58 protein-coding genes (1 of these 58 running past the window's edge) are annotated in these 56012 nt (G+C 55.5%); 28 read left to right on the top strand and 30 right to left on the bottom strand.

Going from position 1 to position 56012, the window contains the following annotated elements; genetic code table 11:
- The 3 genes from pntA to N7V53_RS00280 form a co-directional block, all read left to right on the top strand.
- Nucleotides 1-1384, top strand: the 3' portion of a protein-coding gene (gene pntA, locus N7V53_RS00290) for a Re/Si-specific NAD(P)(+) transhydrogenase subunit alpha (protein WP_279791475.1). The gene continues 149 nt to the left of window position 1, outside the view; only the last 1384 of its 1533 coding nucleotides appear in the window; the start codon falls outside the window, past its left edge; the stop codon is at nucleotides 1382-1384.
- 10 nt (nucleotides 1385-1394) lie between these two features.
- Nucleotides 1395-2783: a Re/Si-specific NAD(P)(+) transhydrogenase subunit beta gene (gene pntB, locus N7V53_RS00285; RefSeq protein ID WP_124968425.1), complete on the top strand. Its 1389-nt coding sequence runs from the start codon at nucleotides 1395-1397 to the stop codon at nucleotides 2781-2783.
- A gap of 108 nt (nucleotides 2784-2891) precedes the next feature.
- Nucleotides 2892-4004 (top strand): mechanosensitive ion channel family protein, encoded by a 1113-nt coding sequence (locus N7V53_RS00280; RefSeq protein ID WP_023481720.1) that lies wholly within the window; start codon nucleotides 2892-2894, stop codon nucleotides 4002-4004.
- Between the two features lie 29 nt (nucleotides 4005-4033).
- Here N7V53_RS00280 and uspE read toward each other — a convergent pair whose 3' ends face one another.
- From uspE to ogt, 3 genes are all read right to left on the bottom strand, one after another.
- Complete coding sequence (gene uspE, locus N7V53_RS00275; protein WP_023481515.1) at nucleotides 4034-4984, bottom strand: universal stress protein UspE; 951 nt, start codon at nucleotides 4982-4984, stop codon at nucleotides 4034-4036.
- Between the two features lie 144 nt (nucleotides 4985-5128).
- Nucleotides 5129-5881 (bottom strand): fumarate/nitrate reduction transcriptional regulator Fnr, encoded by a 753-nt coding sequence (fnr, locus tag N7V53_RS00270; RefSeq protein ID WP_023481718.1) that lies wholly within the window; start codon nucleotides 5879-5881, stop codon nucleotides 5129-5131.
- A gap of 209 nt (nucleotides 5882-6090) precedes the next feature.
- A complete protein-coding gene (gene ogt / locus N7V53_RS00265) occupies nucleotides 6091-6606 on the bottom strand; it encodes a methylated-DNA--[protein]-cysteine S-methyltransferase (RefSeq protein ID WP_279791468.1) in 516 nt (171 codons plus the stop codon).
- A 457-nt stretch (nucleotides 6607-7063) separates the two neighbouring features.
- On the opposite strand from ogt, the gene smrA reads away from it, so the two are divergent.
- The gene (gene smrA, locus N7V53_RS00260) at nucleotides 7064-7627 is read left to right on the top strand and encodes a DNA endonuclease SmrA (protein ID WP_023481817.1); all 564 of its coding nucleotides are present in this window, start codon (nucleotides 7064-7066) and stop codon (nucleotides 7625-7627) included.
- Here smrA and umuC read toward each other — a convergent pair.
- The gene (gene umuC / locus N7V53_RS00255; RefSeq protein WP_279791465.1) at nucleotides 7624-8877 is read right to left on the bottom strand and encodes a translesion error-prone DNA polymerase V subunit UmuC; all 1254 of its coding nucleotides are present in this window, start codon (nucleotides 8875-8877) and stop codon (nucleotides 7624-7626) included. The genes smrA and umuC overlap by 4 nt on opposite strands.
- Entirely contained in the window at nucleotides 8861-9241 is a 381-nt protein-coding gene (gene umuD, locus N7V53_RS00250; protein WP_054803874.1) for a translesion error-prone DNA polymerase V autoproteolytic subunit, read from the bottom strand. Before umuD ends, umuC begins: the two co-directional genes overlap by 17 nt.
- Nucleotides 9242-9473: 232 nt before the next feature.
- Here umuD and N7V53_RS00245 point away from each other — a divergent pair, with 232 nt between their 5' ends.
- The 4 genes from N7V53_RS00245 (at nucleotide 9474) to N7V53_RS00230 (ending at nucleotide 13874) form a co-directional block, all read left to right on the top strand.
- The gene (locus tag N7V53_RS00245) at nucleotides 9474-10544 is read left to right on the top strand and encodes an AI-2E family transporter (protein WP_023481574.1); all 1071 of its coding nucleotides are present in this window, start codon (nucleotides 9474-9476) and stop codon (nucleotides 10542-10544) included.
- A gap of 397 nt (nucleotides 10545-10941) precedes the next feature.
- Entirely contained in the window at nucleotides 10942-11298 is a 357-nt protein-coding gene (mdtJ, locus tag N7V53_RS00240; protein ID WP_023481606.1) for a multidrug/spermidine efflux SMR transporter subunit MdtJ, read from the top strand.
- Nucleotides 11285-11614, top strand: coding sequence for a multidrug/spermidine efflux SMR transporter subunit MdtI (gene mdtI / locus N7V53_RS00235; RefSeq protein ID WP_023481364.1), 330 nt, complete (start codon nucleotides 11285-11287; stop codon nucleotides 11612-11614). The genes mdtJ and mdtI overlap by 14 nt, the downstream gene beginning before the upstream one ends.
- 97 nt (nucleotides 11615-11711) lie before the next feature.
- The gene (locus N7V53_RS00230) at nucleotides 11712-13874 is read left to right on the top strand and encodes a bifunctional diguanylate cyclase/phosphodiesterase (protein ID WP_279791463.1); all 2163 of its coding nucleotides are present in this window, start codon (nucleotides 11712-11714) and stop codon (nucleotides 13872-13874) included.
- A gap of 1 nt (nucleotide 13875) precedes the next feature.
- Here N7V53_RS00230 and N7V53_RS00225 read toward each other — a convergent pair whose 3' ends face one another.
- The 4 genes from N7V53_RS00225 to N7V53_RS00210 form a co-directional block, all read right to left on the bottom strand.
- Nucleotides 13876-14706 (bottom strand): serine protease, encoded by an 831-nt coding sequence (locus N7V53_RS00225; protein ID WP_279791462.1) that lies wholly within the window; start codon nucleotides 14704-14706, stop codon nucleotides 13876-13878.
- A gap of 281 nt (nucleotides 14707-14987) precedes the next feature.
- Entirely contained in the window at nucleotides 14988-15383 is a 396-nt protein-coding gene (asr, locus tag N7V53_RS00220; RefSeq protein WP_034814024.1) for an acid resistance repetitive basic protein Asr, read from the bottom strand.
- A 162-nt stretch (nucleotides 15384-15545) separates the two neighbouring features.
- Nucleotides 15546-17030 (bottom strand): carboxypeptidase M32, encoded by a 1485-nt coding sequence (locus tag N7V53_RS00215; RefSeq protein ID WP_279791460.1) that lies wholly within the window; start codon nucleotides 17028-17030, stop codon nucleotides 15546-15548.
- Nucleotides 17031-17321: 291 nt separating this feature from the next.
- On the bottom strand, nucleotides 17322-18572 hold the full coding sequence (locus N7V53_RS00210; RefSeq protein ID WP_279791458.1) for an MFS transporter: 1251 nt from the start codon (nucleotides 18570-18572) through the stop codon (nucleotides 17322-17324).
- Between the two features lie 118 nt (nucleotides 18573-18690).
- Between N7V53_RS00210 and N7V53_RS00205 the strand changes: the two genes are divergently transcribed.
- The 5 genes from N7V53_RS00205 (at nucleotide 18691) to N7V53_RS00185 (ending at nucleotide 23875) form a co-directional block, all read left to right on the top strand.
- Nucleotides 18691-19587 (top strand): LysR family transcriptional regulator, encoded by an 897-nt coding sequence (locus N7V53_RS00205; RefSeq protein WP_124968416.1) that lies wholly within the window; start codon nucleotides 18691-18693, stop codon nucleotides 19585-19587.
- 128 nt (nucleotides 19588-19715) lie between these two features.
- Nucleotides 19716-20936 (top strand): sugar metabolism global transcriptional regulator Mlc, encoded by a 1221-nt coding sequence (gene mlc, locus N7V53_RS00200; protein ID WP_279791454.1) that lies wholly within the window; start codon nucleotides 19716-19718, stop codon nucleotides 20934-20936.
- A 125-nt stretch (nucleotides 20937-21061) separates the two neighbouring features.
- Entirely contained in the window at nucleotides 21062-21757 is a 696-nt protein-coding gene (bioD, locus tag N7V53_RS00195; RefSeq protein ID WP_023481465.1) for a dethiobiotin synthase, read from the top strand.
- A 178-nt stretch (nucleotides 21758-21935) separates the two neighbouring features.
- Nucleotides 21936-22853 carry a hypothetical protein gene (locus N7V53_RS00190; RefSeq protein ID WP_279791452.1) on the top strand — a complete coding sequence of 306 codons (918 nt, stop codon included), beginning with the start codon at nucleotides 21936-21938 and terminating at the stop codon, nucleotides 22851-22853.
- 59 nt (nucleotides 22854-22912) lie between these two features.
- Complete coding sequence (locus N7V53_RS00185) at nucleotides 22913-23875, top strand: hypothetical protein (RefSeq protein ID WP_279791451.1); 963 nt, start codon at nucleotides 22913-22915, stop codon at nucleotides 23873-23875.
- A gap of 54 nt (nucleotides 23876-23929) precedes the next feature.
- On the opposite strand, the gene osmV is transcribed toward N7V53_RS00185, so the two are convergent.
- The 9 genes from osmV to N7V53_RS00140 all read right to left on the bottom strand — a co-directional run bounded on the left by osmV (nucleotide 23930) and on the right by N7V53_RS00140 (nucleotide 32686).
- Nucleotides 23930-25078 (bottom strand): osmoprotectant ABC transporter ATP-binding protein OsmV, encoded by a 1149-nt coding sequence (gene osmV, locus N7V53_RS00180; protein WP_023481673.1) that lies wholly within the window; start codon nucleotides 25076-25078, stop codon nucleotides 23930-23932.
- Nucleotides 25078-25725 (bottom strand): osmoprotectant ABC transporter permease OsmW, encoded by a 648-nt coding sequence (osmW, locus tag N7V53_RS00175; protein WP_279791450.1) that lies wholly within the window; start codon nucleotides 25723-25725, stop codon nucleotides 25078-25080. The genes osmV and osmW overlap by 1 nt, the downstream gene beginning before the upstream one ends.
- A 9-nt stretch (nucleotides 25726-25734) precedes the next feature.
- Nucleotides 25735-26637: an osmoprotectant ABC transporter substrate-binding protein OsmX gene (gene osmX / locus N7V53_RS00170; protein ID WP_023481624.1), complete on the bottom strand. Its 903-nt coding sequence runs from the start codon at nucleotides 26635-26637 to the stop codon at nucleotides 25735-25737.
- Nucleotides 26638-26657: 20 nt separating this feature from the next.
- A complete protein-coding gene (osmY, locus tag N7V53_RS00165; protein WP_023481750.1) occupies nucleotides 26658-27368 on the bottom strand; it encodes an osmoprotectant ABC transporter permease OsmY in 711 nt (236 codons plus the stop codon).
- Nucleotides 27369-27650: 282 nt separating this feature from the next.
- Nucleotides 27651-28262, bottom strand: a complete 612-nt coding sequence (gene dmsD / locus N7V53_RS00160) for a Tat proofreading chaperone DmsD (RefSeq protein WP_279791448.1) — start codon at nucleotides 28260-28262, stop codon at nucleotides 27651-27653.
- Nucleotides 28263-28326: 64 nt separating this feature from the next.
- A complete protein-coding gene (locus tag N7V53_RS00155) occupies nucleotides 28327-29184 on the bottom strand; it encodes a DmsC/YnfH family molybdoenzyme membrane anchor subunit (protein ID WP_279791446.1) in 858 nt (285 codons plus the stop codon).
- 1 nt (nucleotide 29185) lies between these two features.
- Entirely contained in the window at nucleotides 29186-29803 is a 618-nt protein-coding gene (locus N7V53_RS00150) for a DMSO/selenate family reductase complex B subunit (RefSeq protein WP_023481292.1), read from the bottom strand.
- A 10-nt stretch (nucleotides 29804-29813) separates the two neighbouring features.
- Nucleotides 29814-32252, bottom strand: a complete 2439-nt coding sequence (gene ynfE, locus N7V53_RS00145) for a selenate/tellurate reductase subunit YnfE (RefSeq protein ID WP_279791444.1) — start codon at nucleotides 32250-32252, stop codon at nucleotides 29814-29816.
- 152 nt (nucleotides 32253-32404) lie between these two features.
- Entirely contained in the window at nucleotides 32405-32686 is a 282-nt protein-coding gene (locus N7V53_RS00140; protein WP_023481755.1) for a DUF1161 domain-containing protein, read from the bottom strand.
- Between the two features lie 191 nt (nucleotides 32687-32877).
- Here N7V53_RS00140 and N7V53_RS00135 point away from each other — a divergent pair, with 191 nt between their 5' ends.
- Both N7V53_RS00135 and N7V53_RS00130 read left to right on the top strand, forming a co-directional pair.
- Nucleotides 32878-33588, top strand: coding sequence for a YnfC family lipoprotein (locus tag N7V53_RS00135; protein WP_023481821.1), 711 nt, complete (start codon nucleotides 32878-32880; stop codon nucleotides 33586-33588).
- Nucleotides 33589-33698: 110 nt separating this feature from the next.
- Nucleotides 33699-34157 (top strand): DUF1311 domain-containing protein, encoded by a 459-nt coding sequence (locus N7V53_RS00130; protein ID WP_279791442.1) that lies wholly within the window; start codon nucleotides 33699-33701, stop codon nucleotides 34155-34157.
- 88 nt (nucleotides 34158-34245) lie between these two features.
- Here the strand turns inward: N7V53_RS00130 and speG are convergent, their stop codons facing one another.
- Complete coding sequence (gene speG, locus N7V53_RS00125) at nucleotides 34246-34806, bottom strand: spermidine N1-acetyltransferase (RefSeq protein ID WP_023481559.1); 561 nt, start codon at nucleotides 34804-34806, stop codon at nucleotides 34246-34248.
- Nucleotides 34807-34854: 48 nt separating this feature from the next.
- Nucleotides 34855-35193 (bottom strand): DUF1283 family protein, encoded by a 339-nt coding sequence (locus N7V53_RS00120; protein WP_023481288.1) that lies wholly within the window; start codon nucleotides 35191-35193, stop codon nucleotides 34855-34857.
- A gap of 134 nt (nucleotides 35194-35327) precedes the next feature.
- Between N7V53_RS00120 and N7V53_RS00115 the strand changes: the two genes are divergently transcribed.
- From N7V53_RS00115 to N7V53_RS00095, 5 genes are all read left to right on the top strand, one after another.
- A complete protein-coding gene (locus N7V53_RS00115) occupies nucleotides 35328-35654 on the top strand; it encodes a YnfA family protein (protein WP_279791440.1) in 327 nt (108 codons plus the stop codon).
- Between the two features lie 120 nt (nucleotides 35655-35774).
- Nucleotides 35775-35975, top strand: a complete 201-nt coding sequence (locus tag N7V53_RS00110) for a hypothetical protein (protein WP_279791438.1) — start codon at nucleotides 35775-35777, stop codon at nucleotides 35973-35975.
- Nucleotides 35976-35986: 11 nt separating this feature from the next.
- Nucleotides 35987-37003 (top strand): Zn-dependent oxidoreductase, encoded by a 1017-nt coding sequence (locus tag N7V53_RS00105; protein ID WP_279791436.1) that lies wholly within the window; start codon nucleotides 35987-35989, stop codon nucleotides 37001-37003.
- A 54-nt stretch (nucleotides 37004-37057) separates the two neighbouring features.
- On the top strand, nucleotides 37058-38446 hold the full coding sequence (locus N7V53_RS00100; RefSeq protein WP_279791434.1) for an MFS transporter: 1389 nt from the start codon (nucleotides 37058-37060) through the stop codon (nucleotides 38444-38446).
- A 146-nt stretch (nucleotides 38447-38592) separates the two neighbouring features.
- Complete coding sequence (locus tag N7V53_RS00095; protein WP_279791432.1) at nucleotides 38593-40056, top strand: fructuronate reductase; 1464 nt, start codon at nucleotides 38593-38595, stop codon at nucleotides 40054-40056.
- Nucleotides 40057-40108: 52 nt separating this feature from the next.
- Here the strand turns inward: N7V53_RS00095 and ydfZ are convergent, their stop codons facing one another.
- The 3 genes from ydfZ to ydfG all read right to left on the bottom strand — a co-directional run bounded on the left by ydfZ (nucleotide 40109) and on the right by ydfG (nucleotide 42003).
- A complete protein-coding gene (ydfZ, locus tag N7V53_RS00090) occupies nucleotides 40109-40312 on the bottom strand; it encodes a putative selenium delivery protein YdfZ (protein ID WP_023481798.1) in 204 nt (67 codons plus the stop codon).
- A gap of 164 nt (nucleotides 40313-40476) precedes the next feature.
- Entirely contained in the window at nucleotides 40477-41163 is a 687-nt protein-coding gene (locus tag N7V53_RS00085) for a GntR family transcriptional regulator (protein WP_124968403.1), read from the bottom strand.
- A 90-nt stretch (nucleotides 41164-41253) separates the two neighbouring features.
- The gene (ydfG, locus tag N7V53_RS00080; protein WP_023481428.1) at nucleotides 41254-42003 is read right to left on the bottom strand and encodes a bifunctional NADP-dependent 3-hydroxy acid dehydrogenase/3-hydroxypropionate dehydrogenase YdfG; all 750 of its coding nucleotides are present in this window, start codon (nucleotides 42001-42003) and stop codon (nucleotides 41254-41256) included.
- 185 nt (nucleotides 42004-42188) lie between these two features.
- Between ydfG and dcp the strand changes: the two genes are divergently transcribed.
- Entirely contained in the window at nucleotides 42189-44234 is a 2046-nt protein-coding gene (gene dcp / locus N7V53_RS00075) for a peptidyl-dipeptidase Dcp (RefSeq protein WP_279792689.1), read from the top strand.
- A 146-nt stretch (nucleotides 44235-44380) separates the two neighbouring features.
- Here dcp and N7V53_RS00070 read toward each other — a convergent pair whose 3' ends face one another.
- Nucleotides 44381-44614 (bottom strand): hypothetical protein, encoded by a 234-nt coding sequence (locus N7V53_RS00070; protein WP_235180465.1) that lies wholly within the window; start codon nucleotides 44612-44614, stop codon nucleotides 44381-44383.
- A gap of 744 nt (nucleotides 44615-45358) precedes the next feature.
- Here N7V53_RS00070 and N7V53_RS00065 point away from each other — a divergent pair.
- Both N7V53_RS00065 and N7V53_RS00060 read left to right on the top strand, forming a co-directional pair.
- The gene (locus N7V53_RS00065) at nucleotides 45359-45577 is read left to right on the top strand and encodes a hypothetical protein (RefSeq protein WP_023481553.1); all 219 of its coding nucleotides are present in this window, start codon (nucleotides 45359-45361) and stop codon (nucleotides 45575-45577) included.
- 50 nt (nucleotides 45578-45627) lie between these two features.
- Entirely contained in the window at nucleotides 45628-46050 is a 423-nt protein-coding gene (locus N7V53_RS00060; RefSeq protein WP_023481625.1) for a hypothetical protein, read from the top strand.
- Nucleotides 46051-46623: 573 nt separating this feature from the next.
- Here N7V53_RS00060 and mgtS read toward each other — a convergent pair.
- Both mgtS and ftrA read right to left on the bottom strand, forming a co-directional pair.
- The gene (mgtS, locus tag N7V53_RS00055) at nucleotides 46624-46716 is read right to left on the bottom strand and encodes a protein MgtS (protein ID WP_023481773.1); all 93 of its coding nucleotides are present in this window, start codon (nucleotides 46714-46716) and stop codon (nucleotides 46624-46626) included.
- Nucleotides 46717-46823: 107 nt separating this feature from the next.
- Nucleotides 46824-47807, bottom strand: coding sequence for a transcriptional regulator FtrA (gene ftrA / locus N7V53_RS00050; RefSeq protein WP_279791421.1), 984 nt, complete (start codon nucleotides 47805-47807; stop codon nucleotides 46824-46826).
- Nucleotides 47808-47895: 88 nt separating this feature from the next.
- On the opposite strand from ftrA, the gene N7V53_RS00045 reads away from it, so the two are divergent.
- Together N7V53_RS00045 and N7V53_RS00040 are read left to right on the top strand one after the other, a co-directional pair.
- Nucleotides 47896-48306, top strand: coding sequence for a rhodanese-like domain-containing protein (locus tag N7V53_RS00045; protein ID WP_279791419.1), 411 nt, complete (start codon nucleotides 47896-47898; stop codon nucleotides 48304-48306).
- Between the two features lie 188 nt (nucleotides 48307-48494).
- Nucleotides 48495-49598, top strand: coding sequence for a cobalamin-independent methionine synthase II family protein (locus tag N7V53_RS00040; RefSeq protein ID WP_279791417.1), 1104 nt, complete (start codon nucleotides 48495-48497; stop codon nucleotides 49596-49598).
- Between the two features lie 597 nt (nucleotides 49599-50195).
- On the opposite strand, the gene ydeE is transcribed toward N7V53_RS00040, so the two are convergent.
- Complete coding sequence (gene ydeE / locus N7V53_RS00035) at nucleotides 50196-51383, bottom strand: efflux MFS transporter YdeE (RefSeq protein ID WP_023478577.1); 1188 nt, start codon at nucleotides 51381-51383, stop codon at nucleotides 50196-50198.
- A gap of 189 nt (nucleotides 51384-51572) precedes the next feature.
- On the opposite strand from ydeE, the gene eamA reads away from it, so the two are divergent.
- The gene (eamA, locus tag N7V53_RS00030) at nucleotides 51573-52469 is read left to right on the top strand and encodes an O-acetylserine/cysteine exporter (RefSeq protein WP_279791414.1); all 897 of its coding nucleotides are present in this window, start codon (nucleotides 51573-51575) and stop codon (nucleotides 52467-52469) included.
- Between the two features lie 37 nt (nucleotides 52470-52506).
- On the opposite strand, the gene marB is transcribed toward eamA, so the two are convergent.
- From marB to marR, 3 genes are read right to left on the bottom strand one after another with little or no spacing between them, the layout of a single operon-like run.
- Nucleotides 52507-52722: a multiple antibiotic resistance protein MarB gene (gene marB / locus N7V53_RS00025; RefSeq protein ID WP_139569930.1), complete on the bottom strand. Its 216-nt coding sequence runs from the start codon at nucleotides 52720-52722 to the stop codon at nucleotides 52507-52509.
- A gap of 36 nt (nucleotides 52723-52758) precedes the next feature.
- Nucleotides 52759-53139 carry an MDR efflux pump AcrAB transcriptional activator MarA gene (marA, locus tag N7V53_RS00020; RefSeq protein ID WP_023478575.1) on the bottom strand — a complete coding sequence of 127 codons (381 nt, stop codon included), beginning with the start codon at nucleotides 53137-53139 and terminating at the stop codon, nucleotides 52759-52761.
- 18 nt (nucleotides 53140-53157) lie between these two features.
- The gene (gene marR / locus N7V53_RS00015; RefSeq protein ID WP_023478578.1) at nucleotides 53158-53592 is read right to left on the bottom strand and encodes a multiple antibiotic resistance transcriptional regulator MarR; all 435 of its coding nucleotides are present in this window, start codon (nucleotides 53590-53592) and stop codon (nucleotides 53158-53160) included.
- A gap of 242 nt (nucleotides 53593-53834) precedes the next feature.
- On the opposite strand from marR, the gene N7V53_RS00010 reads away from it, so the two are divergent.
- Nucleotides 53835-54509, top strand: coding sequence for a MarC family NAAT transporter (locus N7V53_RS00010; RefSeq protein ID WP_279791410.1), 675 nt, complete (start codon nucleotides 53835-53837; stop codon nucleotides 54507-54509).
- Nucleotides 54509-55663, top strand: coding sequence for an alpha/beta fold hydrolase (locus N7V53_RS00005; protein WP_279791408.1), 1155 nt, complete (start codon nucleotides 54509-54511; stop codon nucleotides 55661-55663). The genes N7V53_RS00010 and N7V53_RS00005 overlap by 1 nt, the downstream gene beginning before the upstream one ends.
- The last annotated feature ends 349 nt before the right edge of the window (nucleotides 55664-56012 follow it).

Genomic DNA, 56012 nt, shown 5'->3' with positions numbered 1-56012 from the left:
TGCCCTGGCGGGCGCGACCATTGTCGACGGTGACAATGTCTGGCATTCGGATGTGATCCTGAAAGTGAACGCGCCGCTGGAGGAGGAGATTGCGCTGCTCAATCCGGGCACAACGCTGGTGAGCTTTATCTGGCCTGCGCAAAACCCGGCGCTGATTGAGACGCTGGCGGCACGCAATGTCACGGTGATGGCGATGGACTCTGTTCCGCGCATCTCTCGTGCTCAGTCGCTGGATGCGCTGAGTTCGATGGCGAATATTGCCGGTTATCGCGCGATTGTCGAAGCCGCCCACGAGTTTGGCCGCTTCTTCACCGGGCAGATCACCGCCGCCGGTAAAGTACCGCCAGCCAAAGTGATGGTGATTGGCGCAGGCGTTGCCGGTCTTGCCGCCATCGGTGCGGCCAACAGCCTTGGCGCGATTGTCCGCGCGTTCGATACCCGCCCGGAAGTGAAGGAGCAGGTGCAAAGTATGGGCGCCGAGTTCCTCGAGCTTGATTTTGAAGAGGAAGCGGGCAGCGGCGACGGCTATGCCAAGGTGATGTCGGAAGCCTTTATCAAAGCGGAGATGGAGCTCTTTGCCGCGCAAGCGAAAGAGGTCGACATCATCGTCACTACGGCACTCATTCCGGGTAAACCGGCGCCGAAACTGATCACCCGCGAGATGGTTGACGCCATGCAGCCGGGCAGCGTGATTGTCGATCTGGCGGCGCAAAACGGCGGTAACTGCGAATATACCGTGCCAAACCAGGTCACCACCACCGCCAACGGCGTCAAAGTGATTGGCTACACCGATCTCCCGGGCCGCCTGCCGACTCAGTCGTCACAACTTTATGGCACCAACCTGGTTAACCTGCTGAAACTGCTCTGCGTTGAGAAAGATGGCAACGTGGTGGTTAATTTCGACGATGTGGTGGTGCGCGGCGTAACGGTCGTGCGTGAAGGCGAAGTGACCTGGCCGGCACCGCCAATTCAGGTCTCTGCCCAGCCGCAGGCCGCACCAAAAGCTGCCCCCGCTGCGCCGAAAGAGGAGCCGACACCGGCTTCACCGTGGCGTAAATATGCGCTGATGGCGCTGGCGATTGTGCTGTTTGGCTGGCTTGCTGATGTCGCACCGAAAGAGTTCCTTGGTCACTTCACCGTTTTTGCACTCTCCTGCGTCGTCGGTTTCTACGTCGTGTGGAACGTCTCCCATGCGCTGCATACGCCGCTGATGTCGGTCACTAATGCCATCTCCGGCATTATTGTCGTCGGTGCATTGTTACAGATGGGGCACGGCGGCTGGGTCAGCTTCTTCAGCTTTATCGCGGTGCTGATTGCCAGTATCAATATTTTTGGTGGTTTCACCGTCACTCAGCGCATGCTGAAAATGTTCCGGAAGAACTAAGGGGTAACAAATGTCTGGTGGATTAGTTACAGCTGCATACATTGTTGCCGCGATCCTGTTTATTTTCAGCCTGGCGGGGCTTTCAAAGCATGAAACCTCCCAGCAGGGTAACAACTTCGGTATCGCCGGGATGGCGATTGCGCTGGTGGCGACCATCTTTGGCCCGGATGCCGGCAACGTCGCCTGGATCCTGCTGGCGATGATCATCGGTGGCGCAATCGGTATGCGCCTGGCGAAGCGTGTCGAAATGACCGAAATGCCGGAGCTGGTTGCGGTGCTGCATAGCTTTGTTGGCCTGGCAGCGGTGCTGGTGGGCTTCAACAGCTATCTTGATCACAACCCGGGCATCGATCCGGTGCTGGTCAATATTCATCTCACCGAAGTGTTTATCGGTATCTTTATCGGTGCCGTCACTTTTACAGGGTCGATTGTCGCGTTCGGTAAGCTGCGTGGGAAAATCTCCTCGAAGCCGCTGATGCTGCCGAATCGCCACAAGATGAACCTCGCCGCGCTGGTGGTCTCCTTTGTGCTGCTGCTGGTTTTCGTGCGTACCGACAGCGTCGGTCTGCAGGTGCTGGCGCTGCTGCTGATGACCATCATCGCGCTGGTGTTCGGCTGGCATCTGGTGGCGTCGATTGGCGGCGCGGATATGCCGGTAGTGGTTTCAATGCTTAACTCCTACTCCGGTTGGGCGGCGGCGGCGGCGGGCTTTATGCTCAGCAACGACCTGCTGATCGTCACCGGCGCGCTGGTCGGTTCGTCCGGGGCGATCCTCTCCTACATTATGTGTAAGGCGATGAACCGCTCCTTTATCAGCGTGATTGCCGGTGGGTTTGGCACCGACGGCTCCTCCAGCGGCAGCGAAGAGGAAGCGGGCGAGCACCGCGAAATCAACGCTGAAGAGACGGCGGAACTGCTGAAAAACTCCCACTCGGTGATCATCACCCCGGGCTACGGCATGGCGGTGGCGCAGGCGCAGTATCCGGTGGCGGAAATTACTGAAAGACTGCGCGCCCGCGGCGTGAAAGTGCGTTTCGGTATTCACCCGGTCGCCGGGCGCTTGCCGGGCCATATGAACGTGCTGCTGGCGGAAGCGAAAGTGCCGTATGACATCGTGCTGGAGATGGATGAGATCAACGATGATTTCGCCGATACCGACACGGTGCTGGTGATTGGCGCGAACGACACCGTTAACCCGGCGGCGCAGGACGATCCGCGCAGCCCCATCGCTGGTATGCCGGTGCTGGAAGTGTGGAAAGCGCAGAACGTGATTGTCTTTAAACGTTCGATGAACACCGGTTACGCCGGTGTGCAGAACCCGCTCTTCTTTAAAGAGAATACGCAGATGCTGTTTGGCGATGCCAAAGCCAGCGTCGATGCCATTCTCAAAGCGCTGTAAGGTTGATGGCTTAACGATACCGCTCTTCGGAGCGGTATTTTTTTGCCCGCAGTAAGGCTTGCCAGAGCGTCTATACTTCTTGCTTGATCTTTTTTATAAGGAGGAAGGATGACGTTTTTGTCACGTTTTGACTTTATATCCATCTTGATGATGCCCTCATTCTGGATTGGTCTTGGCACGGTGGTGATTGTGACGCTGGTGGTCTACTGGCTCTTCACCCACTTACTGAAAATGGTGCTGAAAGGCGCGCGCAACTGGAGTGAGAAGCAGGGCGGCGTCGGCACGCTGCAGCATGTGGTGGTGGATATGCTCAGACGCACCAGCAAATTCCTGCTCTTTGTGGCGGCGTTACTCTTCAGCCTGCGCTTCGTCGACCTTCCCGATCACCTCTTTAACACCCTCGGGCACGCCTGGTTTTTAGTGCTGGCGATCCAGATCGCGCTCTGGCTTGATCAGGGCGTGGTGTCGTGGATGCGCCATCTGATGTACTCCCCTAACACCAGCAAAAACCCGGTCACTATGGTGATTGCCGGTCTGCTGCTGCGCATGATGCTCTGGACGATGATGCTGCTGTCGATCCTGGCAAACGTCGGCGTCAACATTACCGCGCTGGTAGCCAGCCTCGGAGTAGGCGGTATCGCCATTGCGCTGGCGGTGCAAACCATTCTGAGCGACGTTTTTGCCTCGCTCTCCATCGGCTTCGATAAACCTTTTGAGATTGGTGACTTTGTGGTCTTCGGCGACGTTGCCGGTACCATCGAGCATATTGGTCTCAAAACGACGCGTATTCGCAGCCTGAGCGGGGAGCAGATTGTCTGCGGCAACGCCATTCTCTTGCAGCAAACCCTGCACAACTACAAGCGTATGCAGACGCGCCGTATCGTCTTCACCTTTGGCCTGGCGCTCACCACGCCGCCGGATAAGCTGCGTAAAGTGGGTGAAATGGTGAAAACCATCATTACCGAAGTGGGCAATACGCGCTTCGATCGCGCCCACTTCCTCGGCTTTGGTACCGATCGGCTGAACTTTGAAGTGGTGCACATTGTTAATTCGGCGGATTACAACACCTACATGGATATCCAGCAGGAGATCAATATCCGCATCATGGAGCAGCTGGCAGCAGAAGGGATTGAGCTGGCGATACCGTGCGTGGTGGTGAAAGGGGGGCTGGCGGTGGAAACGCCCTCCGCAGAGCCGCAGAGTGAACAACCGGCAGTATAAAAAAACCCGCCTCGCGGCGGGTTGTTTGCTTAGTCGTCTTCGTCGTCATCCAGTGCAACGGGCGACTGGTAATCATCCGGTTTGATAACCAGTAAATCGCAGCGCAGGTGATCGATCACCTGCTCTGCGGTATTGCCGAGAAACGCGGCGGAGATACCGGTGCGGCCAATGGTGCCAAGCACCACAATCCCGGCCTGTAAATGTTCCGCCAGGTCCGGGATCACCTCTTCCGGCAATCCTTTCTCGACATGGGTCATTTTCTCATCGATACCAAACTTTTGCCGTAGCGCTTTCATCGCCAGCAGATGCTGGCCGCGAATGGCGTCGTTATAGACGCTCGGATCAAACTCCGGCAGTTCAATCGCAATATTGATAGGGGTGACAGGATAGGCACCGACGAGGTGCACTTCAGTATGGTTGACCTGCTCAGCCAGATGCTGGGTCTCTTTCACCAGCTTCTCATTCAGCGCGTTGTGGTAGATCTCTTCGCTGGCAAGGTTAACGGCAACCACAGCGCGACCGCCTTCTGGCCACGGCTGATCTTTTACCATCCACACCGGGCAGGGGCATTTACGCAGCAGATGCCAGTCGGTCGGGGTAAAAATCACCGATTCCAGTTTGTCGTGCTGGTGGGTCATCTTCAGCAACAGGTCGTGGCCGCCGGAGAGCACTTCCTGGATAATCGCTTCGAAAGGACGGTTATGCCACACCACTTTGATGTCGATTGGCACACCCGCGTCGAGATAGTATTTCGCCTGTTCGCGGATCCATGCGGTGCGCTGGCTGATAACGCCCTGGCGCATCGCCGTTCGCTCATCGGGGGACAGAAGGGTGGTCATCTCGTATGAGAAGTCGTAAATCGGTAGAAATGCTTTGATCCGACCGCCAATCCGTTGATGCAAATACACGGCACGTCGTAATGCGGGTTGATCGTCCTGATTAGGATCGATGGCGACCAACATATTCTGATACTTAGCCATACAGGGTCTCCTTACATCTGTCACCACTCTCTGACAGTAAAAGATAACCCATATAAGCTGAATGAAACAGCGGAAACCTTTTGCCGGATCAATAAATCAGAAAAATGTAATGACCCGGCAAAAAGGCAAAAGGTGGGGTAAAAATCAGGCAACGTTACGGGCGTGACCCGCCAGCTCAGAGAGCAGATCGCCATTTTCGATGGTGATATATTTCCCTTTCACCGCCAGCATGCCGCTCTTCTGGAAACGACCCAGCAGACGGCTGATGGTCTCAACGGTCAGGCCCAGATAGTTGCCGATATCGCCACGGGTCATGGTCAGACGGAATTCACGCGGCGAGAAACCACGCTGCGCAAAACGACGGGAGAGGTTGTAGATAAATGCCGCCAGGCGCTCTTCCGCGTTTTTCTTCGACAGCAGCAGGATCATATCCTGATCGCCTTTGATCTCGCCGCTCATCAGACGCATCATCTGCTGGCGCAGGCTCGGCATTTTACCGGAGAGATCGTCCAGCGTTTCGAACGGGATCTCACACACCATTGAGGTCTCCAGCGCCTGAGCGAAGCTCGGGTGATGGCCGGTACCGATGGCGTCAAAGCCCACCAGATCGCCCGCCAGATGGAACCCGGTGATCTGCTCATCGCCCTGTTCGGTGATGGTATAGCTTTTGATGGTGCCCGAGCGGATAGCGTAGAGCGATTTCAGCTCATCGCCTGCTTTAAACAGGGTCTGACCTTTCTGGATGGGCTTTTTACGCTCAATGATATTGTCGAGCTGATCCAGCTCATGTTCATTAAGAGTAAAGGGGATGCAAAGCTGGCTGATGCTGCAATCCTGACAATGGATAGCACAACCGCCAGACTGAATGCGTCGAATAATTCGCTTTTCCGGGATCATAGGTCTGCTCTACGCCGTAATTGATATTGGTCAATTTTAACATCTTTTTATGGCGCACGTAAGCCTGGCAAAACGTCAATTCACCATAAATGAAACAGTGGAGCGAAACGGTAAAGACTTACTTTGTCTCATGTTATTGAATTTCCACTAGTTCACTAAGGCTTTAGCGAGCGAAGTGCATGAAATACATACCAAACAGACCTGTTTTCTCACAATAGTAAGTAGCGTTCATGGCGAAGTAGCCACTCTTTACGCGCCACACCGCCCGCATAGCCGGTTAGCATGCCGTTGCTGCCGATTACGCGGTGGCAGGGGACGACAATACTAATCGGATTAGCACCGTTCGCCGCACCCACGGCACGCGCCGCGCCGGTGCGACCAAGAATTGTCGCCAGTTGACCATAATGCATCACCTGGCCGCAGGGGATGGTGCGCAGCATCTGCCACACTTCGCGCTGAAAAGGGGTACCGCCCGTCGCGGTCGGCAGGGTATCAATCACCGCCAAATCCCCGTCGAAATAGTCCTGCAGTTTTTGGCTCAGCCCGCCTGGGTTACGCGAAGCCAGGCGCTGATACCCTTCGCGGCGATAGTGAATATTCAGCAATTCAACCATCCGGGCATCATGTTCTTCCCACTCGACGGCGCGCAGCTGAAACTGCTCATCGCAGATGATCCACAGCGGGCCAAGCGGGGTGGAGATTTTATCTTCAAGCAGGGTGAGCATCTCGCGTCCTTATCACTTAATAGCGGCGATAATTTAGCAAACAAAAAAATGCTTCACCATACCCTGAAAGGGTGGCAATTTTAGGTGTCAATAAGGAAATAACCCTTAAGAGTTAATTGACGGAGAAAATATAAGGTTAATAACGTTTATTAATTAAAAAAATAGAGCCTGCCGACATCCGTCAGGCTCCAGAGTACACACAAACTGAGCATCCAATCTTTATTTTTTGCACGCGATCCTTGCGCCTTCTTTATATTTATAGCGGCCATAATAATTATTGCCAGTTTTAATCAGTGATTAATTTCACGATTATTTAACAAAGGTTCAGGGTATAAAGAAACGCCTCGTTATACCCTTTTTATAACACCTTGAGCCTACGCATAATTTGCCCGCCGCATTGAGAAGCGCTCCTGTGCCAGCTATAGTACTTCAGCAGATGTTGCTGGAGGACTGCCCCATGAACCCGGATGAAAAATCGCTGTTTCTTGACGCCATGGAGGATGTCCAACCCCTGAAGCGCAGTGCCGATGTGCACTGGCACCCGAACCATAAATCCCGACCATTGCAGCGCATTGACACCCTGCAGCTCGATAATTTTCTGACCACCGGTTTTCTTGACCCGGTTGCGCTCGATACGCCGCTGGAGTTTCGCCGCGAAGGGCTGCAAATCGGCGTGCTTGATAAACTGCGGCTCGGCAAATATAGCCAGCAGGCGAGCCTGAACCTGCTGCGCCAGCCCGTCGAGCAGTGCCGGCAGATGCTGTTTAGCTTTATGCATCAGAGCCGTAAAGATGGGCTACGCAATGTGCTGATCATTCATGGAAAAGGTCGCGACGAGACCTCGCACGCCAATATCATCCGTAGCTACCTGGCGCGCTGGCTGCCGGAGTTTGAGGATGTGCAGGCGTTCTGCCCGGCGTTGCCGCACCACGGCGGCAGCGGTGCATGCTATGTCGCCCTGCGCAAATCTGAGCAGGCAAAGCAGGAGAACTGGGAGCGGCACGCCAAGCGCAGCCGCTAGCCGACAAGCGGAACATCCGCTAAGCGTGTGGTCCAGGCGGGGGAGAGCAGGGAGCGCTTCATCCTCCAGCCTGGCGTGACGCCCTGGCCGGCAAACCATAATTTATTTCCCTTCTTATTAAGCGTGTCTAAAACATTCATTAGCGATTCGCTATTTTCTCGCGGAGTAAATTCATCGAATAAATTAAGTTGCGCAACGCCTTTACTAAAAAAATCCCCCAGCATAACGCCCGCTTTTTGATATCTCGGGCCTTGCTTCCAGATAATATCCAGGCTACGCGTTGCTGCCGCAATAATATCGCGGGTGTCATGGGTCGGCGTTAGCAAACGAATGCCTGCACTATTGCTGTAATAAGGTTCATCATCATCGTGCGGGCTACTCTTAATAAAAGCACCGACATAGCGACAATATTGACGATCCGCGCGCAGTTTTTCAGCGGCGCGCGCCGCCCAGGTGCAGATGCCTTCGCGCACCGATGCGTAGTCACTGACGCGATCGCCGAAGGAGCGGGAGCTGATGATCTCATGCTTCGCTGGCGCGAATTCAGCAAATCCAAGACAGGGTTCGCCACGCAGTTCACGTACCGTTCGCTCCAGCACGACGCTGAAGTTTTTGCGGATAAGCCATAAATCGCTCTGCGCCAGCTTGAGCACGGTATCAATCCCCATCGCCTCCAGCCGCTTGCTCAGACGGCGGCCAATCCCCCACACTTCGCCTACCGGCAGGGCGGCCATCAGCTTTAACTGCTGCGCCTGGCGCGACAGATCCACCACGCCGCCCGACGCCTGCGGCCACTTTTTGGCGGCGTGATTCGCCAGCTTGGCCAGTGTTTTCGTCGGCGCAATGCCGACGCCGACGGTAAGCATGGTGCGCTGATAAATGGCGTTACGCAGGGTGCGCCCAAATTCGCGCAGCTGTGGAATGCCGGTTAAATCCACAAACGCTTCATCGATGCTGTAGATATCCACCGCCGGACAGAGCTCCTCCAGCAGCGTCATCACCCGATGGCTCATATCGCCATACAGTGCGTAGTTACTGCTGAACACCGCCACGCCGTGACGCTCCATCAGCGCTTTCTGCTTGAAGTAGGGATCAGCCATCGTAATGCCGAGCGCTTTGGCTTCAGCCGAGCGGGAGATGACGCAGCCATCGTTATTGGATAACACCACCACCGGCTTACCGGTTAAATCGGGCCGGAAGACGGTCTCGCAGCTGGTATAGAACGAATTAACATCAACGAGCGCGTACATGATGGCGGGGCGGCAAAGTGATCACGGTCGTCACGACGCCAACAATATGCGCGCCTTCCTCTTCTTCGATCCTGATCGCCGGGTAAGCGGGGTTATCCGCCACCAGCTGCGGATAAGGCCGCAGCCGCAGGCGTTTTACCATAAAACCGCTTAGCAGGCGGGCGACAACGATATCGCCATCGCCCGGTTGCAGGCTGGTGTCAACCAGTAACAGCGACCCTGGCAGGATCGCCGCCTCGCACATGGCATCACTGGAAGCCCGCATCACATAGGTGGCCGACGGGTGGGCGATCAGGCTGCTCACCAGGTCGATCGCATCTTCAATGTAGTCCGCAGCCGGACTCGGAAAAGCGCTGGTAGTCATAATGGGTGTCGATCTTTTATTATTACTGTATATAAATACAGTATCGCTGTTCGCACGAAAGGATCAAGCCCCTGAAGCAAGGATCGTTGAAAGATCCTGATGATATTGGCAGTTTTTTGCACAATCATTTTCAGCGTGCGCGCGGCGGGCTGTGTGTTTTGCCGGTTAATGCTTTTGCAATCAAAGGGTAAGCCACTACACTTAGAGGGAATCTTTCCATTGGACGGTCCGCATGACAACGCTTAAGAGCAACAACTTCTTTTTTACCATTTTGTTATTACTGGTCAGCGTGGCGTTTTTCACCCTGATCCAGCCTTACTACTCCGCCATTATCTGGGCGGTGATCCTGGCATTGATCTTCTATCCGCTGCGCACAAAGCTCACCGCGCTACTGCGCGGGCGAAACGGTATCGCCTCGCTGATCACCGTGCTGCTGATCTGTATCCTTGTCTTTATCCCGATGATGATCGTGCTCTCGTCGCTGGCGGTAGAGATCAATGCGCTCTATCAGCGCCTGCAAACTAACGCGACGGATCTGCCGCAGCTGTTAAGTAACGGCATTGCGCACCTGCCGGAGTGGGCGAAACATGCGCTGCGGGAAAACAATTTTGATTCGGTAGACGCTATCCGCGAAAAACTCTCCGGTGTGGCACTCAGCGTCGGGCGTTATCTGGCGGGCAGCGCGGTGATCATCGGTAAAGGGACGCTGGGGCTAACCATCAGTTTCTCACTGATGGTCTATCTGCTCTTTTTCCTGCTGAAAGATGGCGCTGCGCTGGTGAAGAAGATCTACGAGGTGATGCCGCTGTCGGCCAAAATTAAACGCCGTCTGTTCCTGAAATTTGCCGGTGTGGCGCGCGCGACGGTAAAAGGAACGCTGGTGGTGGCGATTGCGCAGGGCGCGCTGGGCGGGATTGGCTTCTGGTTCGCTGGCTTGAGCGGCAGCCTGCTGTGGGGCGCGCTGATGGCGTTCCTGTCGCTGATCCCGGCGGTCGGTACCGCGCTTATCTGGATCCCGGCGGTGATCTTCCTCTACTCGACGGGCGAGCTGCTCACTGCCACGCTGCTGACCCTCTACTTTGTGATTGTGGTCGGGCTGGCAGATAACCTGCTGCGCCCGCTGCTGGTGGGGAAAGATACCCGTATGCCGGACTACCTGATCCTGCTCACCACCCTTGGCGGCCTGCAATTCTTTGGCATTAACGGTTTCGTGCTTGGGCCACTGATCGCAGGGCTGTTTATCTCCTCGTGGAATTTACTGGCAGAAGCGCGTGCCAATGCGCTTAATACGCCGCAGGAATAAAACGTAATCCGCTGCCGGAAATAAACCGGCAGCGTTCGTTTACTCTTCGTTTAATTAATTTGGTGAGCGGTAAAGAATTGCAAATACTTTGAGTAAAATCTTAGCTTGTGCTAAATATAAGGCATGTACAACAACTGAGGACAATTTTTAACCGCCACGAAGAGAAGCAATGCGCGGTAAATTGTAAAAATATGGACATTCGGTTCAGTAGTCTTACCCCCTGTTTTTCACTTCCTGTCTCCTTCTGCTGCCCGCCTGCGGGCGAACAATACTGGCGCACTGCGCTGTAGTCCTCTCCTGCCCGATCCGGCGCCCTGTGCGCAACTGTTAATTTTTTTACGGTTTTCCGCTATGCGGTAAATCGCAAGGATCTCTATTCTCAAGCAGGAGAAGAAATATGATTTACTGGATTTTATTAGCGATGGCGATTGTCTCGGAAATAACCGGCACGCTATCTATGAAATGGGCAAGTATTAACGACAGCCACAGCGGTTTTATTTTAATGCTGGTGATGATCACCTGTTCCTATATTTTCCTGGCGTTTGCGGTGAAAAAAATCGCCCTCGGCGTGGCCTACGCATTATGGGAAGGTGTCGGTATTGCCATTATTACGCTGTTTAGCGTGCTGCTGTTTGATGAACCCCTCTCACCGTTGAAAGCGGCGGGTCTGGTGGCGCTGGCGCTCGGTATTGTGCTGATCAAGTCCGGCACGCGTAAGGCCCCACGTCAGGAGCAGGGTCATGTTACTGCTTGAGTGGGTGCACGCGTTATGGCTGGCGATGGCCATTATTCTGGAAATTGTCGCCAACATCTTTTTAAAACTTTCTGACGGCTTTCGTCGCAAACTCTATGGTTGCGGATCGTTAGTGGCGGTGCTGGCGGCGTTCAGCGCGCTGTCGCAGGCGGTAAAGGGGATCGATCTCTCCGTCGCCTACGCGCTGTGGGGCGGGTTTGGTATCGTGGCGACGCTCGCCGCCGGCTGGATCCTCTTCGGCCAGCGCCTCAATGGCAAAGGCTGGATCGGCCTTGCGCTGCTGCTTATCGGGATGATGCTGATAAAACTTTCCTGATGTGATATTGCCCGCGTTTGCGGGCAACGAAATTTGTGGGCTGTATTACGCTTAGAGGACAATAACAAACGTTACGGGACACCAGTAAGGGTCGTCGATGCTCAATCCGCTAAGCTGGCGCAATATTCCCACAGCAAGAACGCTCTTTGTGATGATTTTTCTGGCAGGAGTGGGCTTAATCATCTCCGTCGTTGCGCTCCTCTATCTCTCACTGCACCTGATTAGCAGCAAAGCGAATGAAATCGACGAGCACCGCGCGGCGCTCGCCGTGCAGGGTGCGATGCAGACTTCAGTCAACAGAATGCGATCCCTCGGTCTCGATAACGCGGTGTGGGATGAAGCGGTGCGCGTCGTCTACCGCACGCCGATGGATAGCGGCTGGCTCTACAACACCTGGGGCGCGGGCTTTAAAGTCGACAATCTCTATGACGGCACCTTTGTGCTGGATGAGCACTTTGCGGTGGTGTGGGGGGCGTTTCGCAGTCAGCCTTTTACCGAGCGCAATCTCGCCTTTTTTGGTGACGGGCTGGCGGCGCTTATTCGCAACCATGCCGCGGCGTTGCAGCAGGGCAAGGACATTTTCGCCGGTATCACCCGCACACAGCGGGGGGTAGCATTTGTCAGCATAGGCCTGATCCGCCCGGTATCGGGGCGGCTTGAGAAGCAGGGCAGCGCGCGTCGTTACTTAGTGATGACCCGTCATCTTGATGATGAACTGCTCAGCGAACTCGGCAGCACCTTTCAGATCCAGAACCTGCGACTGTCGTCGCAAAATACCCCAGCGAGCAGTATCCCGTTACATGGATCTGCCGATGAATTCCTCGGTTATATGAGCTGGAAACCGCACTTACCTGGCGCGGAAGCGGCAGACGCGGCGGCAGACGATATTCGCCAGATCGCAATGCTCGCCTCGGGCCTTATTCTGCTGTTTATTGTGCTCAGCAGCGCCGGGCTTTATAAGCTGGCGAAAGGGGAGAAGCTGGCGCGCAGCATTGCGCTAACCGACTGGCTAAGCCGTCTGCCCAACCGACGCGCGCTGATTGAGCAGTTAGATCAGTGGAGTGAGTGGGGCAACAGCGATCTGATAAGCGTGGTGTTTATCGATCTTGATGGCTTTAAAGATGTGAACGATATCTATGGTCATGACGTGGGTGACCGGCTGATCGTCACGATTGCGCAGACATTGCAGGAAAAAGTACCGACCGACGGCATGCTGGCGCGCATGGGCGGGGATGAGTTCGCCATGACCCTGAGCGGGCCGTGGTCGGTTGAAAAAGCCGCCGACTTTGCGCAAATGGTGCTCGACTACTTCCGCGCACCGGTGCGCATTGGCAAACGTTCGCTGCATATCAGCGCCAGCATCGGTATCGCCAGCGGAACGCTGGTGGAGTGCTCGAGTTCCGAGCTATTTCGCCGGGCCGATATCGCTATGTACCACTCGAAAATGTGCGGCAAGGCGCGGGTAACGCACTACGACGCGGCGCTAAACAGTGCCCGCGAGCGGCAGTTGATGATCGAAAATGATATCCGCGACGGGCTGGAGCGGGAGGAGTTTGACGTCTGGTATCAGCCGATTATTGATGCCCGCAGCGGCAAAATGAGCGGCGTTGAAGCGCTGGCGCGCTGGCCGCGTCGCCCGGATGGCGAGCTGAAACCGGACGAGTTTATCCCGATTGCTGAAACCAGTGGCCTGATTTACGCGCTGGGGCAGTTTGTCCTGCGTCGCGCCTGCCGCGATCTCTATCCGCAGGCGGGGCTCAAACTGTCGGTTAATATCTCTCCCGCGCAGTTTCGCGACCCGGAGTTTGAAGACAAAGTGGCTCAGGTGCTGGAGACCTGCCGCTTTCCGGCGCAGCGCCTGCAGCTGGAGGTGACGGAAACGTACGTGCTGGAGAACCCGGAGCGCGCGCAGGCGGCGATTGCCAACCTAAAAGCGCTGGGCACGGCGGTGGCGCTCGATGATTTCGGCACCGGTTACTCCAGCATCGGCTACCTGCGGCGCTTTAATTTCGACACCATCAAAATTGATAAATCCCTTGCCGGATTGGTGGATAACGATGAGCAGGCATCAGCATTAGTAAGCGGCACGATCCGCATTGCCAGCGCACTGGGGATGCAGGTGGTGGCGGAAGGGGTGGAAAACGAAACGCAAATGGCGCTGCTGCGTGATGCGGGCTGCGATCAGTTGCAGGGATTCTACTTTAGCGCACCGATGCCGCTGGAGAGGCTGCTACAACAGCATCACCAGCGGCAGGAGTGAGTTACTGCACCGTATCGCTGGCCAGCGCGTCCAGCTTGTCACGAAAACCGGTCACCGCAATCGCGCGGTTATCGGCGCGCCAGCGATCTTTTGCCGCCGGGGCTGAGCTTTGCACGGCGATCAACTGCCAGCCCTCATCGGTTTTTAACATCAGCGGTGAGCCGCTATCGCCCGGCAGCGTATCGCACTGATGCGACAGCACGCTGCTCTGCGCCCAGCCCGTCACAATACAATCCTGATGGCTGAAGAGATTATCCAGATGATCTTGCGGATAACCCGCCTGCGTCACTTTGCGGTTGGCGGCTTTCAGCGCGGCGGTAAGCGCCTCTTTATCGCCGCTAAACAGCGGCAGCGGCGTAATGCCGGAGGGCGGATAGCGTAAAACGATCAGCCCAAAATCCCATGAGGCAGCCGAGGAGGGGACAATCCACCCTTCGCCGTCGGCCTTCAGGCGTCGACCCAACGAGGCATCAACGCGCCCTTCAATACCGTGGATCTCATAGCGCCAGATCCCTTTTTGCGACACAAACCGTAGCGCTATCGCTTTATCGACTTTGCCGCGCGGCGGCGTCAGCAGACAGTGTCCGGCGGTTAAGGCGAGATGCGGGGAGATAAGCGTGGCGGTGCAGAGATTGCCGCTCGCCGTCTCGATCTGACCTATCGCATCCCACGGTGCGGTGGTCGGTGACGCGACGCGGACACGATCGTCATGCCCAAAAAAGAGGGTTTTTATATCCCTGGCGCTAACCGCGTCCTCATCGCCATCATCAGCATGTCCAACAGCGGAAAACAAAAGCAGCGGTCCCAGCAACAGCACAACGGTTCTTCGCATAGTACTCTCAGGTGGGGAAATTATGATTATTAAGGTCGAGCCATGAGTAATAAATATAGACGGGACGCATAGAAAGCGGGAGTAAAATCAGCGTGCTACATCAATAAAGATAGAAACGGAGGGCGATAAGCGCGCAGAGAATTAACATCATCAGGATAACTTCAAAACGATAACGTCGCAGCATGCTCAGGCCTCCAGAGAAAAACGGCGCTTCACCCGAAGGGCTCAGCGCCGCGTTTTAGCACGGCGCTCATGGTGAGCGCCGGTTACAGACACGTGGCTTATGCAGCCGGCTGTGCAGCCGGTTTAGCAGCAGTGTGTTTTACGTGTTTGTGGTGTTTTTTAGCAGCCTGAGCTTTCTGCTCTACAGCCGGTTTAGCAGCGGCTTTTTTGTGGTGCTTTTTAGCAGCCTGGGCTTTCTGCTCAGCAGCCGGTTTAGCGGCAGCTTTCTTGTGCTGTTTTTTAGCAGCCTGAGCTTTCTGCTCAGCGGCTTTTTTGTGTTTCTTGTGGTGAACTTTCTTCGCCGGAGCAGCTTTGGTGTCAGCAGCAGCCGGAGCAGCGGTAGTGGTAGTCGGCGCAGCAGCCGGCGCCTGAGAGGTGGCAGCGGTGTCAGCAGCGAAAGCAGCAGAAGACAGACCCATTGCAGCGGCAACAACCAGAGCTAATACTTTTTTCATTCCGATATCCTCGAATTAGTTTCTTCATTCAACCCCACTGCGGGGCCGTTGAAAGAACTATATCCCTGTTATCGAAGCGTTTCCGTGAGTGATTGGTATCGGCGTGTAACGGAATGTACAGAGAGGGAAAACGCGCCGGAAAGCGGCTCCGGCGCGGGGTGATCAGAGGTAACGGCGGGTAAGATGCTGGCGGAAATAGTCCGCATTCAGCGGCTCGCCGGTGGCGTTGGCAATCAGCTGTGCGGTGCTAAAGCGGCTGCCGTGCTGCCAGATGTTCTGGCGCAGCCACTCAAACAGCGCGCTGAAATCACCGGCGGCGATGGCGTCATCGAGACCCGGCAGCGCACGGCGCGCGGCATGGAACAGCTGTGCAGCGTACATCGCGCCCAGCGTGTAAGAGGGGAAGTAACCAAAGCCGCCGTCGGTCCAGTGAATATCCTGCATACAGCCGTTGCGGTAGTTGCCTTCGGTCGAGAGTCCAAGCCAGGCCTGCATCTTCTCATTCCACAGTGCCGGAATATCGTCGACCTCAATCTCACCGTCGATCAGCGCCCGCTCGATCTCATAGCGCAGAATAACGTGCGCCGGATAACTTACCTCGTCGGCGTCGACGCGAATATAGCCCGGCTTCACGCGCTGGTTCCAGGCGATAAAGTTGTGCTCTTCAAAGGCAGGCTGCATACCAAAGCGCTCAATAATCGCGGGCTGCAGACGGCGCAGGAAGGCTTCGCTGCGGCCAAGCTGCATCTCAAAGAAGAGGCTCTGTGACTCGTGGATCGCCGTCGAGCGCGCCAGCGCAATCGGCTGACCCGGCCAACTGCGCGGCAGGTTCTGCTCGTAGCGGGCATGACCGGTTTCATGCACCACGCCGAACAGGGCACTCAGCAACTCATTTTCATCGTAACGGGTGGTGATGCGCACATCTTCCGGCACGCCGCCGCAGAAGGGGTGGGCGCTGACATCAAGGCGTCCGCCATTAAAGTCGAAACCGAGCGTCTTCATCGCCTGCAAACCCAGTTCGCGCTGATCGGCAATCGGGAACGGCCCTTGCGGGGCGATAAGCGTTTGCTGCGCCTGTTTCTCTACCGCCTGTTTCAGCAGATCCGGCAGCCAGCTTTTGACCTCGCCAAACAGCTCATCAAGGCGGGCGCTGGTCATATCCGGCTCAAACTTATCCAGCAGGGCATCATAGGGCGAGCAGCCTTTCGCCGCCGCGCGCAGCTTCGCCTCTTCGCGGGTGAGTTTGACCACCTCTTTCAGATTGGCGGAGAAGCCCGCCCAGTCATTGGCCGGACGCTGGGTACGCCAGGCGTGTTCGCATTTACTGCCCGCCAGCGACAGGGCTTCCACCAGCGCTTCCGGCAGGAGGGCTGCTTCATCGTAGTGGCGCTGCATTTCACGCAGGTTAGCCTGCTCAACATCGTTGAGATCTTCCTGAGCGGCGCTGGAAAGCCACTGGCCGACCTGCGGGTTGGTTAAAATCTGGTGGCGCAACACGCTCAGCTCGGCCAGCGCTTCACCGCGCGCAGCGCTGCCGCCCGGCGGCATCATGGCGAACATATCCCAGCCGGCAACGGCAGCAAGGTGTGAGAAACGTGACAGGCGAAGAAAGGTACGGGTGAGTTGTTGGTAGTTTTGCTTATCCATAATGCCTCTGATTTTTTTGCATTTTCTTAACCTGAACACCTAAAAATAGTAGGTCTGCGGCTAATGTTAAAATCTGTACCATAATAGAGAACACATTCATTTAACCAATAAACGCATAACACAGCAAAAAACCATGAATCCTTTCATTTGGGTGATCTGCAGTTTAATGGCGCTCGACGCCGTGCGGGAGTTGATGGGCGCAAGCTCGGTCTTCGCGCTTTTCTAGCCCTTTACCGCGCTACACACAATAAAAAAGCCCCGCTTGCGCAGGGCCGCCTTCCTTTATACGCGCTAGCGCAGACGTGCGTGCAGCCGTGTGCCGACCAGCAGGGCCAGCACCAGCATCGCCGCGATAAACCCGCCGACGCCGTTCCAGCCATAGCTGTGCCAGAACACGCCGCCTAAGGTTCCTGCCACGCTCGAGCCAAGATAGTAACTGAAGAGATAGAGCGACGAGGCCTGGCCTCTGGCGCGCTTAGCGCGTGGGCCAATCCAGCTGCTGGCAACGGAGTGCGCGGCAAAAAAACCGCTGGTAAAGAGCAGCATGCCGATAAAGATCGCCCACAGCGACGAGAAGAGCGTCAGCAGTAAACCGAGCAGCATAATAGCGGTAAAGGCGATCATCACCGGGCCGCGACCATATTTGCTGGTCATCGCGCCCGCTTTTGGCGAACTCCAGGTGCCGGTCAGATAGGCCACCGACAGCAGGCCAACTACCGCCTGGCTCAGCATCCACGGGGATTGCATCAGGCGATAGCCAATATAGTTGAACAGCGTGACAAACGACCCCATCAGCAAAAAGCCTTCGAGAAAGAGCAGCGGCAGGCCGCGATCGCGCCAGTGCAGGCGGAAGTTGATCAACAGCGTTTTTGGCCGCAAAGAGGAGGGGCGAAAGTGGCGCGAGGGGGGCAGGATCTTCCAGAACATCAGCGCCGAAGCCAGCGCAAAGCAGCCAATCACCGCTACCGCCACCCGCCAGTTAAAGAAGTCGGTAAAAACCCCGCTCAGCAGGCGGCCGCTCATGCCGCCGATGGAGTTGCCGCTGATATAAAGCCCCATGGAGAAGGCGACAAAACTGGGATGGATCTCTTCACTCAGGTAGGTCATACCGACTGCTGCTACGCCGCTGAGGGATAGCCCCACCAGCGCGCGCATCACCAGAATGCCGTGCCAGCTGGTCATCATCGTTGAGAGCAGCGTGCAGCACGACGCCAGAAGCAGCGCGGTAACCATCACATTTTTGCGCCCAATGGCATCCGATAACGGCCCGGTAAACAGCAGGCCGATCGCCAGCATGGCGGTGGAAATGGAGAGAGAAATACTGCTGCTGGCGGGCGAAACACCGAACTCATGGGAGAGCACTGGCAAGATGGGCTGAACGCAGTAGAGCAGGGCGAAGGTCGCCAGCCCGGCGGAAAAGAGCGCCAGCGTGACGCGCATAAATTGGGGTGTACCCCGTTTAATAAACTGCCCCGGCAGGGCGGCGGGTTTTTCGTTAACGATGTGTGTCGGTTCGCTATCAACCGTTGTTGTACGACTCACTTGGGATCCTTACTTTTTTGGCCCGTCATTACGGGGACGGGCTTACCACGGCGTAAGGGTATGAAAGCTGTAATATTCTGTCTAATATATTAATAATCTCAAATAAGACGTTAAAAATATGAATATCGAACTGCGCCATCTGCGCTACTTTATCGCCGTGGCGGAAGAGCTCCATTTTGGTCATGCCGCCGCGCGGCTGAACATTTCGCAGCCGCCCCTGAGCCAGCAAATTCAGATCCTCGAACAGCAGGTTGGCGCGCGGCTGCTGGCCCGCACAAATCGTAGCGTCTCATTGACCCCCGCCGGACGCCAGTTTCTGGCTGACAGCCGTCAAATCTTAAACCAGGTGGATGAAGCCGCCGCCCGTGCGCTGCGTTTGCACCAGGGCGAAACGGGGGAGTTACGGATTGGCTTTACCTCCTCCGCGCCCTTTATTAAAGCGGTCTCAGATACCCTCTCTTCCTTTCGCCAGCGCTACCCGGATGTCCATATCCAGACGCGGGAGATCAACACCCGCGAACAGATAGCCCCATTGAATGAAGGAACACTGGATCTCGGTTTGATGCGCAACACTCCGCTGCCGGAGACGCTGGCGTGGGAGGTCATTCTGCGCGAGCCGCTGCTGGCGATGATCCCGCGTAACCATCCGCTGGCAACACGTACGGCAGTCTCGCTGCACGAACTGGCGCAGGAGCCGTTTGTCTTTTTCGATCCTCATGTTGGCACCGGCCTGTATGACGACATCCTCAGCCTGATGCGACGTTACCAGCTGACGCCGCGCATCGCGCAGGAAGTGGGCGAGGCGATGACCATTATCGGCCTGGTAGCGGCGGGGCTGGGCGTTTCGATTTTGCCCGCCTCGTTTCACCGCGTTCAGCTCAGCGAGATGTGCTGGATACCGATTATTGAGGAGGATGCCGTTTCGGAGATGTGGCTGGTGTGGTCAAAACACCAGGAGCAGGGGGCGGCGGCGGCACGTTTCAAGCAGCAGCTCCTTGACGCGGCAAACGGCTGAATTTCACCCATAACGGCAGGCAAAATGTGCGTTAAATCACAAGCATGGGTAAATATTTGACGACAGCCGTTAAGTGTTTCACCATAGCCGAATGTTTATTTCGAAGCGCGAAAATAAGGGAGTATGAGGTGGTCGCTGATAGCCAGCCGGGGCATATTGATCAAATAAAGCAGACCAATGCGGGCGCAGTCTATCGCCTCATCGACCAGCTTGGCCCGGTCTCGCGTATCGACCTCTCCCGGTTAGCGCAGCTGGCTCCCGCTAGCATCACCAAAATCGTGCGCGAAATGCTCGAAGCCCACCTGGTGCAGGAGACGGAGATCCAGGAGCCGGGCAGCCGCGGGCGTCCGGCGGTCGGGCTGGTGGTCGAAACCGAAGCCTGGCACTACCTCTCATTACGCATCAGCCGCGGCGAAATTTTTCTCTCCCTGCGCGATTTAAGCAGCAAGCTGGTGGTCGAGGATCGTCTTGATCTTCCCTTAACTGCTGCCGAACCCTTGCTCAGCCGCATCATTACCCAAATCGATCAATTTTTTATCCGCCATCAGCACAAGCTTGAGCGGCTGACGGCGATCGCTATCACGCTGCCGGGCATTATTGATACGGAAAATGGCGTTATCCACCGCATGCCCTTTTATGAGGATGTGAAGGAGATGCCGCTCGGCGAAGCGCTGGAGGCCCATACCGGCGTGCCGGTCTATGTGCAGCATGACATCAGTGCCTGGACAATGGCGGAAGCGCTGTTTGGCGCCTCGCGCGGCGCGCGGGATGTGATTCAGGTGGTGATCGATCATAACGTCGGTGCCGGGGTGATCACCGATGGACGCCTGCTCCATGCGGGCAGCAGCAGCCTGGTGGAGATTGGACATACGCAAGTCGATCCCTACGGCAAGCGCTGCTACTGCGGCAACCACGGCTGCCTCGAGACCATCGCCAGCGTGGAGAGCGTGCTGGAGCTGGCGCAGCTGCGCATGAGCCAGTCGATGAGTTCGATGCTGCACCAGCAACCCCTGACGGTGGAGTGGCTCTGCCAGGCGGCGCTGAAGGGCGATCTGCTGGCAAAAGATATCATCAGCGGCGTCGGGGCGAATGTCGGGCGCATTCTCGCCATCATGGTCAATTTGTTCAACCCGCAAAAAATATTGATTGGCTCTCCGCTGAGCCTTGCGGCAGATGTGCTGTTTCCCACCATTGCCGACTGCATTCGCCAGCAGGCGCTACCCGCGTACAGCCAACATATCTCTGTTGAGAGTACGCAGTTCACCAATCAGGGCACCATGGCGGGTGCCGCGCTGGTAAAAGACGCGATGTATAACGGATCGCTGCTGATTCGTTTGTTACAGGGGTAACATTTTTACCCAGTCGCGATAAAAATTGCGCTATCTCAAATTGAGCCTCCACCACTTCCCGTAGACTTTCTGCTCTGAATTATATTTCCGGATTATATTTTCGTTGCTTAACGGTGGAGTTACTTATGCTTAAGCGTTTCTTTGTTACGGGTACAGACACTTCTGTCGGGAAGACAGTGGCGTCCCGCGCGCTGCTCCAGGCGCTGGCTGCCAGCGGCAAAACGGTGGCAGGTTATAAGCCTGTTGCAAAAGGAAGTCAGGCAACGCCGGAAGGGCTGCGTAATAAAGACGCGCTGGTGCTGCAAAGTGTCTCCTCCCTCGAACTGCCTTACAGCGCCATCAACCCGATTGCGCTGAGTGAAGAGGAGAGCAGCGTAGCGCACAGTTGTCCCATCAACTACACCCTGCTGTCGAACGGACTGGCCGATTTGTGTAAGCAGGTCGATCACGTCGTTGTCGAAGGCACAGGCGGCTGGCGCAGCCTGATGAACGATCTGCGTCCGCTCTCCGAGTGGGTGGTGCAGGAGCAGATGGCGGTGGTGATGGTGGTGGGGATTCAGGAAGGGTGCCTCAACCATGCGCTGCTCACCGCTCAGGCAATCGCCAGCGATGGCCTGCCGCTGATTGGCTGGGTGGCAAACCGCATCAACCCAGGTCTTGCGCACTATGCCGAGATCATCAACGTGCTCAGCAAAAAACTGCCCGCACCGCTGGTGGGTGAGTTGCCCTATCTCCCGCGGCCTGAACAGCGCGATCTCGCCCACTATATTAATCTGCAAATGGCCACCGGTATGCTGGTCGCTGACCGCGTGCTCGCCTGAGCCGCTTTTCTGAATCTTTTGCCGGATAGCGCTGATGTCTGTCCGGCCTGGCGCATTCCGACCAGCGCACTACGCCTGTTTTACTCTGCATATTTTTGAATGAAATATCTGAAAGGGAAGTTAGAGATTTCCGGCGAGGGCTACGCTTAATTGAAAAATGTCCCCGGAGATAAAGGCCATGTATGCATATGCAAAAGAGAAAACTAAGTCCCCGCTTTCCGCACATAATGCCGCGCCTTCAGAGGATGAAATTCTTGAGCAATTGCGAATAAATAATATCCCTAAGGATGACCTTAAAAGTATTCTCGATAAAATCAAACAGCTCAACCCGAAATTAAAAGAGCCTCATCTGCTGGTCGGCAAATATCGCTCAGGTGCGACTGCGGGTGCCAACAGTAACGCAAGCGCTGCTTCATCCAGAAGCGCAAAATCAACATCAATAGACAAGTCAAATAAAAAATTCCCTGCCGATGTGGTGGATGGTGCGCTCTATTTATATGCAACAAACGAAGGGGCACTATATATTAACTCTCTTATCAGAAAGGAAAAAGGACAAGACATTGAGGTCCCTGATCCTGCTTCACTGGCGAAAGATGCCAAAAAACAGTTTGAAGGCGGCGAAAATTCAGCGCCCTTCGCGCCCGGGATAGATATAAAAAGAGTCATAAAAATATTGAGCAAAAAAGGGAATGCTATTGCAATTATGAAACAGGCTACGGAAGAGGCAAAGTTTTCGGGGTTGAACACCTATTTAAGAGGAACGAAATACAGATCAGTTCTCAATATCATCGAACCTGGTATGTTAGTTAGCGCCAATTTTCTTATGTCGGTCACCCAGGATAAAAAGATGGCAGAAAGGTTTGCTGTCGGTAAATATAATACTTCTTCAGATAATGATGAGTTGGGCGTGATATACGACATTATAGGTAATCCAAAAGAGTTTAAATTTGGTAACGTTGCCGAGAAGGAGAGTATTTTTCCAGTAGGAACCAAATTTAAATATATGGGGCGAAGTGGGACCACCTATCGCTTTGTTGAGCAATCACCTGCGGAAGTGAAAAAATATAAAGGTGATATTTACAGGTTGTACAGATAACGATCCTGACGGCTGTTCATCGCGGTGCTTCGGTAAATCAAAGCCCTGGAGAGAAACTGATGTATGCCTATGCAAAAGAGAAAGCCAGGGCGCAAAACCAAAGCAATGCCGAATCATCTTCAGAAGACGACGCGGAAGATACCGCGCGCCATCTTATTGCAAAACAGGCGCGGCGCGCTGGCCTTGCGAAATCTATTCAGACGTACCAGCAAGCATTTCAGGCTGTCTATAACGTTTATGGCGGAACGGTATACAAAGAGATCTGGTACGCGCTTGGCGACACCATCCCCTTAAACAGCACAGCGATGATCATCCCTGAACATATGGCGGCGATTGCGGATTTTATTGTTGCCCGGGAAATGATTTCGCGATCCATCTATACCAGCACGACGCCGGACAATATGCCGATGGATGTGACGAAGGTGAAAGATGCACTGCAAAAGATTCCCTTTCCGGTGCTTAACAAGGCCATCTCTTTGGGGCAGTTTATTACCGCGACAAACGACAATATTACCAACCATGCTGGCAGGCGCGGCTTGAAAAACGTTGCGCCAAGAGGCTGGGCGGAGGGCAAAACATGGGCATCTGTGCCGGGTATCGGCGCTGCCGGGAAAATTGCGACGCAGGGCATTCACCCCGACGAAACCATAGTGTCATTGAGTAAAGACAAATTCGGTGAATGGGCACCGGCCACGAATCACAGCTCGACAAACTTAGTGCTGCATGAATATGCCCACGCGATTGATCGTAGCTTTGGCGAAAAAGCGTTAATGGGGCCAAAGGGCACGGGCGAAGCGGGCGATTATCTAAGCAAACGACCCAGTTTTATTTCTGCCTGGGGAAAAGATCTGGGCAACACATCGCCGGAATCATTTGATAACTACTACTGGCAGGGCGGCACCAGCGGCGGGGCGGAAGAGGCTTTTGCCGAAGGGTTCAGTGATTTGTACGGGAAAACAGAGCAGCGGAATTGGCCAAATATTAAAGCTTATCTTGCGCGCAAAATGAAATCGGTGACCTGAAGGCGCTAACCGCGGCTTATCCGGCCTGCGGTTAGCGCCATTTGGCAAATTCCCTTAACTCTCGCTGTGGATCGCCAGCGCCCGGCGCGTTTTCCCGGAGCTTAAATACTCAGCAATGTAGTCCTGTGAAATCTCGCCGTTATAGCGACCCTCTTCATCGACGATTGGCATCCAACTGGTGTTGCTCTCATAGAGCCTTGAAAGCACCACGCGCAGGTTATCCTCAGCTTTACCGGTGATGCGGAACGGATGCAGCAGGGCAGCGCAGTCGCGGGCATCATGGCGCGCTTCGCGACGTTTGACAAAGCCGAGCGGTTTACCGGCACCGTCGACCACCGTTACGGCACGCATATCGTTATCATCCATAATGGCAAACGCCTCAGCGGCGGGGGTCGATTCGCGCACGGTAATGGTCGGTTGCTGATCGGTGACGTCCCCGGCAGAAACCAGCAGCAGACGCTTAAGCGTCCGGTCCTGGCCGACAAACGATCCGACAAACTCATTCGCCGGTTTTGCCAGCAGCTCATCGGGGCTGGCGCACTGCACGATGCGTCCCTGACGGAACACCGCAATGCGGTCGCCGAGCTTTAATGCTTCGTCGATATCGTGGCTGACCAGCAGCACCGTCTTTTTCAGCGCGCGCTGCATTTCAAGGAACTGGTTCTGGATCACTTCGCGGTTGATCGGGTCGACCGCGCCGAAGGGTTCATCCATCAGCAACACCGGTGGATCGGCCGCCAGCGCGCGGATCACGCCGATACGCTGCTGCTGGCCTCCGGACATCTCGCGCGGGTAGCGGTGCAGAAACTTTTTCGCATCAAGCGCCACCATCTCCATCAACTCTTCCGCACGGCTTTTGCAGCGCGCTTTATCCCAGCCCAGCATGCGCGGCACCACGGTAATGTTCTCTTCGATGGTCATATTGGGAAACAGGCCGATCTGCTGGATCACATAGCCGATATTGCGCCGCAGAGTAACCGTATCCATGCCGCTGGTGTCTTCACCATTAATCAGGATCTTGCCACTGCTTGGTGTAATCAGGCGGTTAATCATCTTCAGCGTAGTGGTTTTGCCACAGCCGGAAGGGCCGAGCAGCACGCACATTTCACCTTCCGGCACCATCAGGTTAACGTTGTCGACGGCATTCACACTCTGGCCGTTCTTCTGCGTAAATTGTTTGGTCAGATTTTCCAGTTTAATCATTATCGAATCCCCTTCGGCGTCAGCACGATTTGTAAGCGGTGCAGTAACCAGTCGAGCACAATCGCCAGCACACAGATCATCACCGCGCCGGCAATCAGCATGCGGATATCACTCCCGCCGATGCCGTTCAGCAACAGCAATCCCAGCCCGCCCGCACCAATCACGGCGGCGATAGCCATTACGCCAATATTCATCACCACAGCGGTACGGATCCCGCCGAAAATCACCGGCAGCGCCATCGGGATCTCCACCCAGCGCAGGCGCTGCCAGAAGGTCATGCCAATCCCGCGGCCCGCTTCACGCAGCCCCGGCGGCAGGCTGTCGAGGGCGGTGTGGGTGTTGCGCACAATCGGCAGCAGCGAGTAGAGAAACACCGCGGTGATTGCCGGTAGCGCGCCAATCCCCTGGCCGATCAGAGAGAAGAGCGGGATCATCAGCCCAAACAGGGCAATTGATGGAATGGTCAGCACCAGCGTCGCCAGGCCAAGTACCGGCGTGGCCAGCCATTTGTGGCGCACAATCAAAACCCCCAGCGGTACGCCAATAAGTATCGCCATGCCCACTGCCAGCAGCACCAGCCAGAGATGCTGGAAGGTGAGGCTCGCCAGGTAGCCAGCGTTGTCCATCATGTAGTGAATCGTGTCCATAGGCTCTCCTTACAGCAACCCTTTCTCGCGCAGGAAGTCGCGGGCGACCTGCTGCGGCGTCTGGTGATCGATATCGACTTTCGCGTTGAGGGAGATAATCACCTCGTTGTTCAGCAGCCCGGAGAGCGTATTGAGCGCTTCTTCTAAGCCCGGGTTGGCCTCAAGGGTGTCTTTACGCACCACCGGCGTGACCGCATAACTCGGGAAGAAGCCTTTATCATCCTCCAGCGTTTTCAGATCGAAGCCCTTCAGGCGGCCATCAGTGGTGTAGACCAGACCGGCATCGACAAAGCCGTCGCGGATGGCGTTATAGACCAGACCGGGATCCATCTGGCGGATTTGCGGGCGATCCAGCTCCATGCCATACGCCTGCTGCAACGGTTTCATGCCGTCGCTGCGCCCGGCAAACTCCAGATCGAGGCCCAGCAGCCAGTTCTTTTTCGGGTTGGTTTTACGGATCTCTTCAATCTTCGCCACCATTTGCGACATGGTGGTGATGTGCTCAGCCTCGGCGCGTTTACGCTGCATGGCGAAAGCATAGGTGTTGTTCATGTTGGCCGGGTTAAGCCACACCAGACCGTGTTTCGCATCGAGGCGTTTGACGGTGTCATAGGTCTCCTGTGCCGACATGCGTTTGTTGATGTGGTTAAAAATAATCAGCGAGGTGCCGGTATATTCCCAGGTCATATCGACCTGCTTGTTGATCATCGCGTTACGGGAAATCACCGTCGCGATATTGGTCTGCGGCTGCACCTGGAAGCCTTTTTTCTGCAAATACTGCACGGTAAGGGCCGACAAAATATGCTGCTCGGTAAAGCTTTTGGTCGCCACAATCAGCGGTGCCGCATGGGCGCTGGCGGTAATTAGCGCCGTTGCTGCCAGCCAGCCCAGCGTATGAAAAAGTCGTTTCATCACACTTCCTCTTATTGTTATCACGCCGTGTGCGGGCTAAGAAGACGGCCCAGCGCCGCCAGCAGGGTGTCGAGGATCAGGGCGAACAGCGCCGTGGCGGCTGCGCCTAAAATCAGCGTCGGGAAATCATTGAGATAGATGCCGGGGAAGATCAGTTCACCATAGCTGCTGGCGCCAATCAGAAACGCCAGCGGCGCGGTACCGACGTTAATCGCTGTCGCAATTCGCACCCCGGAGAGGATCACCGGCAGGGCATTCGGTAGCTCCACCTGGCGTAAGCGCTGCCATTTGGTCATGCCAATCCCATTCGCCGCTTCAATTAACGAGGCGGGCACCGAGCAGAGCCCGGCATAGGTATTGCGCACAATCGGCAGCAGCGAGGCGAGGAACAGCGCGATGATCGCCGGGATATCGCCAATGCCAATCACCACCATTGCCAGGGCCAGCACCGCCAGCGGCGGCAGCGTGTTGCCGACGTTAAAGATCTGCATCACATACTCGGCAACCCCGCGTGCGGCGGGGCGGCTAAGGGCGATACCGCTGGGAATACCGACCAGCAGGGCAAAAAACATCGAGCTGAACACCAGAATCAGGTGCTGTTGCCCGAGATAAATCAAATCCACCTGGCGGGCTTTTATCGTCTCCAGCCCGACACCCCAGGTAATCAGCGCCAGTATGGCGACAATCCCGGCGATAAACAGCAGCGCGCGGGTAAGCATGGAAGTCTGCATGGCAGTGTCTCTCCCTGTTTGCATGCGTTATAGCAACGGCAGGTTGCGTGTTGTTATGCCATGTTCGGCAGGGTGCTTTGAGCTATAGCAAGCGTGCGGGGATGCTTCCAGTTCTGAGGCCGCTTTTTAAAACCCAGCGGCAGGCGGCTTTTTCACAGTAAGCCTTACTACGTACAGGCTGATCGGAATATTAAAGAATTGTCTTAAAAGCGAAGCGGCAGGAGTGACGTTGTCACATATGGTTGCCGGGATAAACTATCCCGGCATGTGAAAGAGAGGGTGTTAACGAAAAAGCGGCTTCTGCGCCACCGGCATTAACAGGTTCGCTTGCCACTCTGCCAAAGTTAGCTGTGCCAGCCGGGCGAGCGCCTGCCAGAAAGGGTGCAGCGCGTGCTCCTCCAGCACGGCAAGAAAGCGGCCCGACCACGGCAGCAGGTGCCATGCCAGAAGCTCATCGCAGGCCTGCGTCTTTCCCTGCTCCGCCAGCCAGGCCGCCAGCATCAGCAGGGTGCCGATATGATCCTCCGGCTCGTTTTGCTGCGTCTCGAAAGCAATGTTGTTGTCGCGCAGCCACTGGCGCAGCGCCAGCGTTGAGTCGCCAAACAGCACGCACTCTTTATCCAGCCATACCGAGCCCCACGGCGGCGCAGGCAGCGCCCACGGGCCGATAAACAGCCGCTGCCAGGCGTCGGTTAACGGCTCTTCACCATCGGCTGAAAATTGTTCAGCCAGCGGAAGCAGCAGGTTTTGCGCCAGCGGCCATGACGCTATCCACTCATGATGCGTAAAGGCGCTGACCAGCGGCGCAGAAGGCTCACTCTGCGGCGGATAGTAAAAGAGGGCGCCGAGCACGCGGGCGGTGAAAATAAACGATTCACGGTTTTCAACTGTCATGGTATTTCCCGAAAAAGTGCCGAAGGCCGGATAAGCGCTAATCGCTATCCGGCCCCGCAATCGATCACCCGGCAACGGCGACGCCAACGGTCATATGCAGCCCATAAAAGAGGCCGCGACCAATCAGCTCCCCGGCAACCACCAGCGCAAACCCAACCAGCAGGCTACTGACACGCGGCTGCCTGCGCAGCACCAGCGGGCAGATCCAGCAGCTCAGCCCCAGCGCTAGAAGCAGCAGTCGCAGCGCCTGGAGCAAGCCGTAATCCGGGATCAGCGCGGTCGCCTGCTGCACGGAGGAGTGAATCTCGCCAAGCTGCATGCTCTGCATCATCACCACCGCTGCGCTTGCCAGCAGCGCGATCGCGCTTATCGCCGCAAAACGGGAGGCCGGAAAGCGTATGCCGACAAAGCGCAGTAACAGTGCGGCGAGCAGCGGGCCGCCGATCAGCATGGTGAGGAAGAAGCTGGCGGTGGTGTAGCCGTTATGCCAGGTCGGCACGGTCTCAATCTGATAGACCCGCGTCATCGCCCAGACAAACAGCACGCCAGAGACCATACCGATCAGCAGCCAGATACGACCGAGGCCAGCCGGCATTTTGCCGAGCCAGCTCAGCAGCCACCAGATGCCGCCGATGGCAAAAAAGAGCGAGCCGGCGGCAATCTCATTACTCAACGCAGAGTCACCAATACGGTTAAGGGAGTTAAAGGCGCGCAGCGGCGAGCCGAGGTGCATCATTGAGGCGACAAAGCCGATGCCCATCAGCAGCCAGAGGAAAAACTGGCTGCGCACAATATGCAGCTGACCGCGGCGATCGCCCTCATTAGCCATCCATACCAGGCCGGTGCCAATGACACCGCCCACGACGCACTGGCCGAGCACCGTGAAAAGCACCAGTGGCCATTCATGCCATCCGTTTCCCATTTCATACCTCCTGTGGATTAGCCAGATAGCCGCTTGTGTCCCCGGTCGGACGGCTGTTGGCGTTGGGTTTGATGACAATATTCGGGCGGGTAAAGTGCGCCGCCGGAATGGGCGCGACCGCCGCCAGCGTGCCGTGCTTTTTACGCAGCGTCTCAATCGGACCAAAATCGAGCGCGCGCAGCGGGCAGGACTCGACGCAGACAGGCTTTTTGCCCTCCGCCACGCGCTCATGGCAGCCGTCGCACTTGGTCATATGGCCTTTTGCCGCATTGTATTGCGGCGCGCCGTACGGGCAGGCCATATGGCAGTAGCGACAGCCGATACAGACCTCTTCGTCGACCACCACAAAGCCATCTTCGCGTTTATGCATCGCGCCGCTGGGGCAGACTTTGGTGCAGGCCGGATCCTCACAATGGTTACAGGAGAGGGAGAGATAGTAGGCAAAGACGTTTTGCTGCCAGACGCCGTTATCCTCCTGCCAGTTGCCGCCCGCGTACTCGTAGACGCGGCGGAAACTGACGTCCGGCGTTAAATCTTTGTAATCTTTACAGGCCAGTTCGCAGGTTTTACAACCGGTGCAGCGGGCGGAATCAATAAAAAATCCATACTGGGTGCTCATCGGCTACTCCTCAAACCTTTTGAATGTCGACCAGATTGGTGTGCTGCGGGTTGCCTTTCGCCAGCGGCGAAGGGCGGTGCGTGGTCAGCGTATTGACGCAACCGCCGTGATCGACGCGATCGCCCGCCATATCCGCCTGGTGCCACGCACCCTGGCCCATGGCGCTGACGCCCGGCATAATGCGTGGCGTCACTTTCGCCGCAATCCGCACTTCGCCGCGGTCGTTAAAGACCCGGACAAGATCGCCGTTCTTAATCCCGCGCCGTTCGGCATCAAGCGGGTTGATCCACACCTCCTGGCGGCAGGCCTCTTTCAGCACATCAACGTTGCCGTAGCTCGAGTGGGTACGCGCTTTGTAGTGAAAACCGAAAAGTTGCAGCGGGAAGGTGGCGCGCGCCGGATCGTCCCAGCCCTCAAAGGTAGAGGCATAGACCGGCAGCGGGCTTATCACTTCATCGTTTTGCAGCTCCCAGCGGCTTGCGATCTCTGCCAGCTTGCTGGAGTAGATCTCAATCTTGCCCGACGGCGTTTTCAGCGGGTTGGCCTGCGGGTCGTCACGGAATTTTTTATAGGCAACGAAGTGGCCGTTCGGATCTTTACGCTTGTAGATACCCATCGCTTTCAACGCCTCGTAAGAGGGCAGCGCGGGATCTTTCTCTATCATTCTGGCGTAGAGGTATTTCAGCCACTCCTCCTGCGTGCGCCCTTCGGTGAAGCGCTGGTAGATATCCGGCCCGAGGCGGCGGGCGATCTCGCTGGTGATCCAGTAGATGCCTTTGCGCTCGAACTTCGGCGCGGTGACCGGTTGCAGGAAGATGAGGTAGCCCATGTTGCCGGCGTAATCGTTGGGGATGATATCCTCCTGCTCAACGGTCATCAGATCCGGCAGCAGGATGTCGGCGTACATCGCCGACGAGGTCATAAAGTTCTCAATCACCACGATCGTCTCGCACTTGCTCTCATCCTGCAGCACATCGTGAGTGTGGTTGATGTCGCCGTGCTGGTTGATGAGGGTGTTACCGGCATAGTTCCAGATGAACTTAATTGGCACGTCGAGCTTCTCTTTGCCGCGCACGCCGTCGCGCGTTGCCGTCATCTCCGGCCCGCGGGCGATGGCGTCGGTCCAGCTAAAGCAGGAGATGGCGGTCTTCACCGGGTTCTCCGGCATCGGCATCCGCTCAATGGTGATGGTGTAGGTCGACTCGCGCGCGCCGCTATTGCCGCCGTTGATGCCGACATTGCCGGTGAGGATCGGCAGCATGGCGATCGCACGGGCGGTCAGTTCGCCGTTGGCCTGGCGCTGCGGGCCCCAGCCCTGGCAGATATAGGCCGGTTTGGTGCTGCCAATCTCTCTGGCGAGCTTAATGATTTTGTCTGCCGGAATGCCGGTTATACGCGACGCCCACTGCGGCGTTTTCGCTACGCCGTCATCGCCCTGGCCAAGAATATAGGCTTTGTAGTGGCCGTTTGCCGGTGCACCGGCGGGCAGCGTTTTCTCGTCGTAGCCGACGCAGTAGTTATCGAGGAAGGTTTGATCGACCAGGTTTTCGCTGATCAGCACCCAGGCCATACCAGCGACCAGCGCGGCGTCGGTGCCCGGGCGGATCGGCACCCACTCATCTTCGCGTCCGGCGGCGGTATCGGTATAGCGCGGGTCAATCACCACCATCCGCGCATTTGAGCGTTCGCGCGCCTGCTCGAGAAAGTAGGTAATGCCGCCACCGCTCATGCGGGTCTCCGCCGGGTTGTTGCCGAACATCACCACCAGCTTGCTGTTTTCAATATCGGAGGTGCTGTTCCCTTCGTTGGAGCCGTAGGTGTAGGGCATCGCGCAGGCGATTTGCGCCGTGCTGTAGGTACCATATTGGTTGAGAAAGCCGCCATACATCGCCATCAGGCGGGCGACGAGCGAAGCGGAAGGGGATGAGCGGGTAATGTTGCCGCCGACGATGCCGGAGGAGTAGTTGATATAAACCGCTTCGTTGCCATACTTTTCCACCACCCCTTTCAGGCGGGCGGCGAGGGTATCGAGGGCTTCGTCCCAGCTGATGCGCTGAAATTTGCCTTCGCCGCGTTTGCCGACGCGTTTCATCGGGTAGTTGAGACGATCCGGGTGATTGATACGCCGCCGGATAGAGCGCCCGCGCAGACAGGCGCGCACCTGATGATTGCCGTATTCGTCATCGCCGGTGTTATCGGTTTCGACCCAGTAGACCTCCTCATCGCGCACATGCAGACGCAGGGCGCAGCGGCTACCGCAGTTGACCGAGCAGGCGCCCCAGACCACTTTATCCGGCGCGGGTTGCATCGCCTGTTGCACCGCGGCAGCGGCGGAGCGCATACCAAACGGAAGAGAAAAACTGCTTGCTGCCAGCGCTAACGATCCAAGGGCGGTCGACTTTACCAGCGTTCGTCGGCTAATACCCCCGGCATATTCCGTCTTCGACATGACTCACTCCATTATTATTTTTTAAATAAAAACTTACCCGCGCAAATTAAAAGCAGGCTAATGATGGAGGTATGGTAATCATTAAGGAGTAGGGGAATGTTATGCACGATCAAATAGAGGGGAATCCCCCTAAAATTCAGGGGGATTAGATTTTACTGATTGCTGTTACTGTTTTCGTTCTGAGATGATGCGCCGCCATTACGGGCGTAGATAATTTTGTAAGTGTCGTTGGCGCAGTGGCCAACTACCTGGCCGCCCGCCTGTTCGGCTTGATCGTTTGGTACCACGGTCAATTCGAACCCGGACTCCGGGACGCCATTGTTAATAATTTTTTGCTGGATATCCGTTTTTACGCGTTCGCATGAATCCGGCGCGGCGAAAGCAGGAACAGAACCTACCAGCAGTGCAGCGCACAGCCAACGTGAATAGTGCATGCTTGTCTCCTTATTTATTGTGCGCTTTAAGCTTAGCACTTCTCTTTTCGACAAAAGGTAAATCTCTGAATCATCTTACCTGTATGTGAAATTCCGCAGATACCCGATAAGGAAGTCGTTAACTCATTACGCTATAGGGTAAATGTTTTGCTAATATAAGCGCCATTCTAAAGAAAACTGTGGTGAAACCTTTGAAAAAACAGTTATTACTCATCTCTCTGACCCTGATTTTGGCCGGATGTGATGAGGAAAAAGGCCCGGTCGCATTCACGCCGGAGATGGCAAGTTTTTCGAATGAATTCGATTTTGATCCTCTGCGCGGCGCGGTAAAAAACTTTAGTCAGACCCTGCTTAACGAGAAGGGCGAGGTGACGAAGCGTGTCAGCGGAACGCTGTCGAAAGAGGGCTGTTTCGATACGCTCGAACTTCACGACCTGGAGAATAATAGCGGCGTATCGCTGGTGCTGGATGCCAACTACTATATCGAAGCCGAAACGCAGGAGAAGCGACTGCGGCTACAGGGGAAATGCCAGCTGGCAGAATTCCCTTCGGCGGGCGTCACCTGGGACACCGACGATAATGGCTTTGTGGTGCGCGCATCAGGCAAAGATATGGAAGTGAAGTATCGCTATGATGACGAAGGTTACCCGCTCGGGAAATCGACCACGTCGAAAGATGTGCATCTCGATGTTGCTTCCACGCCGGCGAAAGATAAGCGCAAAAAGCTCGATTACGCTGCGGTGAGTACGCTTAATGATAAGCCGCTGAGTAAAGTGCAGCAGACCTGCGACTACGATAAGCATGATAATCCGCTCAGTTGTAGCCTGGAGATTGTTGATGAGAGCGTGACTCCGCAGGTAACGCATAAATACAGCATCAAAAACACCATCGAGTATTATTGATGCTGCCTGCTCACCGCGCTTATTGCGCGGTGGGTTAATAGTACTACTCTCTCGCTCCAGTAAAGTAGCATGCTTAATCGATGCAGCAATACCAGGGAAAGGTGCTTTCGATGAAAAAAACAGCAATAATTTTCCTTATCATAATGGTATCTCCAGCTGCTTTCAGTGCTGATAACCATGATATTTCTGAAGGGCCAGAAATAGAAAGTTGTTGGCGTAATCAGCAAGATCGTGGTCAAGCCGCTACGTGTCTGCACGAGTTGAATGAAAAAAGTAATAAGAGTCTTGACGCGCTAATTGAAAAAACAGTAAAGCAGATAAAGGAAAATAATACGGGGCCGGTCTACAAAGGCAATGATGCAGAGCTGACTATTGGTGATGTTTTTAGTAAGCGCTTTCTGGCATCCCAACAATCCTGGAAAAGTTATCGTAATGATTTTTGCCTGGGAGTGGGTTCGCAAATTGGTGAAGATGCCTATGACTACTGGCCTTCTATCTACCAATGTCAGATCAACCTTAATCGAAGGCATGCGGAAGAGATAAAAATGCTTCATGCAGATGAGAAATAACGGAGCGATCCCGTGACGCCGCAGGTAACGCATAAATACAGCATCAAAAACACCATTGAGTATTATTGATGCTGCCTGCTCACCGCGCTTATTGCGCGGTGGGTTTTAACAGCGTACTACCGCTGGTTTTATGCTCTTGCAGATAGTGCTGCTGAAAAATACACATGCGGATGGTGTTGCGGTATTCGCCATTAATAAAGAACTCGTGAATTAATTCCCCCTCCACCTGAAAACCCAGTTTGCGGTAGATGTGAATTGCTTTCTCATTCTCTTTATCAACGATGAGATAGAGCTTATAGAGGTTTAATACCGTAAAACCATAATCCATCGCCAGCTTAGCCGCTTTTGACGCCAGCCCTTTACCCTGGAATTCCGGCGAGATAATGATTTGAAACTCCGCGCGGCGGTGCACATGGTTAATTTCAACCAGCTCCACCAGACCGGCATTGGTGCCATTACACTCGACGACAAAACGGCGCTCGCTCTGATCGTGAATGTGTTTGTCGTAAAGATCGGAGAGTTCAACGAAGGCCTCATAGGGCTCTTCGAACCAGTAGCGCATTACGCTGGCGTTATTGTCGAGCTGGTGGACAAATCGAAGATCTTCGCGCTCAAGCGGGCGAAGACGAACAGGATAGTCGTCACTCATAAAAATCCTTTCTCTGAGATGAAGGCGGGCGCAGCGCGCCCGACGAGATTACCGAACTTCACGCCCGGTGCGGCGATCCAGGCAGCGCAGGGTATTGGGTTCCCAGTACGCATTCAGGTTGCTGCTTTTCTGGCAGTTGTCGCGCGCATCGAAGGCGACATCATCTTTGTCCCACTCTTTCTCGACGCGTTTATTAACTTTGTGGCGCAGGCTGCGGGTGTCGTTCCACTGCTCTTTTTCCATCGCGGCGGATTGACGGGACTGCGCATTGTCGCCCGATTCAATCACCAGACGGTTGGTTTCAGCCAGTGCGGAAGTGGTGTACACAATGGCACCCAGCGTCAGCATTGCGGTCAGGCACAGGCGTTTGCTAAGTGTAGAAGTCATGGCAATGGTCCTTAAGTGAGGAAAAACGTCTCTATTCTAAGCGATCTCCGCCTGCCAGCATACCGGGGCGAAACCGACTGTAAGAGCATTATCAGGTAAGATGGTTCAACCTATTTTCAATAAACGACCTGACTATGCTGAAAACCACGCTGCTCTTTTTTGTCACCGCTCTGTGTGAAATTGTAGGCTGTTTCTTGCCCTGGCTGTGGCTAAAACGCGACGGCTCACCACTGCTGCTGATTCCTGCCGCGATCGTGCTGGCACTTTTTGTCTGGCTGCTGACGCTCCACCCGGTCGCCAGCGGGCGCGTCTATGCGGCTTACGGCGGGGTTTACGTCTGCACCGCGCTTCTCTGGCTGCGCATTGTCGAAGGGGTAAAACTGACCGTTTATGACTGGCTGGGCGCAGGGGTTGCTCTGTGCGGTATGTTGATCATCGTCGCAGGCTGGTCACGTAATTGAGAAGGTAAGTGTTAAAGTTCTGTGATCGAACGCGTAAATTTCGATCGTTATACTTGTATGGTAGTTGCCACCTTCCGTAAGTTCCCTTACAACACATTCATTTGATGTAAGGGATTTCCGATGAAAATTGCACCTGTAAAACGCTGCGCCAGTCTGGCGGAGTGCCAACGTTTCTCACCGCATCACTGCCCCGATAACGGCCTGATTAGGCCGGGCGACGCCTCGGCTGGCGGTCGCCATCGCGGCTTCATCTCAACGCCTGACTCTTATCTTTGCCCAACGCTGAATGGCCTGTCTGGCTCGTTGTGGAACCGGTCATAAAGGGTATCTCTATGAAAAGTGTGGTAATTGAACAACCTAATCAGCTGATCCTTGCTGAACGTGCTCTGCCAGAGCCCGCTGCCGGGGAGGTGCGCGTCAACATTAAGCTCGCCGGGATTTGCGGCTCCGACAGCCATATCTATCGCGGGCATAATCCGTTCGCCAGATATCCGCGGGTTATTGGCCATGAATTCTTCGGGCTGATTGATGCCGTTGGTGAAGGCATTTCACCCTCACGTATTGGCGAGCGGGTGGCGGTCGATCCGGTGATCAGCTGTGGCCACTGCTACCCCTGTTCAGTCGGTAAACCGAATGTCTGTACCGAACTGGTGGTGCTCGGTGTCCACCGTGATGGCGGCTTTAGCGAATATGCAACGGTTCCGGCACGCAACGCCTGGGTTATTCCCGACACGATTTCCGACGAAGATGCCGTGATGGTTGAGCCCTTTACCATCGCCGCGAATGTTACCGGCCAGGTTCAGCCCGGCGAAAATGATGTGGCGCTGATTTACGGCGCAGGGCCAATGGGGCTGACCACGTTGCAGGTGCTGAAAGGGGTCTACAACGTTAAGCAGGTCATCGTCGTTGACCGAATCGATGAGCGGCTGGCGATGGCGCAGCGCAGCGGGGCCGATCGGGTGATTAACAACAGCCAGCAAGCGCTGCCCGAGGTGCTGGCACAGGCTGGCATCAAACCGACGTTGATTATCGATGCCGCCTGTCATCCGTCGATTTTGCAGGAGGCGATTGCGCTGGCATCTCCCGCGGCGCGCATCGTGATAATGGGTTTTTCCAGCGAGCCCAGCACCATTGTCCAGCAGGGCATTACCGGTAAAGAGCTGTCGATTTTCTCCTCCCGGCTCAACGCCAATAAATTCCCGGTGGTTATCGACTGGCTGGCACGCAGGCTTATCGATCCGGGCAAACTGGTGACGCATAAATTTGCGTATCACCACGTCACAGATGCAATTGAACTGTTTGAAAAAGACCAGCGTCGCTGCTGCAAGGTTTTATTAACGTTCAATTAAATAACAATAAGTGCGTTGCAGGCGTACGCATTCAACACGATTGAGAAGGCGATTATGACTGACGTAAAAGCTGAAAGAACGACCTCGGACCTGGTGAAAGCGGCGGTGTCCGGCTGGCTGGGCACCGCCCTTGAATTTATGGATTTCCAGCTCTACTCTCTCGGTGCGGCGCTGGTATTTCATGAAATTTTCTTCCCGGAGCAGTCCGCTGCGATGGCGCTCATCCTCGCGATGGGCACCTACGGAGCGGGCTATATCGCGCGTATTATCGGCGCGTTTGTCTTTGGCAAAATGGGCGATCGCATCGGGCGTAAAAAAGTGCTCTTTATCACCATCACCATGATGGGTATCTGTACGACCTTGATTGGCGTATTACCGACCTACGCGCAGATTGGCATATTCGCACCGGTGCTGCTGGTGACGCTGCGCATCATTCAGGGTTTTGGCGCCGGGGCGGAAATTTCCGGTGCCGGAACCATGCTTGCCGAATATGCGCCGAAGGGTAAGCGCGGCATCATCTCCTCGCTGGTGGCAATGGGCACCAACTGCGGTACGCTGAGCGCCACTGCCATCTGGGCGATCATGTTCTTTGCGCTCGATCGTGAGGCGCTGCTGGCCTGGGGCTGGCGCGTTCCCTTTATTGCCAGCGTGGTGGTTATGCTGTTCGCTATCTGGTTACGTCTGAACCTGAAAGAGAGCCCGGTGTTTGAACAGGTGCATGAAGGTCAACACTCCCCGGCGAAGATCGCCCCGGAGCAGACTGGCCTGGGTGCGATGTTCAGCAGTAAAACCTTCTGGCTGGCGACGGGGCTGCGTTTTGGTCAGGCGGGAAACTCCGGTCTGATTCAAACTTTCCTCGCAGGCTACCTGGTGCAGACGCTGCTGTTTGAGAAACGCATCCCCACCGATGCGTTAATGATTAGCTCGATTATTGGCTTTATCACCATACCGCTGCTCGGTTGGTTGTCGGACAAAGTGGGTCGCCGTTTGCCCTATATTTGTCTCTGCGTTTCATCGGTGCTGCTTGCCTGGCCAATGATGGCGGTGATTGTCGATAAAAGCTACGCGCCCGGCGTGATTATGCTGTCGATCATCGTTATCCATAATATCGCCGTACTGGGGCTGTTCGCGCTGGAGAACATCACCATGGCGGAGATGTTCGGCTCGCGTAACCGCTTCACACGCATGGCGATCTCAAAAGAGGCGGGCGGTCTGATTGCGGTCGGTTTCGGTCCGGTACTGGCGGGTATCTTCTGTAATATGACCGGTGCGTGGTGGCCGATCGCGGTGATGTTAATGGCTTACTCGGTGATTGGCCTCGTTTCTGCCGTGCTGATGCCGGAAGTACGCGACCGTGATTTGAGTATTCTGCAAGACGCCGCCGAACCTCAAAGCCAGAACCAAAGCGCAGCGCAGCCTGTTGCCTCTCGCCGCTACGTCTGAGTTAAGCCAGTTTACTCAGGAACAAGACACATTTGGTTACCATTCTAGTTGGTGTAGTCAGCAAATCCTGTCGCAAATCATAGTCGGGTTTGCGCTACGCCTTAATCTAGTGAACCACTGTTTCATTTAATAAGACGAGTCTCACCATGGAAAACAGGCTGTTAACGGCGAAAGCCACGTTACCTCAGTACGATCGCAGCACCCTGGTTGCGCGCATTGTGCATCTTGGTTTTGGCGCGTTTCACCGCGCGCATCAGTCGGTCTACACCGATATTCTCGCCGCAGAGCACGGCAGCGACTGGGGCTACTGCGAAGTTAATCTTATCGGCGGCGAGCAGCAGATTGCCGATCTGAAACAGCAGGATAATCTCTACACCGTGGCGGAGATGTCCGCCGATGCGTGGACCGCGCGCGTGGTTGGCGTAGCGAAACGCGCGCTGCATGCGCAGGTGGACGGGCTGGAAACGGTGCTGGATGCCATGTGTGAGCCGCAGGTTGCGATTGTTTCGCTAACCATCACCGAGAAAGGATATTGCCACTCACCGGCGACCGGGGAGCTGATGCTCGATCACCCGCTGATCGTAGCCGATCTGCAAAACCCGCATCAGCCAAAATCCGCCGCCGGGGTGATTGTCGAAGCGCTCTCGCGTCGCAAAGCCGCAGGTTTACCGCCGTTCAGCGTGATGTCCTGCGACAACATGCCGGAAAACGGCCACGTTACGCGCAACGTTGTCTGTGCCTATGCCCGCACGGTGGACGCCGCGCTGGCGCGCTGGATTGAAGAGAACGTCACCTTTCCCTCCACGATGGTCGATCGTATCGTCCCGGCTGTGACGACGGAAACCCTTGAGAAGATCGAACAGCTTACCGGCGTGCGCGATCCGGCGGGCGTCGCCTGTGAACCGTTCCGCCAGTGGGTGATTGAAGATAATTTTGTCGCAGGCCGCCCGGCATGGGAGAAAGCGGGGGCTGAGCTGGTGAGCGATGTGGTGCCGTTTGAAGAGATGAAGCTGCGCATGCTGAACGGCAGTCACTCCTTCCTCGCTTATCTCGGCTATCTGGCGGGTTATCAGCACATCAATGAGTGCATGGAAGATGAACATTACCGCCGCGCCGCGCATGCGCTGATGCTGCGCGAACAGGCTCCGACGCTGAAAGTCGAAGGCGTCGATCTGGCGCATTACGCCGATCTGCTGATCGCGCGTTACAGCAATACCGCGCTGCGCCACCGTACCTGGCAGATCGCCATGGACGGCAGCCAGAAGCTGCCGCAGCGGATGCTCGATTCTGTGCGCTGGCACCTGGCGCAGGGCAGTGATTTCTCACTGCTGGCGTTAGGTATCGCGGGCTGGATGCGTTATGTCGGTGGCGTTGACGAGCAGGGACAGGCCATTGAAGTGTGCGATCCGCTGCTGGCTGTGATTCAGCAGGCGGTGAACAGCAGTACAGAAGGGGAAGCTCGCGTAGAGGCGTTGCTGGGCATTGAGGCGATCTTTGGCCGCGAGTTGCCGAAAGAGAGAGCGTTTGTCGCGCAGGTGCAAAAGGCGTATCAGATGCTGCTGGCGAAAGGGGCAAAAGCGACGGTCGCGCAGTTTGCTGCCGGGCTGTAACTCAACAATGAATGCCGCCGCGGCGGCATTCATATTCATCACGTTTTGCCAATCAGTGCAGGCCGAGGCGGATCAGCTCTACCGGCTCGAATTTGCCTTCGCACCCTTCCACTTCCACCGTTTTGTTACGGCGCACTTTTTCAGCGCTTAATCCCTCGGCGTGAATAGCGACAATTTTGCCAGTGCGGCCAGTGCCATTAATCATCACGCGTGAGCCGGTGGTGATAGGGTTACGGTTGCGGTCATAAGTCATCATGATGGTTTCTCCTTGATAATATCCATAAAACGAACCGGGGCAGAAGATGGCCCCAAAACGGACGCCCTATAAATACGCCACTGAGATGATGAGTTTTTGCTTTTGATCAAGGTCACACTTTTTTCCGGCAAAAAAGGTGACCTGATAAGGGGAAAAAAGGGGAGTTACTCTTCGCTGAACCAGTCGCGATTCTCCTGGCGAATGGTTTTAACCGACTCGCTGATCTCCTGCAGATGCAGGGTCATCGCATTTTCAACCGCATCGGCGTCGCGTTTTTCCAGCGCTTCGAAAATAGCCTGGTGCTGGCGCAGCAGCATCTCCGGGGGTGAAACGTGATCGAGGCTCATGTAGCGTACGCGGTCAATCGTCGCCTTGATGTTTTCAATCGTATCCCACGCCAGCTGGCAATCAGCGATCAGCGCCAGCTTGTGGTGAAAATCATCATCCAGTTCAAAGAAATCGTTCAGCTGTTTACGCTCAATGGCGATCCGCTGCTGGTGGAGATTCTGCTCAAGCTGATAACAGGCGCTGTCATCAATCATCTGCGCGGCGCGGCGGGCCACGGCGCACTCTATCGCCTGGCGGACAAAGCAACCGTTGCGCACTTGTGTAAGCGAGATTTTATTAACGTAGCTTCCGCGCTGGGGGCGGATCTGAATCAAGCCGTTTTCCGCGAGCTTGATAAAAGCTTCACGCACCGGCTGGCGCGAGACGTCAAAACGCACCGACACCTCTTTTTCCGAGAGCGGCGTGCCCGGTGGGATCAGGCAGTGGACAATATCCCGTCGCAGGATGCTGTAGATCTGTTGATTAACGGGTTGCGTAGGGTTGAGTTGCGTTTCGGAGGCCATTCGCTCTTACTTTTTAAAGGGTTAACCCGGCTACCATACCATTGTTTCTGAGCACATCCCATACCCGGCCCGCAGGCCGGGCGGGAAGCATCAGCTCTGGCGGTGCACGCTCAGACCGGCGTAGCTCTGGCTGACCGGCATCATCTCAAGTGTGTTGATATTGACATGCTTCGGCAGTGTCGCCACCCACCACACCGCTTCGGTCACATCTTCCGCGCTCAGCGCGGTGGTGTTTTCGTAGGTTTTAGTCGCTTTATCATCATCGCCTTTAAAGCGCACGTTGGAGAACTCGGTGCCGCCAACCAGACCCGGCTCGATATTGGTGACACGCACTGCGGTACCGCTCAGATCGGTGCGCAGGTTGAGGCTGAACTGGCGCACAAAGGCTTTGCTCGCGCCGTAGACGTTGCCACCCGCGTAAGGCCAGCTACCGGCCGTTGATCCAAGGTTGATGATATGGCCGCGATTGCGCTCAACCATGCCTGGCAGCACGGCGCGGGTCATATAGACCAGCCCTTTATTGTTGGTGTCGATCATCGTTTCCCAGTCATCCACATTGGCTTTGTGGGCGGGCTCCATGCCCAGCGCCAGCCCGGCGTTATTGACCAGCACATCAATCTCGCGCCATTGCGCGGGCAGGGCGGCGATAAACTCGTCGATCGCCGCGCGGTTACGCACATCCAGCTGCGCGGTGTAGAGATTCTCGCCCAGCTCCTCTTTCAGCTCCTGCAGACGCTCCTGACGGCGGCCGGTGGCGATCACGTGGTGGCCATTCTGAATAAAGCGGCGGGTAATGCTCTCGCCGAACCCTGCGGTTGCCCCGGTAACAAGAATAATCATCTCTTTGTTCCTCAACGATTTTTGTGATGTCGTGACATAGCATGCACCGCACAGAGGCGGCAATACAAGTTTTGACTGTTAAAGAGTGTGGCAAAAAATGGTGGCTTGTGCAGGGACGAGAAAGCATTGCGCCGCGCGCGGCGGATGCCTACTCTGAGGAGACTTACCGCATTCAGGAGCAAACTATGTCGGTCACCAATCCCTTTTTTACTGCCAGCCCGCTACCGTATCAGGCGCCACCTTTCGATCTTATTGAGCAGGAGCACTATCGCCCGGCCTTTGATGAAGGGATGCGGCAAAAACGCGAGCAGATTGCGGCGATCGCGCAAAATAGCGCGCCGGCGGACTTCGACAACACCATCCTGGCGCTGGAGCAGAGCGGTGCCTTGCTCACTTACGTGACCAGCGTCTTTTTTGCCATGACCTCGGCAGACACCAATGATTTCCTCCAGCAGCTTGATGAGGCCTTCTCCACGGAATTAGCCGGGCTGGCGAACGACATTTATCTTGATGAACAGCTTTTTGACCGCGTTGAAGCGGTATGGAAAAGCCTGGATACCGCGAACCTCGACGCTGAATCAACGCGTCTGGTTGAAGTGACCTATCAGCGATTTGTGCTGGCGGGCGCGATGCTGGATGAGCAGGATAAAGCGACATTGAAAGCGCTTAATACTGAAGCGGCATCTCTGATTAGCCAGTTTAACCAGCGCCTGCTGGCGGCGGATAAAGCAGGCGGTCTGGTGGTGGACGATGTCCGCCAACTCGACGGCATGAGCGCTGAAGAGATTGAGCATGCCGCCGAGGCGGCGAAAGCCAAAGGGCTGGAAAATCGCTGGCTGTTAACACTGCTTAACACCACACAGCAACCGGCGCTGGCCGTACTGCGCGATCGTCAGACGCGAGAGAATCTGTTTAAAGCCAGCTGGCTGCGTACCGAGCGCAACGATGCCAACGACACCCGCGCGCTGGTGCTGCGTCTGGCACAGTTGCGGGCTCAGCAGGCGCATCTGCTCGGCTTTGATGATTTTGCCAGCTGGAAGATTGCCGATCAGATGGCCGGTACGCCGCAGGCAGCGCTGGAATTTATGCGCAATATCGCGCCGGCTGCCCGTGCGCGCGCTGAACGCGAGCTGGCAGATATTCAGCAGGTTATCGATAACCAGCAGGGTGGGTTCACCGCGCAGGCCTGGGACTGGGCCTTCTACGCGGAACAGGTCCGCATGGCGAAATACGATCTCGATGAGACGCAGATTAAACCCTACTTCGCGTTGAACACAGTGTTAACGGAAGGGGTCTTCTGGGCAGCCAGCCAACTGTTCGGCATCCGCTTTCAAGAACGGTTTGATATCCCGGTCTATCATCCGGACGTGCGGGTATGGGAGATTTTTGATGCTGACGATCGCGGGCTGGCGCTCTTTTACGGCGACTTCTTTGCCCGCGACTCGAAAAGCGGCGGCGCCTGGATGGGGAACTTTATCGAGCAGTCGACGCTTAACGGCACGCAGCCGGTTATCTACAACGTCTGCAACTACCAGAAACCGGCCAATGGGCAGCCTGCGCTGCTCTCCTGGGATGAGGTGATTACAACTTTCCACGAGTTTGGCCATACGCTGCACGGGCTGTTCGCCAGCCAGCGCTACGCCAGCCTCTCCGGGACCAACACGCCGCGCGATTTTGTTGAGTTCCCGTCGCAGATCAACGAGCACTGGGCCAGCCAGCCGCAGGTGTTTGCCCATTACGCTCGCCACTACCAAAGCGGCGAGCCGATGCCGGATGCCCTGCGCGACAAGATGCTGCGCGCCACGCAGTTTAATAAAGGTTACGACATGACCGAACTGCTGAGCGCGGCGCTGCTGGATATGAACTGGCATGGGCTGGCGGCGAATGCAGAAGTCAACGATGTGGCAAGCTTTGAAGCGCAGGCTATCGCCAAAGAGAAGCTCGACCTGGCCGCCGTACCGCCGCGTTATCGCAGCAGCTATTTTTCCCATATCTTCGGCGGCGGTTATGCCGCGGGTTATTACGCCTACTTATGGACGCAAATGCTCGCCGATGACGGCTATCAGTGGTTCGTTGAGCAGGGCGGGTTAAGCCGTGAAAACGGGCAGAAATTCCGCGAGGCGATCCTGTCGCGCGGCAACAGCACAGATTTAGCTGAACTCTATCGCCAGTGGCGCGGGCACGATCCGCAGATCGAGCCGATGCTGAAAAATCGGGGCTTAAGCGAATAAGTCTTCGCGGGATGGGAAAAGAGCCGGGCGAGATGCCCGGTTTTTTTATGCTCAAGCGGCTCCGTCGATAGCAGATGCAACTGGCAGCCGTAAATTAAGAGCATTGTTTCAAACCGCACGACTTCATCAGCCATATGTCAGGGCGATTAAATCTTTGTGCCCATAATCCGCGAAACGACAGCTTTCGCCGCATCAAGCTTGGCTTTTCCTGCTTCAGAATGGGTGCCTGATTCGAAAGCTTTGAAGTTACCTTCAATCTTCTCAGCGGCTCTTTCAATGAACACGTGCGGCAGCTCAGAGAAGATGGACTGGAAAATGACTTCATAAGCTAAAGCGCGACACTGCAGATCGTTAATCGTTTCTTCGGTTGTCTTCATCATCTCTCCTTAAGAAATGCTTTGATGCATCATATCGATTGGTTAAAAAACGTTCTGTCGAGACTACCTGAATAAGTTAACGCCACGCGACGTGTCTAAAACGGACAAGCCATTTCTGAAAACGATTAACGCTAAACGGTACAGCTCACAGCAGTTTTGTGAAAAGGCGCTGAACACTGACCTGTCCGGTTTGACCCTGTCAGCGTTCGTGAACGTTTCCTGTTAACCGTTATCGACCAGAAGACCTTTATTCTTTATCAAAAATTGAAATCGCGGGATTCTACGTGCTGCGCGATGAAGAGCTGTGAGCGAGGCCGCCTTGCGATAAAGGTTTATGCTTTAAAAACTTACATAACCCGCACGAGCATTGACCGATCTCCCTTCGCTTAATAACGTTAAACGTGGTGATGAATCCCCCTACGCGGAGGGGCTACCAGTCACATCTTTTGGGGTGAAAGCGAGTTGTGCGGGCTGGCGCGCACTCACCGGGAGGCACCCGGCATCACCGAAATATCCTTAGCCAGAGACGGGTTATTTGGCCGGTCTCTGGCTTTTTGCCGCCTTTTTATACCCACACAATTGCGAAAGTGTGGTCCACCTCACGTTTCCCGCCGTAGCGTTATCCCTCTCATTAAGCCAAATTATAGGACCTAATTTTTAGCGCTTAACAATCTATGGCATGGTGCAGGCATGATGAGCATGGCTGTGTTAATGTCGAAGGCAATTTAAGCAACTGAGGTAACCGACATGACCAAAAATGTAGTGGTAATTCGCGCCGGTGGTAAGGTTGAGCAGGTGTCCGTGGAAGATAACGCCAAATCGGTCACCTTTAAAAATGAGCAAAGCGCTTTTCTGGAAATCCCGATCGAGCCCTGGGAGCTCGACGGCGAGACCTACTTCGTCGCCCGTTTCTCCGATCTGGTCACCCAGCAGGAGACGGAGCAAGCTATTCGCAAGTTTCATTAAACCCTAACCGCCTGCGGGCGGTTTTTTTCTGCCTGTATGTGGAGGTATCGATGGAAACAGAACGTGAAGTAACAGCCGCTACGCCGACCATCAGCACGCAGGACAGCGCGCTGTCGCATCTGGTCTCCTGCGCAAACCTTGGCGCAAGCATGGTGGTCACGCTGGTGGTTGGCGGTCAGGTAGTGGCAGGTGAACTGGTATCAGGTGAAGAGTATGCGCTGTCAACGGCGCAGGCGATTCGTTCTGTTGCCGGTGATGAGGATATTAAAAATCCTATCGCCGCTTTTTTCGATCAGCTGGCAGTAGATTACCGCGTCGACGACGAGCATGAGATTCCGCTTAATTACCTGCATATTAAAGATCCATCATGGTTGACAGGTAATGGCAGCTGGACGAGCGTAAAGGGCACAATATTACGGGTGCATATTGCGAAGGTTAGTGGTTTTTCATTAGGCAAAGCAAAAAACGCGTAAACAAAAAAAACGGGGCCGGGAAAGAGGCCCCATTTTTATAAAACGAGTTTCGGCCAGCGCCGTCTTCTGAGTGCAGGAATACAGGTTAAAGCAGTAAGTCGCGCGCCACACACTGAGCAAATCGCCCCGTGCGAAGGAAGTTTATCAGAACAATAGGTAGTAAAAGTAAACTTGTGGCTACTGCAAACCGGGCACGTAAATTTAAGATTAGGGATAACCCCTCCGGTCTGTTGAATTGAAAAACCAGCCTAACACGCCCATTAGGTTAAAAGGGATATATCCTCTTTATTTTCAAAGTAAAAGGTCAGTTTATGTCAGGCAATCGTTTCGATGGTTTCGCCTGTTGCAGGCTTCAGGCCGGGCATTGTTTAGGTTCTGTTGAGGTTGTAACTGGTAAAGTGACATTAGCCCGTTAACATTGAAAACTGAGTTAGCGTGTAACAATAAGCACAAATCTATCCATGCAAGCATTGACCGCCATAACCGGCGGTTTTTTTTTGCGCCAGATAAAGCAAAAACGGCTTCTTACACATAATGTAAGAAGCCGTCGCGGTGGGGGATTATCGTCGTTCATCAATCGTCCCATTTATGGCTAAAATAAGCGGCTAAAAAACCTGAAAACAAAATAATGCCCAGAACCGCCATAAATACATGCATATTTCCCATTTTGTACCTCTCCATTTATTTCACTGATTTGCCTCACTTGAAAATTTTATCGCTGCAATGGAAAGATAATAGCCTGCTAAATATCAACAAACGCTTAATAATGTGAATTAATTCACCGCTTCGGTAAATTTTTTCCGGTAAGCCGCAGGCGACAGGGCGTGATGCTGCTGAAAATGGTGGCGCAGCGAGGCGGCGTTAGCGAACCCGCTATGACGGGCGATAAGCTCAATGCTCATCCGCGTTTGCGTCAGCAGTGCCTGCGCGCGCAGCAACCGCTCCTGCAATATCCAGCGTGCGGGCGTGGTGCCGGTGGCTTCCTGAAAACGGCGCAGAAAAGTGCGCTCGCTCATGGCGGTGCGCTGCGCCAGCGCGGCGACCGTATGGTTGCCCGCCAGGTGCTGGTGCAGATAATCAAACAGCAGGCCGAGCTGACGGCTTTCACGCGTACGCGCCACCGGGCGACTCAGGTGCTGAGTTTGCGCGCCGTCGCGGTGAGGTTGCACCACCAGCCGTCTGGCGACGCTGTTAGCCGCTTCAATACCAAAATCCTCGCGCACCACGTGCAGGCAGAGATCGATGCCCGCCGCGCTGCCCGCCGAGGTCATCACATTGCCCTCGTCATAATAGAGGGCGTCGTCCAGCACGACGATGGCCGGATAGTGTTCACGTAACAGGTCGGTATAGCGCCAGTGCGTGGTGGCTTTGCGCCCGTTGAGTAACCCGGCGGCCGCCAGCACAAACACCCCAGAACAGATCGAGATAATCCGGCAGCCGCGCTGCCAGGCTTCCTGTAACGCACGGCACAACGCGGGTGGCACCGGCTGATCGGCGCCGCGCCAGCCGGGAATCACCACGGTATTCGCCTCAGCAAGCAGTTCAAGGCCGCCTTCCGTCATGATACGAATGCCGCCGGTGGCGCGCAGTTCGCCATCATCAACGGCGGCAACGGCAAAGTCATACCACTTATCGCCCATCTCCGGGCGCGGCAGGCCAAACACTTCCACGGCGACGCCAAATTCAAAGGTACAGAGCCCGTCATAGGCGAGGGCGACCACGCGATGGCGATCGGTCGGGTGTCGTAAAGTTGTCATTATCCTGGTGTTATCTGGCAGAGAAGGGCGCATTCAGGGCGCGCTGTTTTGGTTAGATTAGTGTTAACACAACCACGGAGAAAAGACGATGAGCTATGTAACCGATATTCCCGCCGCCTCCCCGGAAGAAGCCGCCAGCCACTTTATGCACCGCCTGAGCGTTGAGACGGACTGCGCGGACGTGCACCACGCCCTGACCCATAACGAGAAAGATTTTGTCTTACTGCACGTGGTCGGCAGCCCGGATGCCTTTGCGCGTCGCCATCTGCCCGGTGCAATCCATCTGCCTCATAACACCATCACGCCGGAGCGAATGGCGGATTGGCCCGCCGACACGCTGTTTGTGGTCTACTGCGCTGGCCCGCACTGCAACGGCGCTGATTTCGCAGCGCTTAAGCTGGCGCGTCTTGGACTGACGGTAAAGATCATGATCGGCGGTATTACCGGTTGGCAAGATGAAGGTTTTAGCTTCGCCAGCGGGATAGAGCACGCCGCCTGATCGCTGATTATTTTCATCTTTCTGCACTGAACATGAATTTTTTTCATGGCACGTGAAATTTTCTCGTTTGCCGCCGTTGCCCCGGTGTGACATTTTGTTTGGACATTTAGCCGTCCAGAAGTCTAAATATTCAAATAATGAATTATCACGCCGGGCAACCATCTGCCACGGCGCATAAGGAGAGAATTATGCAGCGACATCAGGCCCCGTTCCGTGCAGACGTAGTTGGCAGCTTTTTACGTCCCGACGCCATTAAGCAGGCGCGTCAGCAGTTTGCGCAGGGTGAAATCAGCGCCGATCAGCTGCGTCATGTTGAAAACGAAGAGATTCGTCATGTGGTGGAACAGCAGTGCGCCTGCGGTCTGCACGTGGTGACCGATGGCGAGTTTCGCCGTGCCTGGTGGCATTTTGATTTCTTTGCCGGGCTGGAGGGCGTCGAGCTTTTCGAGGCTGAGCAGGGGATCCAGTTCAATGGTGTACAGACCAAAGCGCACGGCGTGCGCGTGACGGGCAAAGTGAGTTTTAAAGACCACCCGATGCTGGAAGATTTTCGTTACCTGAAGAGCATCAGCGGCGATGCGCAGCCGAAAATGACTATCCCCAGCCCGAGCGTGCTCCACTTCCGCGGCGGCCGTAAGGTGATCGACGCGACGGTATATCCCGAGCTGGATGCCTATTTTGACGATCTCGCCACCACCTGGCGTGATGCGATCCGCGCGTTTTATGATGCTGGCTGCCGTTATCTGCAACTGGACGATACCGTCTGGGCCTATCTCTGCTCTGACGATCAGCGCAAACAGATTGTCGCCCGTGGTGACGACCCGGAGGAGCTGGCACGCATTTACGCCCGCGTACTGAACAAGGCGCTGGAGGGTAAGCCGGAAGATTTGACCATCGGGTTGCATGTCTGCCGCGGCAATTTCCGCTCGACCTGGATCTCCGAAGGGGGTTACGAGCCGGTGGCGGAAGTACTGTTCGGCGGCGTTAATGTTGATGCCTTTTTCCTCGAGTACGACAACGATCGTTCCGGTGACTTTGCGCCGCTGCGCTTTGTGCGTCCGGGTAAACAGCAGGTGGTTTTGGGCCTGATCACCACTAAAAACGGTGAGCTTGAGAACCCGGAGGGAGTGAAAGCACGGCTTGAGGAAGCGGCGAAGTATGTTGATATCAGCCAGATTTGCCTCAGCCCGCAGTGCGGTTTTGCCTCAACCGAAGAGGGCAATTCGCTGACGCCGGAGCAGCAGTGGGAGAAAGTACGCCTGGTGACCCGTATCGCTGAGCAGGTGTGGTAACAGGCGCCAGCCTTGGTTTGCCTCCGCTGCACGATTGCCGGATGGCGGCTACGCCTTATCCGGCCTACGGGAATGGAGCCACTGAAACGGCGTAGGCCGGATAAGCGGTTACGCGCCATCCGGCATATTCCGCGGCACTCATGCCACATGGGTGGAATGATTCCGTTCACCAGGCGTTCGGGAGTTTCATTAATCTCTTATGCGGTGAACGGGACAAAGGGAGCGGCCGCGCTCCCCTTGTCAATCCCCACGGCCCCGCGAGGAAATCGGTGCTGCGCACTGCGCTCACCTCCCGCGTGCCTGGCTGCGGCCGGCTCGACTCGACTTGCTCACCCCTACGGGGATTCGCTCCCTGTCTCGGTTCGCCTCTGTCCGCCATCCATGGCGTCCAGACCTTGTCATTCACGCTTCGGTTCGCCGATTTCAGCGGGGACACAACCCCTCGCTGCCATATCGCAGATAAAAGCAACATTGTTGTGGCTGTGGGCTCGCTTTTGTAGGCCGGATAAGCGTTAGCGCCATCCGGCATTATTTCCGCGGCATCATTGCCGGATGGCGCGTTACACGCTTATCCGGCCTACGCGGTTCCAGCGCCCCTTATTGCGTCTGCAACACGCCCCATGGCCGGACGCGCATCCCTTTGAGCATCATCAGCCAGGCGATGACGATGGTGACCATCAGGATGACAAACAGCGACCAGGGCGGCAGCGTGGTGAGGATCACGCCGGTTAACAGCGGGTTCATCGCCGCGCCCAGCCAGCCGAGCGCCTGCGCGGAGAAGTAGGTCGCTTTCATGCCCGGCGGCGCAATATTATCAATCAACAGATACTCGCCCGGCGCATAGATCACCTCGCCGAGGGTAAACACCGCGGCAGAGAGGCCCCACAGCCATAAATTGTCGCCAGAGAGCATAAAGCCCGCGAGGCCGATAACAAAACTGAGCGTGCCAATCCCCATCAACGGCCGCAGGTTACCCGGCGTGAGTTTGCGCCCAACGGCATACTGCAAGGTGACGACTATCGCTGCGTTGACCGGCAGAACCACCGCCACCACCCGCTCGGCGAACTCGCTGCTGGCCACCACCATCACATACTGCGACAGGCAGGAAGCAAAAGAGCCAGCAACGAACGAGGCGAGAAAGTTTGAGAGGGTAAACCAGCCCAGCGCTTTATCCTTCAGCAGCACCGACGGGGACCAGGAGGCGGCAGGATCGTGGCCCTCTCCAACGGCGATGCGCTGCACATAGAGCTGAATAAACACCAGCGGAAAGGCGGCGCAGAAGACCGCCAGCCAGAAGGGCAGATTGATGCTCTGCATCACCAGCAGCGTGCCGAGCGGTGGCCCGACGGTCCAGCCGATATTGAGGAAGGTGTAGTTGAGCGAGAAAATTTTCGCTTTCGTCGCTGGCAGCAGCGTATCGGCAAAATAGGCTTTCAATACCGTTGAAAAGACCGAATAGGCGCAGTTGATCAGCGCGAAAAAGAGCACCACCAGGCCAGCATGATGGGTCAGCGGAATGGCGGCAAATCCGCCGATAAAGGCGACAATTGCCAGCAACATATAGCGTTTTTTATCGAACTTATCCGCCAGCATGCCAAAGCCAAGGCTGAAGATCACCCCCACGGTCAGGGCGATACTCATCGCATAACCGACCTGATCGACCGCCATGCCATACTGGCGATTGAGATAGATGGTCATAAACGGCAGCGTTGCGCCGCGGCCGATCGTTAACAAAAGTGATGAAAAAAGTAATGCAGCGGTGGAGCGTGTTTGTGTCGAGGTCATTTTCTTACCCGGCATGTTTATTTTCGTTTTTGTGATACCAACAGCAATAACACGTCGAAACTGAGTCACACAACCGCCAATTTGTCTGTGGGTGCCAAAAACGACCTACCGAATTTAATGATCTATTACTGGACTATTTTTTCAGTTAACGTAAATTTTTTACAAATTTGTAAACAAAAAGGGGCGTAGATGGCGCGTAAAGATGTGCTGCTGGCAATGCTGGTAGTCGTGGCCTGGGGCCTCAATTTTGTGGTGATCAAAGTGGGTCTGCACGCCATGCCACCGCTGATGCTCGCGGGGCTACGCTTTTTGCTGGTCGCTTTCCCGGCATTACTGTTTGTTGCCCGCCCAAAAGTGCCGATGCGTCTGCTGCTCGGCTATGGCCTGACCATCAGCTTCGGGCAGTTTGCGTTTCTCTTTTGCGCCATCAAGTTCGGTATGCCCGCAGGATTAGCCTCGCTGGTTCTGCAAGCGCAGGCCTTCTTCACTATTGTTCTGGGGGCGGGGATCTTTGGCGAACGGTTGCAGGTCAAACAGCTGGTCGGCATTGCGCTGGCAGTAGTCGGCGTGCTGGTGCTGATTGAGGCGAGCCTCACAGGGCAACATATTCCGCTGCTCGGCTTTATGCTTACGCTGGCGGGGGCCTTTAGCTGGGCCTGCGGCAATATCTTCAATAAAAAAATTATGCAGCACAGCTCGCGCCCGGCGGTGATGTCGCTGGTGGTATGGAGCGCGCTGATCCCGATTGTGCCGTTTATGGTCTGCTCACTGATTTTTGACGGCCCGGCCTTGATGCTGGAAAGCGTGGTGGCGATCGATACCACAACGCTGTTGTCGCTGGTCTATCTGGCCTTTATCGCCACCATTCTCGGCTACGGAATTTGGGGAACGCTGCTGGGGCGGTATGAAACCTGGCGCGTTGCGCCGTTGTCCCTGCTGGTGCCGGTGGTCGGCATGGCGAGTGCAGCCCTGCTGCTGGATGAGAAATTGTCCGCGATGCAGCTGGCCGGTGCCGTGCTGGTGATGGCGGGGCTCTATATCAATGTGTTTGGTTTTCGTCTGCGCCGGGCGGCACCGGCAAACTGAAGGTAAAAAAAAGCCCCGCACGGTACGGGGCAAACGGTTAGCTGCGTTGATGGTAATACGCTACGCCTAACTCGTCAGATTTGTCGCTTCCCGCCCCCATATGGTTGAAGTCATACGGCGATGTTTGTTGGGCGGCGGGTATGATCATCGCGTCACGGGCATTTTGCCCGGCGCTGTGATCAAACTGCTCCGCATAACTCTGGCCACTCAGCAGCACCAAAAATGCCGCTGCGGCACAGGTAATACGTTTCATACTTTCCTCGATACGTCTTTAATTACAGGCGATTAGTTAACAAGCGTGATTTAACGGATAGAGATAGCGGGACTCCGCAGGCATATCCGTGACCCGGAACTTATGCGGCGGCACGTCAAAATAGTTTTTGAACGTGCGGGTCAGGGTCTGTTGCGATTCAAACCCGTAACGCTCCGCCAGATACAGGATCGGCTCATTGCTTCCCTTGAGCTTCTGCGCAATTTCCGTCAGCTTGCGGCTGCGAATGTATTGTCCCAGTGAATGACCAGTCTCTTTTTTAAACATCCGTTGCAGGTGCCACTTAGAGTAACCTGAACGCTCTGACACCTTTTCCAGGGAGAGCGGCGACTCCAGGTTATCCTCGATCCAGTCCAAAATGCTATGAATGGTAATAGCGTCAGTGTTGCGTCTGGACATCGTCATACCTCTTTGTTTTTACGGCAAGACTTTCTTAAGCAAATGCTCAAGTGTTGCCACTTCTTCTGCGGTTAAGTTTTTTGTTAATTCCTGATGCAGGTCTTGACCCACTAATTGATGACATTGCTCACAGAGCGTCGCGCCTTCAGGTGTTAATCGCACCAGCACGCCGCGCTTGTCATTAGGATTCGGGCTGCGTTCAATCCAGCCTTTACACACCAGCCTGTCCATCATGCGGGTCAGTGCGCCAAGGTCGACGGAGAGAACTTTTTTCAACTCAACCGGGGTAATACACCCTTCACAGCGGACAGAGCAGAGCACCTTAAACTGGGCTGCGGTGATATCCAGCGGCGAAAGATAGTCGTTGAGTAAACGATCTTTTTTTTGGTTAACCATGTGGATCAAGCGGCCTAAAGGAATGATGTCGTTGAATAGATCATTCGTGCTTTTCACAATGGTTGCCCCGGCAAGTAGTTTAATCACGGCAGATATTATTGCTCAGGCAAATATAAGTCAACCAAATGGGTATCGGATGCCACTAATTGCTAAAACTTTTCACACTTAAGAATATTTGTAATTTCATCTGCTTGAATTTACGTAACTTTTACCCATTATCAGCATAAGTGAAGGCGCTTTTGCCGCCGCGTTGCGGCTATACTGGCGGGGTTGTTAACCGGGGAGAGGTGAAACGTACCATGATGGAATTGATCAAAGTTATCGGTCTGGGGCTGGTGGTGTTGCTGCCGCTGGCTAATCCGCTGACCACCGTCGCGTTGTTCTTAGGCCTGGCGGGCAACATGAACAGCGTCCAGCGTAATCAGCAGGCGCGCATGGCTTCGCTCTATGTCTTTATCATCATGATGGTCGCCTGGTACGCGGGGCAGGTGGTGATGAACACCTTTGGCATCTCGATTCCAGGCCTGCGCATTGCCGGTGGGCTGATTGTGGCGTTTATCGGCTTTCGCATGCTCTTTCCACCCGTAAAGAGCCATGAGTCGCCGGAGACAAAAGCCAAAACGGCGGAACTGGCGGATGAGCCGGAGACCAATATTGCCTTTGTACCGCTGGCGATGCCGAGCACTGCCGGGCCGGGTACTATTGCGATGATCATCAGTTCGGCGTCGACCGTTCGCCACGGCGCTGATTTTCCCGCCTGGGTGATTGCCGTCGCGCCGCCGCTGGTTTTTGCCGCCGTGGCGCTGATTTTGTGGATTAGCCTGCGCAGTTCCGGTGCGATTATGCGGCTGGTAGGCAAGGGTGGGATTGAAGCCATCTCGCGGCTGATGGGCTTCCTGCTGGTCTGTATGGGCGTGCAGTTCATCATTAATGGCGTGCTGGAGATTATCTCGACCTATCCGGCAGGCGCCTGATGCGGCAGTTCTCCGGCTTCATTCTCTGCTGCTCTCTGCTGATCGTTGGCTGCCAGCAGCAACAGCGTGTCGAAGCGCCGCTTGGGCAGAGCAGCTTTGCTGCGTATCAACAGCAGACGCGCGATTATGTCGCCGCCCACCGCGCCTTTCAGACGCTGGATAAACCCGCCGAATTGCGGCTCAATACGCCGCAGGAGTGGCGTCCTGCGCAGAAAGCGCGCAAGGGGATTTTGTTGATCCACGGGCTCGGCGACGCGCCGGGATCGTTCGTCGATATCGCCCCTGAGCTTGCCCGCAAAGGGTTTCTGGTGCGCACCGTGCTGCTGGACGGGCACGGCACACGTCCCGCCGATCTGATTGGCGTCAGCGTTGACCAGTGGCGGCAGGTGGTGAATGAGCAGGCGGCGATTCTGGCGAAAGAGGTCGATTCGCTCTGGCTCGGCGGCTTCTCTACCGGCGGCAACCTGGCGCTGGAATATGCTATGGAACATGACAATGTGCAGGGGCTGCTACTCTTCTCGCCAGCCTTCAGGCCGGGTACCCGCTACGCTTTTCTGGCACCGACGCTGGCGCTGTTTCGCGACTGGCTGCGCCCGCCGGGTACGCTTTTCCCCCAGCAAATTGCCACCCGCTACTTACGTGTGCCGACCAACGGTTTTGCCCAGTTCTGGCGAACCAGTGCCAGCGCACAGAGTTTGCTGGCGCAGAAGTCCTTCAATAAGCCGACGCTGGTAGTGTTAACGGAGCATGATTCGGTGCTGGATACGCGCTGGATCCTCGATCAGTTCGACCGCGCCTTTACCCATCCCGCCAGCCGCATAATCTGGTACGGCACGCCACCGTCCGAATCAGTGACAATGTCACGTTTACGCGTGAAAACCGATATTCTACCGCAGGATCGCATCAGCCAGTTTTCCCATATGTCGGTGCTCTTTTCACCGGATAATCCGCTCTATGGCCGTAAAGGCAGCGTTATGCTTTGCGGCAACGGCCAGTCGGAAGAGGCAGCAAGGCGTTGCCTGAAAGGTGAAGAGGTGTGGTATTCCGACTGGGGATTAGTGACGCCGGGGAAAATTCACGCCCGTTTGACATGGAACCCGTGGTTTGAATGGCAGAATTCGGTGATGGACGATGTTATCAGCGCAGCGCCCTGATGGCTTCACAGTAGCCGCTGAAACCGAGTAGGCCGGATAAGCGTATGCGCCATCCGGCATTCTCTCTGCGGCACCTTTGCCGGATGGCGGCTGCGCCTTATCCGGCCTACAAAATCGAGCCTACAGCGACACCAGTGTGGCTTTGATTTTCGGTCTTGCAGCGATGGGGTTGTGTCCCCGCTGAAATCGGCGAACCGAAGCGGGAATGACAAGGTCTGGACGCCATGGATGGCGGACAGAGGCGAACCGAGACAGGGACAAAATTGCCGGGAGCAATTTTGAACAGCGCTTGCGCTGGCCCCGAAGGGGCGAGTCCCATGGATGGGACGAGTAAGTCGAGTCGAGCCGA

Origin of the sequence: Kosakonia sp. HypNH10 (assembly GCF_029850615.1) — a bacterium.
GTDB classification, from domain to species: Bacteria; Pseudomonadota; Gammaproteobacteria; order Enterobacterales; family Enterobacteriaceae; genus Kosakonia; species Kosakonia cowanii.
The sequence above is the reverse complement of the archived record's forward strand: the minus strand, read 5'-3'. Positions and strand labels throughout refer to the sequence as shown.

Coding starts and splice junctions, on each gene's coding strand:
- mdtJ (WP_023481606.1), top strand. CDS start 10,942: ATGATTTACTGGATTTTATTAGCGATGGCGATTGTCTCGGAAATAACC.
- N7V53_RS00085 (WP_124968403.1), bottom strand. CDS start 41,163: ATGGCCTCCGAAACGCAACTCAACCCTACGCAACCCGTTAATCAACAG.
- N7V53_RS00130 (WP_279791442.1), top strand. CDS start 33,699: ATGAAAAAAACAGCAATAATTTTCCTTATCATAATGGTATCTCCAGCT.
- N7V53_RS00005 (WP_279791408.1), top strand. CDS start 54,509: ATGCGGCAGTTCTCCGGCTTCATTCTCTGCTGCTCTCTGCTGATCGTT.
- osmV (WP_023481673.1), bottom strand. CDS start 25,078: ATGATTAAACTGGAAAATCTGACCAAACAATTTACGCAGAAGAACGGC.
- N7V53_RS00010 (WP_279791410.1), top strand. CDS start 53,835: ATGATGGAATTGATCAAAGTTATCGGTCTGGGGCTGGTGGTGTTGCTG.
- ftrA (WP_279791421.1), bottom strand. CDS start 47,807: ATGACAACTTTACGACACCCGACCGATCGCCATCGCGTGGTCGCCCTC.
- N7V53_RS00100 (WP_279791434.1), top strand. CDS start 37,058: ATGACTGACGTAAAAGCTGAAAGAACGACCTCGGACCTGGTGAAAGCG.
- N7V53_RS00105 (WP_279791436.1), top strand. CDS start 35,987: ATGAAAAGTGTGGTAATTGAACAACCTAATCAGCTGATCCTTGCTGAA.
- marB (WP_139569930.1), bottom strand. CDS start 52,722: ATGAAACGTATTACCTGTGCCGCAGCGGCATTTTTGGTGCTGCTGAGT.
- N7V53_RS00060 (WP_023481625.1), top strand. CDS start 45,628: ATGGAAACAGAACGTGAAGTAACAGCCGCTACGCCGACCATCAGCACG.
- pntB (WP_124968425.1), top strand. CDS start 1,395: ATGTCTGGTGGATTAGTTACAGCTGCATACATTGTTGCCGCGATCCTG.
- N7V53_RS00070 (WP_235180465.1), bottom strand. CDS start 44,614: ATGATGAAGACAACCGAAGAAACGATTAACGATCTGCAGTGTCGCGCT.
- N7V53_RS00190 (WP_279791452.1), top strand. CDS start 21,936: ATGTATGCATATGCAAAAGAGAAAACTAAGTCCCCGCTTTCCGCACAT.
- marA (WP_023478575.1), bottom strand. CDS start 53,139: ATGTCCAGACGCAACACTGACGCTATTACCATTCATAGCATTTTGGAC.
- eamA (WP_279791414.1), top strand. CDS start 51,573: ATGGCGCGTAAAGATGTGCTGCTGGCAATGCTGGTAGTCGTGGCCTGG.
- osmW (WP_279791450.1), bottom strand. CDS start 25,725: ATGGACACGATTCACTACATGATGGACAACGCTGGCTACCTGGCGAGC.
- fnr (WP_023481718.1), bottom strand. CDS start 5,881: ATGATCCCGGAAAAGCGAATTATTCGACGCATTCAGTCTGGCGGTTGT.
- N7V53_RS00155 (WP_279791446.1), bottom strand. CDS start 29,184: ATGGGAAACGGATGGCATGAATGGCCACTGGTGCTTTTCACGGTGCTC.
- N7V53_RS00150 (WP_023481292.1), bottom strand. CDS start 29,803: ATGAGCACCCAGTATGGATTTTTTATTGATTCCGCCCGCTGCACCGGT.
- N7V53_RS00185 (WP_279791451.1), top strand. CDS start 22,913: ATGTATGCCTATGCAAAAGAGAAAGCCAGGGCGCAAAACCAAAGCAAT.
- N7V53_RS00040 (WP_279791417.1), top strand. CDS start 48,495: ATGCAGCGACATCAGGCCCCGTTCCGTGCAGACGTAGTTGGCAGCTTT.
- osmX (WP_023481624.1), bottom strand. CDS start 26,637: ATGAAACGACTTTTTCATACGCTGGGCTGGCTGGCAGCAACGGCGCTA.
- N7V53_RS00110 (WP_279791438.1), top strand. CDS start 35,775: ATGAAAATTGCACCTGTAAAACGCTGCGCCAGTCTGGCGGAGTGCCAA.
- N7V53_RS00225 (WP_279791462.1), bottom strand. CDS start 14,706: ATGCGAAGAACCGTTGTGCTGTTGCTGGGACCGCTGCTTTTGTTTTCC.
- ogt (WP_279791468.1), bottom strand. CDS start 6,606: ATGCTCACCCTGCTTGAAGATAAAATCTCCACCCCGCTTGGCCCGCTG.
- N7V53_RS00115 (WP_279791440.1), top strand. CDS start 35,328: ATGCTGAAAACCACGCTGCTCTTTTTTGTCACCGCTCTGTGTGAAATT.
- ydfZ (WP_023481798.1), bottom strand. CDS start 40,312: ATGATGACTTATGACCGCAACCGTAACCCTATCACCACCGGCTCACGC.
- N7V53_RS00120 (WP_023481288.1), bottom strand. CDS start 35,193: ATGACTTCTACACTTAGCAAACGCCTGTGCCTGACCGCAATGCTGACG.
- N7V53_RS00095 (WP_279791432.1), top strand. CDS start 38,593: ATGGAAAACAGGCTGTTAACGGCGAAAGCCACGTTACCTCAGTACGAT.
- mdtI (WP_023481364.1), top strand. CDS start 11,285: ATGTTACTGCTTGAGTGGGTGCACGCGTTATGGCTGGCGATGGCCATT.
- umuC (WP_279791465.1), bottom strand. CDS start 8,877: ATGTACGCGCTCGTTGATGTTAATTCGTTCTATACCAGCTGCGAGACC.
- N7V53_RS00280 (WP_023481720.1), top strand. CDS start 2,892: ATGACGTTTTTGTCACGTTTTGACTTTATATCCATCTTGATGATGCCC.
- N7V53_RS00245 (WP_023481574.1), top strand. CDS start 9,474: ATGACAACGCTTAAGAGCAACAACTTCTTTTTTACCATTTTGTTATTA.
- smrA (WP_023481817.1), top strand. CDS start 7,064: ATGAACCCGGATGAAAAATCGCTGTTTCTTGACGCCATGGAGGATGTC.
- bioD (WP_023481465.1), top strand. CDS start 21,062: ATGCTTAAGCGTTTCTTTGTTACGGGTACAGACACTTCTGTCGGGAAG.
- uspE (WP_023481515.1), bottom strand. CDS start 4,984: ATGGCTAAGTATCAGAATATGTTGGTCGCCATCGATCCTAATCAGGAC.
- N7V53_RS00230 (WP_279791463.1), top strand. CDS start 11,712: ATGCTCAATCCGCTAAGCTGGCGCAATATTCCCACAGCAAGAACGCTC.
- dcp (WP_279792689.1), top strand. CDS start 42,189: ATGTCGGTCACCAATCCCTTTTTTACTGCCAGCCCGCTACCGTATCAG.
- N7V53_RS00215 (WP_279791460.1), bottom strand. CDS start 17,030: ATGGATAAGCAAAACTACCAACAACTCACCCGTACCTTTCTTCGCCTG.
- mgtS (WP_023481773.1), bottom strand. CDS start 46,716: ATGGGAAATATGCATGTATTTATGGCGGTTCTGGGCATTATTTTGTTT.
- N7V53_RS00205 (WP_124968416.1), top strand. CDS start 18,691: ATGAATATCGAACTGCGCCATCTGCGCTACTTTATCGCCGTGGCGGAA.
- N7V53_RS00045 (WP_279791419.1), top strand. CDS start 47,896: ATGAGCTATGTAACCGATATTCCCGCCGCCTCCCCGGAAGAAGCCGCC.
- dmsD (WP_279791448.1), bottom strand. CDS start 28,262: ATGACAGTTGAAAACCGTGAATCGTTTATTTTCACCGCCCGCGTGCTC.
- asr (WP_034814024.1), bottom strand. CDS start 15,383: ATGAAAAAAGTATTAGCTCTGGTTGTTGCCGCTGCAATGGGTCTGTCT.
- ynfE (WP_279791444.1), bottom strand. CDS start 32,252: ATGTCGAAGACGGAATATGCCGGGGGTATTAGCCGACGAACGCTGGTA.
- umuD (WP_054803874.1), bottom strand. CDS start 9,241: ATGACTACCAGCGCTTTTCCGAGTCCGGCTGCGGACTACATTGAAGAT.
- ydeE (WP_023478577.1), bottom strand. CDS start 51,383: ATGACCTCGACACAAACACGCTCCACCGCTGCATTACTTTTTTCATCA.
- N7V53_RS00140 (WP_023481755.1), bottom strand. CDS start 32,686: ATGCACTATTCACGTTGGCTGTGCGCTGCACTGCTGGTAGGTTCTGTT.
- speG (WP_023481559.1), bottom strand. CDS start 34,806: ATGAGTGACGACTATCCTGTTCGTCTTCGCCCGCTTGAGCGCGAAGAT.
- N7V53_RS00065 (WP_023481553.1), top strand. CDS start 45,359: ATGACCAAAAATGTAGTGGTAATTCGCGCCGGTGGTAAGGTTGAGCAG.
- ydfG (WP_023481428.1), bottom strand. CDS start 42,003: ATGATTATTCTTGTTACCGGGGCAACCGCAGGGTTCGGCGAGAGCATT.
- osmY (WP_023481750.1), bottom strand. CDS start 27,368: ATGCAGACTTCCATGCTTACCCGCGCGCTGCTGTTTATCGCCGGGATT.